Source organism: Spirosoma pomorum (assembly GCF_054776615.1).
Genome location: NZ_BAAHBP010000016.1, coordinates 1 through 54451 on the forward strand (window position 1 = coordinate 1; position 54451 = coordinate 54451).

The window sequence follows — 54451 nt, forward strand, 5'->3', positions numbered from 1 at the left end:
GGCCAACATTCAGATTATGTTACAACGAATACAGCCATCAAGCCAAATCTAATTCCAAAACACGCTCTAAGTGCTGGGCCAGGTTCTTTTGAGACAAGACTATCAAAACGATCCTTGGAAGAGATAAAGGCGGGTCTCGATGCCTTTGAAAACATTCTTTTTAAAATTGATTACAAGCATTACTTATCTATTTTTCAGGCGGTTCGACTGGTTCATCTTACGCTGTTGACCAAAAGAGAGGATTTCGCGTTAGGGTATTCATTATTGATAGCTGCTATTGAGTCAGTATCTCAAATTGCAATAAAGCGAGACAAAGTAAAAGTAATCAACAAGGAGAGAGAAGCTCAGAGGGAAAAGTTAGCTGAAGATAATGTTCTTATACAGGAATTACTTGAGTCGTATAAAAGTGCGCGAGGTAATAATCAGTACCTATCGGAGAGATTTGTGAAATTTATTTTAGATTATTGTCCAGTAGATTCATGGGAAGAAATGCCCCACCCTAGAGAAAATTTTATTCAGCGTATTGATGAGTTAGAAGGTGTAGAAGGGTCTTTTAATCATATTATAGAAAAAAATCATTGGGAAAAATATCCCGATGACTTGACAGAAGATCAAATAAAGATAATGCTTGCCGATTCTTATAAGCATCGGTCTGCTTTTATTCATACTGGTAGATCTACTCCTCACAAATATCCTCAGTCTCACGCCCGGTTTTTTGAAGTGATACGCGAAGTAATAAAGAAAGAAGAGGAGGGTGGATTTTATACTTATGAACATGTAGAGACTACTATACCTAATTTTGATTTGATGTCATTTATTGCCAAAAAATCAATAATAAGTTTTTTTGAAAAAAAACTTCAAAAGAGATGAAGATAGGATACGCTCGTGTATCCACTCAGGATCAAAACTTTTCTCTCCAGTTGGATGATCTTCAGGCCGCTGGCTGCACCAAGATTTATCAGGAAAAGGCGAGTGGTGCCAAGGCTGATCGGCCAGAGTTGGCTACGATGCTTGCGCACGTGCGCGAAGGTGATACGATCGTGATTTGGAAGCTCGACCGGCTCGGGCGCTCACTTCCTAACCTAATCGACATCGTTACGAACCTTGAGGCCCGTAGCGTCGGCCTGATCAGCCTGAATGATCCGGTCGATACTACCACTCCCCAGGGGCGGCTTGTGTTCCGGATCTTTGCTAGTCTAGCCGAGTACGAGCGTGAGCTGATCCGGGAGCGGACTAAGGCCGGACAGGCCAGCGCCAAACGCCGAGGCCAGTTGCTTGGACGCAAGCCTGGACTCACCAAAAAAGCCGAGGATACCTCCCGGATTGCCGAGAGCTTATATAAGGAAGGCAAATTCTCGGTGCAGAAAATCGCTACCCAATTGGGAATCTCCAAAAACACACTTTACAAATACCTGCGTTTGCGCGGAATTACAATTGGAGTTGAACTTGTCTCTGTATGATGTTTCCTTTTAATCCGCCAGTTTTAATACCTAGGCAGTATGCTTACGAGCCGGGAACGACTTTCGATTTAGTGATCACAACAGGTGAGCCTCCTCGAACATATACAGTACCGCCCAAAATTCTATACCACTATACTGGTATAGATACAGCAGCTAAAATATTATCAAATCGAAATTTGAGATTTTCTTCGCCAGAATCATTTAATGATCCTTTTGACCTATATGATGGACTTATTGATAAAAGACCAAAAGGAAAGCATAAAAAGCTGCTAGGGAAAGAATTTCTCAATAGCAAACCCAGAACTGAGAGAAAACGACTGCAAAAGCTTTTTGCCACCTCCTCTATACAGTTGTTGACCGAGGCTCGTAAGTTCAGTTTAGATGTGACTAAAAAGTCATTAGGTATATGCTGCTTCAGCAAACGACATGATATTGGGCTTTTGTGGAGCCACTACGCTTGTAAACATAAAGGAGTTTGCCTTGGATTTGATTTTGAACCAGTGAATTCTAATAAAGAGTACGTAGTAATATTCAATGAAGTCAATTACAAAAGCTCAATAGAGCCTTTGAATTACTATGAAAGTCGTGATGCAGCCTTAGAAAATTGGATATACTCTAAATCAACTATATGGTCTTATGAAGAAGAGGTCAGAGCTTTTATTTATGATAGAAATGGAGCTAGAGACTTTGACTTTGAACGAGCTTGCCTGAAAGAAGTATATTTTGGTTGCAATACTACAGAAGCAGAAAGGGAGCCAATATTAAAGCTTCTTGAGCATGTTGGGTACAAAAACGCTATAAAGAAAAAAATGATAATTGATCCTGCAATCTTTAACGTAAGGGCTGTCGATGTATAGATTCGTAAGAGGTATGGAAGCGAAGAAGAGAACTGATACTGATCTATGTTTACTATGTAAGTCCAAGCCCGCTACAAAGAAAAACTCTCATATTGTTCCTGCTTTTATGTCAAAAGTAATGCTTTCAGAGAGCGGAAAAAACAAAGCGATTGTCTTGGACACAAGTAAAGCCCATAAGCCCAAGACCAATCCCCTAACTGTGCAGAATGGTCCAAAGGAAGACTACATTTTATGTCCTGATTGTGAGCAATACTTCAACTGTTTAGAGACAATCTACTGTAACTCGGTTCATCGAAAGCTCAGAGATAAAGCCTTTCAAAGTAGCTTCAGCGATACTATTAGTAGGGAAGAATGGATCATACGCACCAGCTTAGAAGCAAGCTCACTGGCTATCTGTCTGTTGATTCAGTCAATTTTTTGGCGATGTCATGTCTCGAGTCATGTAGTTTTTCGGGACTTTAGATTGCCTCGTAAGGTGGCCGAACTGATGGAGCAGCAGCTGCATAGGGTCAAAGCAGAGAAACAACAGGATCTTATTGATAACATCGAAAAGGCAGGCAGTAACTTTATACTATTTCCCTACGTAATTTTCACTCCTCAGAATCTGAGTAATGCCAGCCATAGTTCCATAGGAACACTAGCTCCAAATAAGAATCCATATACAGTGTTGACAGGAGAATACGTATTACTCCTATATGATAAGATGCCCTCTCATGCGGGCTATTTGCCCTTGGTTAATTACGAGAGCAGGCATCCTAAGATTGTTTTGATGGATGAAGGAGGATGGCGACAACTGTATGGTCTCGTTATTAAGTTTGCAGTCGAATTTACAAAAAGTAACACCGTGTAGAGTCTGATGCCTTTTACAGAGAGTTAAGCTGTACACGGTAATACACTGTAAAATAGTACCCTTATGACTTCACGAATGTGAATTCGTCGCTGGATATGAATTTAAGCTTGTGAAACGGGCCTAGTCAATCTGATTAGGCCCGTTTACGTTGCTACTTATTCTTTTTCCGCTTTTTCATTTCCTTACTTTGCTTCAGTTCCGCAGCTACCCGGCGCTCGTCCGGCCGGCCGTAGACCTCCAAGCCTTTTGATGACTTGCGGCCTAGCAATACCATCACGGAATCCGTGCTCAGGTATAGCTTATTAAAACACCAGTCCGTAAAGGTTTTACGGCCTGCCTTACTCGAGAGATCAGGATGGAAGTGCAACTCGCCGGCAATGACTTTAAGCCAGTAGTTAAACTTTACTCCTGACACCAGCGGCAGATTCTCCCAGCCGTCGTATTTGTCGATGATCTGTTTGACCTCCGAGAACTGGGGAACGTGGATCTTGACCTTCGTTTTGATCCGCTCTTTAACTAGCCAGGGCTCGCCATCGACGCCGGTTTTAATCGCCGTTTTGTACTTTTTCACAAAGTCCTTCAGATCGCCGTAGTGAAACCCGGATCGGCAAAGGACAATGAACACATCGGCGGCATGCTGCACGCGTGGATTGTCGAAGCGGTGCTTTCTGAGCGTCTGAAACTGTTCTTCCGTCAGGAAGATTGGATCGTCGAACACGGCTCCTTTTACCCGGTAGCCGTCGAGCGGATTGTCGTGAATGAGTTTGGCCAGCTTGGCCCAGATCAGCATGTTCCGGATCGTCTGTGAGTGCTTAGCCACGTAGCTATCGGCGTGCCCGATCTTGCCGCCCTCCAGCTTTACTTTTTTCATCCAGCGCCGGTATTTTTTCAACCACTCCAGATCGAAATCGGTGGCCAGCAGGTCCAGCGCTTTCTCGTGGCTCAAAAAGTCGATGAGTTTTTTCCGGACGTTGTCGTAGACCGTAATGCTGGATCCTTTCAGGTTTCGCTCCTGGTCGATCTTGGAATCATTGAGATACTCATCAAAAGTGGTGATGATCGTGATCCGGCCCCCGGTTTGTTCTAGGAAGGCTCGTTTGATCTTGTGGGGGGTGATAGCCTCGTGGCGGGTAAACAGGGAGTTGTAAGCGAGCCAGAGCCGCGTTCGAATCGTATCGATCGTCTGGTTTTTGTGCTGAGCGTCGGGGTCGTCGTCCGTAACTCGCTCGCCATCCCAATGGTCGGTGTTAACTTCAATGCCTGTCGAACAGATGTCCAACTGCTTACCATTCACTGCGACCCGGCTGTAAATATTACTTAGTCCAGCTGTCTTACTCTTTCGTCTCCAGAACGAAATCTTCATTCGAGTGATAAACATGACTGCTCACGATTTAGTGAGCAGCCTTTTCTACGGCTCGAAATGAATTGTTATACACCTTTCGGGATTGGGTACACAAAATTTAGTAGGACATTAAAAACCTATTAAAGAAAGGGTGTAACTAAACCAAAGAGGGGTGTAACTGAATTTGCCTGAGCGCCGTAGATGGGGTGGATGGAAATGGAAAAAACTGCGTCAATTACTCAGAAACGGGCAAAAAAAAAGCCCGAAACCGGCTAGGTATCGGGCACTCTTGGTAAAAACTAGCTACTTAATAGCTCTTTGCAGAGAGAGAGGGATTTGCTCAAAATGGAATAAAACTCTTAAAGTGACCAACTTAGCAAAGTTTGCTAAGAGGGTGCCAACAACTTTGCCAACTTTAACGAATCGCTACGAAACGTAGCCCTGATCCCATATTGCTGACAAGTGGTCGTTTATTAGCACCCTTAGACTTTCCCAGCACCATCTCTAACATCTTCTGAAGACTCTTTTGAGATTCTTGTAAGCTAGCGATCTGCTGATCTTTAGTTTCAAGCTGAGCGGCTAACTTATCAAAGTTACCTTCTAAAGTTTTGAGATGATCCTGCAAGTAACTGTCGGACTTCTCTAATTTTTCAGTACTGTCTTGCTTTGGGTGGAACATTTCGCCATCGCCCATAACAAGCCAATCACGACTCAATTCAGGATACGTAATAAAAACAGACTCTAGTAGATCATAGCTTGGTCTGGTCTTGCCTTTACAAATACTCTCAATCGAAGTATAGGCCTTCCCAATATGCTTGGCGAAGCTGTTGGCGTTCAAGCCAAGGGCTTTGATCAATGCATTAAATCTTTCACTAATTGTTGTTTTCATTACTTAAGTTTTTTGTGAAACGTTGGACTTTAAAAATCTGCTTCAGTCGTCTGCAGAGCTTTCTTCATTCCAGCAACCATCTTCTTAATATTCTCGTCGGTTGCTTCTTTAATAGCCCTCCATTCGTATGGGCTAGGACTCCTCATTAATAGTTTATCATTCTTAGGTTTCTTCTGTTCGAGTGCCCCTGCACTACTCCAATTCTGTTTGTCTGGCTTTTCATGGGTAAGGTTATCCACGACGTACTTGTACTTTCCGTCTTTGCAAATTATTGTAAATGTGGCAGATACAAACCCGGCATCGGTCATTCCAGTAATAGGAATCTTTACTTGAGTAGGAATTAGGCCACGACCTACAACCTTACCAGACTCTTTATCTTCCATTTCAATTACCTGTTTCGTCGATCCTTTGAAGGCGCGAGTGAGCCAGGTATTAGCTCGATTAAAAAGTTCACCCTTCGACACACTTGGCACTTCTACTACTTCAGAGTACGTGATCAGTTGCGTTTCAGGATCAATAGGTAGGTCCTGAGCTATAGACTTATCCAGCACTAAAAAGGTCATTCCAAGCAAACAAAATGTTACTGTTTTGGTAAAGTTGAACATGGTTGGTTGAATTATTTTGGTTTTTTATTGTTCGTAATCGTTTGTTAATCAGCATAATAATATTTAGTTAAAAAATATTGTAACAAATATTTTGACGTTTTAACAAGTATTTGTGATACTTGCATCATAATATTTGTGATTATCACTGCAAACAAAACAACGATTAACACCAAAATAAGCAAATACTGTGTAAACGGCCAAATAATTATGTCAACGATACAAAGCCACTATGAACGGCTGAAAGAGCAAGATCGGGAGAGATGGAATGCTTTAAACAGCGATTTAGGCGGCATCACCTCTAACAAAGGGGCAAGCAGTCTAAACTATTTCACAAACACGGTGCTACGCCGTGAGCGTAACAGCGACCTGGATTTACGCACTCTTCAATTCCACGTAGCAGACTGTCTCGTGCGGTATTTGGGCTTCACTTATGACGATATCCGCAACAATCGTATTCCAGAATTGCCCACAGGAAAAAAAATAAAATGGTACAAGAACATTTCAGAATCCTAGTAATCGCAAATCGCTCAGCAGTCTGAAAATGAAACGCAAGAATTACGATCCGACCTGGATTAAAGCCAAACTGGCGAAGTTGGGCTTTGAAGTAGAAGTTAACGAAACCAGCCTGGTGGCCTTTCGGGAGATTCGATACGAAGGCACGCTACGCCTGAGCATTGATCTAGCTGATCTAACGCTCAGCCTACACTTCATGGAGCGATTTGCTAAGCAGACGTTGCTGTTTAACCAGGCGTTTGCGAACGATGAACAATTGATGGGGCTGCTGACAGGCAACTACCTGTTCGACGAGCTTGTCATTTCGCGCACACCAGACTGCGAACAATTCCTAGACGCGGTCTTGGCCATACAGGCAAAGTGGACAGAGCAGGACAAGGGCGATATCGCCATTCTGATCGACGCCATCAATGCCGCCACACGGCCACTATTTGCTGACAATGAGTCGGCACCCCAACCACTCAACTGAACAACCCTTTGATAAATGAATCGTCCGCCCATTTCCCCCACACTGGCCGAACTGGTCCTGGCTGGCATCAACCGCATCCGGCATTTTCGCAATCAGTACCGTCGATACTTACCGACCATGATTGCTTTTGATGTACTTGAATTGAGCCAAAACGACATCGATACCATGCCGAAGCACCTGCGCTGGCAGGTAATCGATAACATTGAGCAGCGTATTCATGCCGCTCAGGAGCTTGAGCAGCTACTTGGCAGCTGCAAATTCGAATACTCGCTCACCGACGAGATTCGTGATTTGAAAGCCTTGAAACTGCGAGTCTGGCACTCGCTCTTCCCTAAGTTCAAAAGCCTGATCTGGCTGGCATCCGAAACCCCGCAACACGCATGAACCGGACGTCTATCGAACTGATGCAGGATACCATGAACAGTAGCCTGGGGGGAACCCACCATCAACAACGCATGGCGCTGGCGTCGATATCAAGTCGGTCGGCTGTTGCGAACGTAGGAGCCCTCGAATTTCTACGTAATTATTTCTACGCATCTTTTCAGGCCGAAGCGGCCACGGCAGCACCAACGCCACCAGCGGTCAATCTGACGCCTGTGCTGGCCGAACCAGCTGCTTTAACCTGCCCAAAATGCAAGCGCGAGTTCAAATCGCAGACGGCGCTGAACGGGCATGGCGTGGCCAGGTGCCAGGGCGCGAAAAGCGGTCCTGTGCTGGCCAGCACCAGCTGAACACTTTTGCATTCGTATTGAACGATAATAATCCTCTGAATTAGCTCAACTGGTAGAGCCTCGGTATAGCCCACCGTAACACATATGCTATGTTAATCCGAGAGATGCAGGTTCGACTCCTGTGTTCAGAGCAACCAGGTGGGGACTTGGTTTTTACGGGTAAAGGGGAGATTGCCGACCGGCATTGGCTGGTCGGCAACTTAAACCAGCCCGCAATCACCCCACCAGGCTAAAGCTGATGTGCACGTCAGCTACCAATCAAGGCGTATATACATATACGTTAGCTGATTGGGGCCGGTTTTTCTGCCAGACTGGCAGGTAAATAGGTCGAATTGCCGAAACAGCCCGAAACGGCTGATCGGGAGAGAATTGCCCAAACTTTAATTTTTTTCCCCCGCTGCTTTCTATAGATATTTCTATAGAGTTGAGACTATAGATCGTTAGACCGGTAGATCGGTAGAATGGCGTATAACTACTCTAAATACTATAGAAAGCGCGAAAAATGAACGTTTTTTCATGTATCGCGCTACGACTCCAACCCCCGGCTCTGCCTGCCCGAGCAGCCCACAAGATTCCCTGTTCAAGTTTAGACTCTACTTTCACGAGCTAACTGACGAATACCGAAGTAAGAATGGTCAACCCTGGGTTTGGTACTCATTTGACAAGCCAGACGAGCGGGCCATGTTCCCTGACGGGCTACCCCGCGACCTACGCACCATTTACGGTCAGCTACTCTACAATTCCTACCGCTGGCCTGATCTGTACAACCTGCTGAGAGAATGCCACCCGGTGTGGAGAACCAGCCAGGACGGCGAATCTGAACTGAATCTGTACATGGCCAGCCACGTACTGAACCACGCGCAGGCTATCTCGGCTAAGTACGAGGACACGGTTGAGATGCTGATGCACCAGGCTGGCGTGAAGCATTGGCGCATGAACCACAAGCCTAATTCGCGCACCGTACCGGGCTTATCGCCCATGCGCAAACGAAGTGTCGATTACTACGGCCTGAAGCGATTCAGAAAGAACGCTACCGTAAGTGCCTGGTTTAGCACCCGTAAGCTTAAAATGGTTGAAGTGTTCGACAACCGGTGCTACCACGTCGAAAACCTTTTCTGCCGTATCGAACAGAATGAATACCCGATGCCGCTCACCACTGGTGGGGTGATCAAGACGACGACACCACCGCTGGTGGCATCAGTTCCAGTCACGCCACCCGCTCAGCCAACCTGGCAGCAACCCATGCCGGACGTCAACACCCCGCCAGTTAGCAACGTCGGGCGAATAAACAAAGGCACCTCCATCGGCTCCATCATAGCTCATTACCCCAAATAGTAACCCTTTGTGCCATGCAAACCGAACTATTTCCCACAACAGCTGCCAAGGCCGTACCTGCCAGAACCCGCAAGCGTCGGGCCATCCGTGAACCGGCAGAACGGACCATCCTTGGCCACTTCGTATTCGACAGCTGGGTGAGTTATCCGGCCAGAACGGTCAATGCCGACGATGGCCTGCGCGTCGAGTTTTCGGTACCGGTGCACAGCGATCTGCTGGAAGCGGTCAACAACCCCGACAAGCGTGAGCTCCTGTGCAAATACCGGGTGCGTAAGGGCTTCAAATGGGGCGAATTAGGGCGCATGGCTGAAGTACATATCGAAGCCGACCTAAGCAAGGGACCCAAAGGCGGGATGTACCTGCACTGCAAATCGGTCGAAATCCTGAAGCCAGCCGCCATCGGTGGCCCGAAATTATCGCGCAGCCTGATGAAGAAGCTGGAAAAGAAAGCCATGTCTAAACAGCCCGCCGTATGCTGAAGCTAAAGCTCACCCGCGACGAAGTCGGCACGATCTACAGCTACTGCAGTGACGGCCAGGTTCGGTTCGACGATACGTTCTTCCGGCAAAATATGGGCGTAAATAGCCTTATCCTGGCTGAGCACTACGAACGAATTAGGCGGCAGTGGTTCACCTGGTCGACTCGACCAACCACCAAAGAGTTCTGGTATTCTGTCTCGGTTTCGTTGGCCTTCGCGCTCCACACCGAACTGCAGATCGGACCAAAGTGGCCAGCTGCCCGAACCTTGCTCGACAAGCTCAATCAAGCCTTAGTCAATATCCATATAAACCCCCAAACCGTCGAGTCACATGACTAAACTCTTTCTATTCTTTCTCATTCCGCTTGCCGTTCCAATGGCTGTACTGGTCGGCATAGCACTGGCCATCGGTCTGATCCTGACGGCCATCCTGGCACCCGTTTTTGATGCAGTAATCACTAATAACCCCCCTAAATATTATGAGTACACCAAGTAAAAACACACCCGCCAACAATGTAGTCGAAGCCGAGAAGATGCTGGTAGCGACCATCCTAACCCACATTGGCCACCTGCTGATTGCCAAATCACCGGTTAAGTCGAAGGCCAAGGAAGAAGCGGAACGATATCGTGGCCAGCTGCTGTCGAAAATGACCAGCGAAGAGCGGACACCCTTCCTGCAGACGCGGGAAATCATTGTCGAACTGGTCACGCTGCTGGCCAAGAGCCAGACGCGGGAAATCCTGGGTAAGGTGATGACCTACCTACGCCAGCTGAACAAGGGCGAAATCTACCTGGTCGACGAACCCGACGAAGCAGGGATCAAGCGCAAGCTGGGTGAGTTCTTCGAGCGGCAGAACATCGAGTTTAATGATGCTGCCCTGAGCGAGATCATTCGCATCGTAGTGAACGTAATCCCGCAGGCTGAGTACGAAGCTGAAACCACCGAAGAGAGCCAGTAGCATGTCACAGGAGATCAGAGAAATGGTCGACAACATGAACTGGTTGCGACAGGGACTGATAGATGAATTTGGCGAGCATGGCTACCAATTGGAGATGCAACGCTGCAAAGCCATCATTCAGGTGATACCACCGCTACCAGGTATGAACTACCTCGAACTAACGGACGCCTTCTTACATCCTAAGATCGACCGTCAGGAAACCAGCGAAGATGCTAAAGCCGTTGCCAAGGCCATATTCGGATTAGCCGCTGTCGAGCTCATGGGTGAAGATAAATTTTTAGAGTGGGCACAATCAGCTAACCATGACCACTGACGAGATCGACCACCAGGAGGTTCAGGACAGCTTACTCATTCCGTATCGACCAGCTATGCAAATCCCACTCTTTCCTTCGGCTTCCAGCAAGCTAGATATCGGGGCTGATCTGTCCCCCTGCGAAAAGTATCGCTTCACCCTTTGGCGCATTTGGGACAGCACAAAGCCGCTGGCCATGATCATCGGACTGAACCCGTCGACGGCCAACGCTACCGACGACGACTCGACGATTCGGCGCTGTGTTGGGTTCACCCGTACCTGGGGTTTCGGCGGCTTCTACATGATGAATCTATTCTGCTACCGAGCCACCGAACCAACGGACATGAAGCAAGCGGCAGACCCGATAGGGGAGGGGGCAAACGCCTGGCTGGTCGACGTGGCCAGCAAGTGCCAGCGGGTTGTATTTGCGTGGGGGTGCCACGGTACCCATCTCAACCGAGACAAAGAAATCATCGAGCTTTTTCCTGATGCCTACTGCTTAGGCAAAACCAAAGAAGGCCATCCGAAGCACCCGCTTTACCTGGCCGCAAACACCCCCTTAGAACGATTCCAACCATGAAGGATCAAAAGTATCTAGCCGCTGTCCTTGTCGTATTTATGCTGTGCGCAACCCTCTGTATCAGTATATCTATTGCTGAGTACTCAAACTATAATAGAGAAAAATTATGGCTTGGAAGAGACCGTCTAGTTGACAGCCTCAAAGCGCAGATTTATAAAGAAGTGAAATACGAATTCTGGAAAGACCATTCCCATAATCCATCTGAAGACGATGAATAAACAAGAAGCTACCGATTTCTTTGCCGATTTCTACCAGGGCGAGCACCACATCCCGAGTGAGGTTAAAAAGTATGGTGACGGCTGGTGTATTCATACCCAACGGGGCGAGAACCTGTCTACTACCGACTATTCGAACCTGACTCGATTGATCGTATTAGGCCATGACCGGGCTGTTCGGGTGTGCCTCAAAGGGCACAACTTCGGGCGAATCCTGATCATCATCCACCAGCGGGAGCGCATCGATGACTACGCAAAAGGCCACCCAACGATTGAAGACAACATCATTCGAGTGCGGGAGTTCACACAGGATATCCTAAGACGTATCGGCAGAGTTCTCAAGCACCAGGAGCAGGAAGAAGCCAATGAAGTGGCTTGATCTGCTACTGCTCAGACTGGCAGTCTGGGTTTTGAAAGGTCGCAACGTTGCCCGCTGTCGCTTCATCTCACGGCGGGACAACAACGACCTATACTACATGAGTGAACGCATCGAAGCAATCATCAAACGTATCAAAAACACCCCATGAAACGTAGAGACTTTTTAAAGAACACCGGCTTAGTAGCGGCCATCACCTTGCTGCCTGCAGCTGCTACTATGGCCGCTCCCAAAACGTACACGTTTGAAGAGCTTTTCGACAACACGACACTGGCCACCAATACTAGATGGCACTTCCTGAAAGAGTCACCCCTGCGCGAAGGGATTCTTGGTGGATTGGAGCGTCAGGGCAGGCTGAGACAAGATTGTCGAGGGCATCATTACTATTTCCATGGCACCTATCCGGTTTCTAATTACGGGTCTTATCCCTATGACAAGCAGAGAAACTACTGCATTCCAATCAAGGCCACTTATTCAGAAGCTGAACTCAAGGCTATAGCAGCAGACGTACTGGAAGTGCTAGACAGCTACGAGTTCGTTCTCAAGTTCGGAACGCAAGACGCGGTGGCCTTCTTCGCCAAAGAGCCAGGCTATTTGCACCTGAACTTCACGATCACCTTCAAAAACACATCCTTTCCAGTATGCCAAAACTACGCATCACCTACCCGGAAGTAATCTTTAAAACAATTGAGATCGACCTGCCTGATGGTGAAATCCCTGGCTTTGTGGATAGGATTCAGGAGGGCAAGGTTTCGCTCATTGCAGTGGGCAACAACTCCAACGTAATACAGGAGGCCAAGGCCGGATTCACTGTAACGGTGGTAGACGGCGAGACTGAGAAAACCACCGCCCTGCTAAAAACGCTGGTCGAAGCAAAAACCGAATAATCTTTTGGCCGGTTTGGCGCTCGATAGTCAAACCGGCCAAAAGCGCCGGCTGATCGAGCCAAAATGCACCAGGTGCAGCAGCTGTCGCACCAAATAAAGTTCTGATTTGATCTTATCCTTAAAAACCGTGAAAGACCTTCTAATTCCTTTCAAAATCCTGTTCATGGCATCGCTCAACGTATTCCTGGCCTGCCTGATTACAGACGTCTTTTTCTTGGAAACCATCTATAACAAATTCGTTCAGCCCGAGGGCTGGTTTGAATGGACACTCCGAATCAGCGGGTGGGTGGTGGCTAGTGGCATCCTGCTGCTGTGTTCGTTCGGCCTGAACCGGATGCTGTTTCTGTTGCTGTTCAGAAGCAGCCAGCTATTCCAGAAGCGACGCACGAACCACCTGGACAAGGTAATGGCGTACATCAAACTGCGCAACCCTAACCACGTTAACGAGGCCAACTTCCCGAACAACCCGGCCACCTGTAACTGGATTGTGCAGAACGGCATTCCAGTCTTTGCCATGGAGGTGCTACTGATCAAGTATATCTCTTTGTATTTCGACCAAAAGGACACCCAATCGAAATAAGCAGCCGAGCATGGAAAATCAGAAAGTTCTAATTGGCCTGTCGGGTGGCATCAATTCAATGGCCGTTTTATGCTGGCTTGTCGAATCAGGGATAAAGCCTAGCGAGTTGCATTTGTTCTACGCCCATTTCGACGAACACAGTGACGATACTTTCAAGTTTGTAAAGGCTGGTGTTCGCTACGCCCGACAGCAGTTTCCTGACGTCAGGGTGCGCGTTACCCGAAATTCAGCACTGCGCTATTTTGAAGAGCGCAAGATGATTCCTCACCCAATGCGTAGCCCATGCAGCATCCACAAGAAAGTTGAGCCACTAGCGCGATATGCCTTCGAAAATGGTATCAAATACGACTTGGTTGGCTACGTCAAACACGAGCTAAAAAAGCGAATGGGAAGACAGCAGGACATGCTGTACACCGACCTGTTCACACCAGAAAAGGCGTACCCGATTGGCGAGTTCACCGATGACTGGTGCTTCGAGATTGTAAAAAAGCACCTTGGCTGGTACCCGGCCATTTATGACTTAAAAGACGAGAAAGGCAAGCGGCTATTTAATCACAACAACTGCCTGCCCTGCAAGAATGGGGACAATCGGGACATGAGGAATGTGAAAACCCACTTCCCGAAAAAGTACGAACGGGCAATGGAAACCAGCCGTAAGATTGGCGCTTATTGGGGCAGAGACAAAGCAGGTTTCTATGCTGAGTTCGGCAGGGATTTAGGCCAGGAGTCAACCTGTGAAAGTTGCAAATGGTAAAACCCACCACATAAAAAGCAATGGCAACGCACGTACTAAAGACCAGGCCTGAATACTTCGACGAAGTCTTTGTTGGCAATAAGAGCTTCGAGCTCCGCAAGAACGACCGCAACTACCAGAAGGGTGATATCCTGCACCTGAAGGAATACGACCCTGAAACGGACACCTACTCAGGGCGCGAAACCAAGGCTACCGTTCATTATATCATCTCCCAATTTGGCCTTGATCCCGAGTTCTGCTGCATGAGCATTCGCTGCTGGTGGTGGCAACGAGGTCTAGGGGATGCCTTTCTAAAAATCTAGCACCATGATCAAACTGACACCAGAACAGAAAAAGCAGCTGAGCGATTGGGTTGACAACCGGGCAAAGCGAAATTACACCAGGGCGCAATGGGACGAGTCTTACCAGCAATGGCATCGGGGCGGTCGGGGCTGGAAAACTTGTGGTGAAGGGGGCACCGGCATAATGATTATACTCTGCTGGTACCATCATCAATTCAAGCCTGGCTCAAAGGAATGGAGGCCGAAGATTATCCTGACCGCCCTGCTGAAAGAGATCCAAAAGGAGAACGCCGAACCGGTTGCCGCCGTCGAATATATTCCAACAGCCGAGCACCTTAACGACCTGCAGCGTGACCACGACGCCAGAAACGGCAGACCACAACGACCAGCAACGAAAGTTTTATCACCCGCTGAATTTGGGCAGGCCTTGCGGGATATAATGAACGCACCGACTGCTAACCGATTATCTTAAATCTAGCTCAATCATCCATCTGCTTAACAAGCGTAAACCCTAAAAACAATGGCAGCACTAACCTTGCAAATAAATTCCCTCGAAGCACTTGAACGTCTTATTGGTGGAGACACCGAAATGGAAATTGACATCCGACGCTCAGTGGTTGACGCCTTCTCGGACAAGTACATAAAACCGGTTGCTATTCAGCGAATGGATGGTATTGTTTCTAGTCTTATCGCACCAGCTAAGACAGAACTTCAAAAAGAGATTGGCAAATATTTTACAACCAAGAGTGTAGGTGGATGGGGTGGCCAAAGCACACTAGTGCTTGCTGATTCTCACAAGAATATATTTGTTGAGAAAGCCAAAGAGTTGATTGATGACGCTACAAAATCAGCAATCGACCAAGCCGTCAGCGAAGCGAAAACCGTCATCAATGAGCGAGTAAACAAAGCCATAAAAGATATTCAGACGCATATTGATTGGGCCACAGGTGAAGAGCGGTTCCAGCATTTGGTGAATGAAGTTGCTCAAAAGAAAGTAGCTGCATTGCTAAACAAAGTGAAATAATTAGAACAGCCATGCCAAAGGGGTATAATGCTGACGGAACGAAGAAGGCCAGGCCAGTGGGGTCTGGCCGAAAGGCGAAGGGTGGTAAGAAGATCACCCCGAAGCTGCAGCAGGATGTGATTGATATCCTGGCCAAGCAGAGAAACCAGGCCAGCTACATTGAGCAGGCCGTTCGGGAGAAGTTCGCCAGGGAGCAGCAAACCAAGCGCGAGCATGATCAACTAGCCAGGCAGACCGAACTGACCAAGCAAACCGGCCAGATGCACCTGCTTGACGTAATCGAAGAAGTAAAGCAGGAGAAGCAGTTAGGTGCTGTCGACGAGAAGGCCAAAGCGTTTTTTGCGAGCCTGAGAGTAGTGCCCGACCGGGATGACCGACTCTTACTACCACTTTCAATTTAAAACAAGCAGCATGGCAAACGAAACATTGAAACGAAAAGAAGAAATAATAAAGTCCTGCAAAATAATTCAGCGCGAAATCAACAGGCTAAAAAAACACAAATGCAGTATTGACCTTGCAGGACACACATTAATATGTGCTGATGGTACAGTTCCTCCCAAAAAAATACCAATGACTCCCGACTATATTACCCAAGACTTTTCGGAGCAAGTAGTTTTTGAGTTCACGCATTGACTGCTTTCTTGTAGAGAAAGCCCACCCCACCAGGTGGGCTTTTTTGTGTCCTTTCTGGCCGCTACCGACCAGCCGAAATTCGATCTGTCAATCAACCAAACAGATCATGGCATCCCGCTCTATCGATGACCTTCACCCCAAACTGGCCTATGCCTATGGGAAGGCCGAAGCCCAATACGTGGCTAAATACCCCGACGCACCAACGCCCTCGATAACCTGCACCCATCGCACCAACAAAGAGCAGCAGAAGCTCTACGACCAGGTGCGTGACGGGATCGACAACGACAAGGACGGCAAAATCGACGAAGCCGACGAAAAAGTCACTAACGCCAAGCCAGGCGATTCTCCGCACAACTACCTGCCTGCATGCGCCTTCGACGTGGCCTTCATCGACAAGGCCGGGAAAGCTGATTGGAGCACCCTGCACTTTCAGCGGTTTGCGGCCCTGGTGCTGGCCAACGCGGGCGTTACGTGGGGTGGCAACTTCACCAGCTTCAAGGACATGCCACACTTCGAGCTCACGGACTGGAAAAAGCGAGTCGGCAAGAAATGAGCACTCGGTCGACAAAGAAAATCTATTACGACCTGCTACCAGACGACGCTACGCCTAAACCTGGTAATTACCTGGTCAGTGTAGGCAAAAAAGGCATTGGGAGCGTCTGGCTGATCAAAGAAGTGCGCCTGGTCAAAAGCAAAGTCGAATCCTGCTTTTGCCGCCACTCCCTGACGGTCTACCCGATGCCCGAGCTCAAGCCACTAGCTGACCTGGAAGGGGATACCGAAGGGTGTAAGGTATGGGTGAAGGGAGAAGAAGCTCTGCCCATCGTCTGGTGGCCACGTACCAAAAAAGCTCAATCTTAATTTGTACCACCTTGATGCAGTACGTAAACATCATCATCCATTTCCTGCAGGGCACCTACGCCAAGTTTGGCACCACGTCCAACCTGGTGCGGGAAATCTCGGTCAGCGTCCTGACGGCAGTAGCCGTGGCCGTACTGGTGCAGCTGCTGACGCCACAACCGGCATCGGAGCTCAGCGAGGTCAGGGTGCTGATCCAAGCCGCACTCCATAACCAGCGTCAGGCTGATTCGCTACAGGCTGAGCAGCGAGTCTGGAAACTGCAGCGCACGATTGATTCACTTCTAACCGCCATTCACTACCGCGATGAACAAGACTCTTTACGGGCTAATGCTGGCCTGTCTCCTGTCGATGCCATGGACAAGGTCAACCGCGCAATCGGTAAAAGTCGGCATTGATAGCCTGGCCACCGTTCGGCAGTTTGTGAGCAACGCCAAGCCCATCCTGGACAGCCTGACTGCCCTGCACTTTGCCCGACTCCGAATCGGCTTTCTGGAAAAGCAGGTGCAGGTGCGGGAGCACCAGCGCGATAGCCTGGCCACTCAGCTGCAGCAGTGCTATACCAATACGGGCCAGCAGATCACCAGCCAGATCGATGACAAAGGCACCATTAGTCAGCAGCGGCAGGAAAACCGGAGCAACCAGCTTGAAATCTGGCTCCTGCGCATCGGGCTTGGTCTCTCAATCTACTTGCATTTTCGCTAACAAACCCCCGCTAAATGGTCCTTTCCGGCACCGGTAGCGGGGGCCAACTTTGGGCTATGGGAAAAGCAAAACACACCATCAGCAGGCGGGCCATGTTTGCCGAAATCCACCAGGACACGCGGGGGAGTGGCATACCCCACACCTTCAGCCTGACCTATTGCAAAACTGACGGTACGGTTGGCGAGAAAGACCAGGTGCAAAAAAGCAGTCGCAACGCACCGGGCGAGGCCAAGTTTCGCCAGAACGTCAACCTGAACCACATCCTGCTGCTGAAAAACGTGGAGAACGGCAAGCACTTCGAACTACACATTGACCTGCTGCTCACCTACAAGGGCATGCGCATTAATCACCTAGTCTAATGGAGTGGATTAACGAGAACGTGGCCGTGGTATCGAGCCGCAACCATAATGCAGCCATTCTGCAGCTGACGCAGGCCACCGGACGTGACCACGCCTACGGAGCGGCCAGCATCTTCGGCAGTAATGGCATGAGGCACGTCCCCTGGGGCAATGCCGACAACCAGCCCAACACCATGGGCGTACTGATTCAGAAGAACAACCAGGTGCGACCCTTACTGGAATCGAACCGGGACATGATCTACGGGACGGGCATCAGCTTCGTTAAGCGGATTTACGAAGAGGGCAAAGTACGGCTGGAACCCTACAGTGACAGCAAGCTCGACGAGTGGGCGCTGAAGACACGGCTACCGCTTTACATTATTGCGGCCATCAACGAGCGGCTGACCAACGCCAATCACTTCACCCGCATCGAGTTTAGTTTGGACGGCCTGCCCACGCTCGATATCATGGACTGTTACTCGTCCCGTATCGACCAGGCCAGTACCAAGTTCGACCGGAAGTATCTTTACAACCCGTACTTCGGGGACTTTAGCTACTACCGACCAAAGGATTCCGAGCCGATTGCTGGCTTCAACTTTGCCAACCCGACCGCCAACATCGTCAGTGTGCTGCACTCCCGCGAACACATGTCGGGCCAGGCGCACTACGCCTTTCCTAGCTGGTGGGGAGCCGCCGACTGGATTGAGTTGGCTAACCTGATCCCGCTGTTCCACAAGTCGGGCATTACCAACGGCTACAACATCAAGTACCTGGTGAAGGTACCCCGAGACTACTTCGACACGGAAGGGGGCAAGTCGGTCCCTGTCGACAAGATTCGCCAGCGTTGGTCAGAGTTCAGCGATAACCTCTCGCAGTGGATGTCGGGTACCAAGAACGTCAACAAGACGCTCATTCTGAAATTCCTGCGCAACGAAGAAGGCAAGGCACAGGACGCCATCGACGTCGTGCCGCTCAAAAACGAAATGTCGGACGATGCCTACGCCAAAGTGTGGGAGATGGCCAACGTCAGTATCGCCAATGCCGCTGGTATCCTGCCCACCCTGGCGGGGGTGAATCCCGGCAAGGGCAACGATTCGGGCTCGCAGATTCGGGTGATGGCTGAGTTTCAGCAACACTTCAGAACCCCGGTTCACCACCAGATTCTACTGGAACCCATTCGGTATGCCCTGCTGAGCATGGGCTACAAATCGGACATACAGCCTTCGTTCAGCGGGGTGCAGATCACTACGCTCGACGTTAACCCGACCGGCTCGCAGGCGGTCGTTAACCACAACTAGCATGCTCACGCAGGAGATAATGAAAGCGCAGCTGGGCTCCCTGCAGGCGCAGATGAAGTTTGACCAGATGGCCGGTTTCTGCGCTCACGCTGAGAGGTGGTTTCGGGATGAAATCGGGCGAGATCTTTTCGCCTACCTGAAAACTTTGACCAGCGCAACCGAGGACAGCAAAGAGCTCCTTCGCCTGACCCACAGCTGCCTGGCCTGGTATGCCTATACGCTGGCGTTCCCGCACCAGAAATTCAGAGTGGGTGATTTGGGCATGATGAAAAGTGGGGTAGAAAACGCGGTGGCCGTAACCAAATGGGAATACGTCGACACCCGTGACGCGAACCTGGACATGCTCGACATGTCGCTGGAATATTTCTACCGCGAACTGGAAGAAAAGAAACCAGCGGCCTGGACTGGCTCGGAGGCCTACAAACAGCGCAACCGGCACTTTCTGCGCTCAGCGGCTGAACTAGGCCAACTGCTACCGATTGCGGGGCGCAACTACCGCTTTTTCCAGAAGCTGATCACCCACGTCGAAGACACGGAAGACGAGGACATTCGGGGGGCCATGACGTCGGGGGTGTACATAGGTCTGCGTTCGAAGTGGCAAAACAACACAGCGTTCACGCCGGAAGAAGACGAGCTCCTGGCACTGACCCGCAAAGCGGTGGCGTACCTGAGCGTCTGGCGAGCCTGGCCGTATCTGCCGCTGACCATCGACGAAGATGGCATTGCCGAAAAGCGCAATAAGGACGGCACCAGCGAGGGCGTGGCACCGGATGGCAACCTGCGCAAGAACATGTTCCAGCAGCTGTACACCGATGGCCAGAAGAAGCTGAGCAAGATTCGCACCTATCTCGACGAAACAGCCAGCCCGACGCTGTTCCCGACCTACTACCAGAAATACCTGGCACCGGGCACTGCCTACGAGCCGGAGGATTTCTCCGACAAACCGCACGTAATACTTTAATCAATTCATAACCAATCAATTTTTCAATTCCCATGGGAGACAACCAAGCACCCGAACAAAACGAACAGCGCGACCTGATGACGCTTGAAGAAGCAGCCGCTGAAATCTTCAACACCCTGACGACGGACGGGTACACGCTGGCCAGCAAAGCCGATATCTGTAAGCAACTGCGCAAGCTGGTGCGCACTGAGGCCGAAGCGCAGCAGAAAGAAATCTCCAACCTGATTGACAGCCTGTAATGGACTTCAAGCGCAAAAATGGGGCTGGCCTGGCAACGGATGCCAGCCAGCCCACCCCAACGGAGGCCACCGTTGATCAGCAGGCCAACATGCTACACCAGCTGATCAAGGAAGACCTGGAAGAGAAGCGAGAGACCAACACTCCCGAGCCAGCACCCGAACCGGCACCGTCGACGGGTATTGGGGGCAAGGTGCTGGCCAAGTCACGCTACTTGTGGCAGCTATACGGCGGGCTGGCGGTGGCCTTTCTGGCCTTCTACGCCCTGGCTGACTACACGGCCTACACCACGGCTGAGCAGCGACCTGGTCAGCTGATCTTTTCCAATACGATGACCCAACTATGGACAGCCTGCTTTCGGCTGGTGTTCGTGCTGGGGGCCAGCCTAGGGCTGCTTCGTTTGTTCTGGCCTGAGTTGTTCCGGTTCTTCCGGCCCGATAGCGAAGGACCGGACATGATGACGACTATCAAGTATGAGTTAACGTCTTTTCAACGGCTATGCGTTTTCTTGTTGGCCTTCTTTGGGCTCTGCTACTTGTTCATTCAGCTGCTATCGGTCAACCTGCCGCAGACCATATCCGTCGGTCGGTAGTCGAGCAGCGAAAGGCCGTCACCGAGGTGGCGGTGCGCTTTGTGGGTACCCGCGAAGTAGGGCAGAACCGGGGGCCAGTCTACACCCTGTTTATCCAACCCTACGGCTACGGTCCAGGCACCCTGTATTGCGGTCTGTTCTGCCACCATGTCTTTAAGACGGCGGGCGTGGATCATGGGGTAAAAGGACCGGCCTTGGCCGCCAATTGGGCCAGGCCTGCTAAGGTCATCGTCTGGCGGGCGAACCACCCGGTGAATGGCCGGGTGCCATTGGCGGGAGACCAGGCACTCTTTCGATTCGGGGGCAAGCATTACAACCACGTTGAGATCATTATCAACTGGCCACCCGACAAGGAGTACTGCTGGGTGATTGGCGGCAACACCAGCAACCCTGACGGCAAAGGCGAGGGCGTTTTTCTGAAGAAACGGCTCAAGAGTGAGATGACCGTCGTCAGCCGCATCACGTTTTAACCGTACCACCATCGTAATGAAATCGTACCAAACCTACCTCTTTTTTAGCCTGCTGGCTGGCCTGCTCGCGTTGGTTGTGGCCAAACCATGGGGGCAGCTGAACAGCGTGGTGGGCATCGAATCGACCGCTGATTCCCTGCGCTTGGATTCAATGGCCACCGCGCAGATCGATAGCCTGTTCATCGACGAAGTGGCCGTGGCGTTGCCCGAGATCGTTGGCGACAGCCTGAGCTATACCGTCGAAGCCAGGAAGAAGAAAAAAGCCTACCTGGAAGAGCAGTCAGCCTTATTGCAAAAGGAAAATCAGGTGCTCGATGCTGCCCTCAAAAAAAAGCAGAAATCTATTCAGGAGAAGCAGCAAAGCCTGGTTTCGCTTGATGAGATTGAGCGGCTACTGATCAAGCAGCGCGGCCAGCAGAACGCCAGCAAGCTGCCCGTTTCCGACGCCGGGTCGGAGCTCAGCCAACGGGAGGACACCCGACGAGACCCCTGACGGCCCCAACGCAGAGCAGGCGAGCCGAGCGATTGGTTCGGCGTTGGGGCGATCCTGTTCGCTTGATTACCGAAACTGAGCTCTTGTTTCCCGAAACGGCGGTGGCCATTGCGGTGCTGGAAACCGGCCACTTTAGCTCCCGCAAGATGATGCGCACCCACAACTGGTTTGGCTTTAGAAAGAATAGGCGGGGGTTTCAGAAACGAGTTCGGGGTGGCTACGGCGAATACGCCAGCGCCCAACTGATGCTGGCTGACTACCAGGCCTGGGAGCGGGATATCTGTTTGAAGTATGGCCTGAGCAATGAGCAGGCGTTTCGGCGCTGGATTGTTCGCCACTACGCCGAAGACCCGGCCTATAGTACCAAACTAAACACGTCGCTGGCTGAAGTAAACCGCACCTGGCGCTAACACGTATCACCAATTTTATTTTATACACATGATCGTTATTCAAGAATACTTTGAAAACACAATGGCGTTAGATTCCAGAGGCATCCGAACACAATCGCTCCTGAAGGTTAAATCGTATTCATTTCTAGGCATACCACTTCTTAAGATCAAGAAACGCTATTAGTAGACTTACTGTCAACCAGCCGAAAACCGTCCTTTAGGGGGCGGTTTTTTGCTTTGTACTTGCTGACCATTTCACATATCAATCAATTCATTTTAATCAGTACGTACATGAAAAATCTGCAGGAAGAGCTCAGTTTGTTGGAGCGGTTCAAAGCGCCCACGCCTGGCCTGTTCAAGACGATCCGAAACGGGGGCATTGTGCTGGCGTCGCTGGCCGCTGCCGTTCTTGGTCTGGAAGCCAAAGGGGTGATCGTACCCGACAGCATCGAGATGGTGGCCAGTCTGATCGTGACCGTCACCGGTACCATTGCCGCCCTGGTGGCACAGCTGACGGTGAATCTGCCTGAGTACGAAATCAAAAAAGCACTCGGTCAGTAATGCGGTCAATCGAACTCGACGGCACTACGTACCAGCTGCCCGAATCCTGGAATGAGGTCACACCAAAGCAGCTGCCGAAGCTGATCAAGCTGGTGTACCTGATCCCGGAATCGGGCAGCATGCATTTGTCGCTGATCCAAACGGCACTGAACATCAAGCCGAAGGTTTGGAAACGGCTACACCGGAAGCACTTCTCCGCTGGCCTATCCGAAGGGGTGCGACGCCAGAATGCGGTCGTACTGATGCAACTGGTGGACTGGCTGTCGTGGATGTGGCGCAAGCCCGTCGACCAGCTGCCGTTTGCGGAGATCAAGGCGGGTGGCCACGCCCTGCTACTGCCCGAGGCTGAGTTTCTGACCGTATCCTACGGCGAGCTCACCGACCTGTACATGCACCTGCAGGCCTTCATTGAACAGACGGTAGTGGGTGACGAGCGGCTGAACTACCTGGTGGCCACGGCCTGCCGACCACGACGGCCACGCGGCTACACCACCGACACCAGCTGGAATGGTGACCACCGCGAAGACTACAACGAGTTTGTGGCCAGGGAGCGGGTAAAACCCGTTGCCAAAGTGGACTACCAGCAGCGCATGATGGTGCTGCTCTACGTGGCTTCGCAGGTCAAGGCTATCATGGCTCGGTACACGCTCTTTAAAACCGATTCGGGGGAAGGGGAGGCCGAAGCCTACGCGGGTCAGAACTTTATCAAAAACCAGCACCTGTTGGCCGAAAAAGGAATCTTCGGCAACCTGAAGCAAACGCAGCAGGCCAACGCCCACGAGGTACTACTTTTCCTGGAAGAGAACCACAACGACTTACTCAAACAGCAAGCCGATGGAGAACAAAACAGCCACTAAACTCTTTGAAGATTACTTCAAATCAACCGCCGAAGGGATTGACGGGGTGCAAAGCGTTCGGCAGTCGGACGGCAAAAGCATGGAGCGACTACTGGCCGCATCGGTCAACGAGGCCATCTACCCGGCTGTGTTTGTGATGCGCCCAAAATACAAGCCGTTTAACAACGGAGCCGAACAGTACGTGGCGTTTTTCGAGGTTGTCTTTTACGTATTCTGCCAGTGCGATCAGAGTGATGAAGCCAGTGAAGATGCGGCTTTCGACCAGGCCGAAACGGTAGCCCTGGCGATCCTGAAGCAAATGCGACTAGATCACCAGGAAACCGACCAGGTGGAGTTCGACTACAACACGGCGGTACTGGAACCCGTCAGCATGATGACGCTGGACTCGACGAAGGGCTACGAAGTCAAACTAAATATAGGGCTAGTGGCTAACGATATCTTTCGCACCAGTTAACTTTACGCAATAGCAAAACTAACTACGGTAGTTATGGCGACGTTCAAAATGGAAACGCTCCGACCCTGGAAAACAACCATTGAGGCCATGGCTGTGAATGCCGCCAGTTGGCATATTAATGGCGGTTTTCAACTACGAACAGACATTGATTCATTGGCTGAATTTGCCACGGTTTTACACCAGGCTGCTATCGATGAGTACTACGCCATGTACGGCGAAAAGCCAGAACCGAAAGACCTGGTCATTACGTACCAGTTCGAACGAGACAAGCCCAATCCTGGCGAGGTAACGGAGCAGGTTATCATTCAACCCGATGATCCGCTGGCCATAATCACCAGCTGGTAGTACGTCCTTTCCGGTGCTGGTAGCGGGGGCAATCTTTGGTAAAACTCGTTTACCATGATTGATCCGCTGGCCACCAAGCTGGTCTTTAATCCGCTCTCGCTGTCCCGCAACCGGCTCGATATCCTGCTCGATGCTGCCGACACGACCCTGCCTGATCGCAGCAGCCTGCGCTATGCCCTGACGCTGCTGGTACCATCGTTCCCCCAAAGCATCGACTTTGAGGGGCTCACCACCCTGACCGGGCGGGAAAGGCCACCACAGAACGTTGGTGGCCTGATGCGTTTTGACGGGGCACAGTTTCGCATCGACGAAGTGCTCGACGGGTTTCTGGTCAGCCAAAAGCCCGACTTCGGCCAGACCAAAATGAGCATCGTGCCGACGCTGACGATGCCCTTCCAACTGAAGGAAACCATCACCGGAGATGGGGTAAATCACGAGCTCACCAGGCCGAAACAATGGATTTTTAAGGGCGGGCTGACCAACGAAGACTTTGCCGGGTGGGGTGATCATTTCTTTGACCGCTACCTGCGCGACACCCGCCAGTTCCTGACCTGGCAACCCCCCACCAAAACCGTATCGCTGCAGCAGCCCGAATACCTGTACTTTTTGCTGAACTGCTCTCCGGTACCGGCCACCATCAACCGTCGACTGCAGATCACCTACCGCACTGGCCAGACGGAAACCAAAACGGTCGACTCGCTCAGCGGAGCGTCGCTGAACCAGGTGATCTGCGTACCAGCGGGCATGCAGGCCAACGCCCTGGCCAAGGATGTGGCCAGCTACCAGCTGTGGCTGTCGGATGGGGACGACAACCGACTGACTGAGGTGCGTCGGTTTATCGTCGACACCGACTACCAGCCACAGGAACGGTTTCTGCTCTTAGAGAACAGCCTGTCGGGTTACGATACGCTTCGGCTGCTTGGCCAGGGCAATCAGAGTACCACCGTTCGGCGCACCATCGTCGAAACCGACGACATGGACACCAGCCAGATCGACGTGGCCAGCCTGCGCGTGGTGACCATCGAAGGCGATTCGACGCTGACGGTGTCGACGGGCTACTTCACCCGCCAGGCCAGCGCCTGGCTTCGCTACCTGAACGAGATCCTGCTGACCAAGGCGATCTACCTGGTCAGCGACAAGGGGCAGGTACCCATGCTACTGACCACCACCGAACTGATCACCCACCAGGATGACAGCGACCTGGTAGCCCGCACCCTGACGCTGAAGAAAGCCAAGGTGGAGCAAAACTTCAGCAGCCTGCCCGCTACGCCCGCGCAGGCCGCAAGACCCACCGCCTGGCGGGGTATCGGGTTTCGGCAGGTGCTGGACAGCTACGGCAAACGTACCGGCCTGGGGGCACCCATTCGCCTGCGCAAGTACTACACCGACGACGGTACCGACGTCAAGCCGATAGCTGAAAAACCCAACGCGCAGGGAGCCGCTGATTACATCAACCCGACGCCCATACCAGGCGTGGTACCCGGCTCGACGCCGTACCCGAGTGCCGAAATTAGCCGCATGGGCAAATTCAGGCGAACCACCTGCCCTGGTGGCCAGGAGGGAGGACCGGCCAGCATCACCATTGCCGCTGGCCAGTACGGGGGCGAAAGCCAGGCGGATGCCAACACGCTGGCTGAAGCGGCCTTTGCCAGCGTCGACACGCAGGCCTACGCCAACGCGAACGGCAGCTGCTCGCTGTCGGAAACCTACACCTGGAACGTACCGCCAGGGCAGTGGCACATTCGGTTCAGCCACCCGACGGCCACGGCCATCTACCACAACGACGGCCTGAACGGACCCGCTGACATGGGCAACACGCAGAGCCTGCAGGACCAAAGCGGGACGTTCATCTACCCGGTTGGCGTGAATGATCTGAATTTTCCGGTGGGTGACACCAACTGGCAGCTGTACAGTTTGGGAGCACCCTATGCGGCCAAGCGGATGACCATCTACAAAAACGGGATTCCGCTGAGCAGCCATGAGTACGCCCACAACCGGGATGGCTACGAGCTCATTGCGCTGATTCAGGCAGGCGGGGGCGGGGTGGCTCCGGCGCAGGGTGATTTGTTTTACGTTAAACTACAGGATCGATGAGCCTGGACATTCGCATTGACGGCCTATCGGTCGAACTGCAGGCGGGCAGTGGCCTGGACATGAATCTGGTCAACCCGCACTTTGATTACGCCAAGATTCCGGGCTCTACGGCCAACCTGCCGACTTTCCCGCTCACCAGGAGAAACCAGCACATCTTCGGCTATTGGGAGCAACCACAGATCGGAGCCGTACTGCAGCGACGTCGGTTTGAGCAGTACTACAATGGCCATTTGATTCGGGAGGCCATGTTTGTGCTGACCGAAGCGGGAGCGGGCGGCTACGCAGGGCAGATGGTAGAGCCGCTGGGTGAGTTCTTTGGCGACTGGCAGAATCAGCCGCTGCCTGAGCTCGACTTCGGCAGCCTGCCGCTGGCGGGCATGACGGGCGCGGAGATCAAGGCCAACGGCATGACGGCAGCAGCTTTTCCGCTGATTCGAAACCCCGACTTTTACGGCACCAATGGGGCATCGATCAACTACAACGGACTGGTCAACGACATGGACACCAGCGGACCGGGGCACGTTAGCCCCAAAACCCCGATGATCATGCTGACCTGGCTGCTGAAGAAAATCGGGCTGGCTACCAACACGACCATCGACGGTGATTTCGTGACGCACCCGGTGTATTCGAAGCTGATCCTATACAATACCAGGGCGCTCGACGAGGCTACCGACGTAACCGTGAACCGGCACCTGCCGACGATGACGCTGGCCGAAATGCTGCTGGAAATTCGCAAGCTCTTCAACCTGCGCTTCGACTTTGACTACGTGAATCGTCGGCTCACCATTGGGTTCTGGCAGGACGCGCTGACCAAAGCCGCCGTGGTGGATTGGAGCTCAAAGGCGGTGGGCAGAGCGATCAAAACGCCGGAGGTGAATACCCGGCTGCAGCTGAGCTACGACCTGGACTCGGGCGATCAGCTGATGAAGGACAAACCAACGGTCATGGCGGATTACATGACACCGGGCAGTACCCCTAATTTTGCACCCTTAAAGAGCCGTTTTTCGACCTTATTGAGCGATGCTATCGACGGGCGCACGAAAGCCGCACAGATCGGCATTACGGCGCAATTCGGCCAGCTAAGCGGTACGTTTGCCCCCCGACTGTTGTTCTGGAACGGCGGCATTGTGGGCGAAGCCGACGCATCACCCACCAAAGGGTTTTATTCGCTGTACTGGAATGGGAATAATGGGCTATATGAAAACCACTGGCAGGAACTCGAAGCCATGCGCCAGCAGCAGTTCTACATCAAGCAGGCGTTCTCGCTCGACGAAAGCGACCTGGCCACGCTGAAGTGGCACCAGAAAGTGCACGTCGACGGGGTGGACTATTTCGTACTGAGCGTGAATGTTAGCCTGCCCATTACGAAACCGGCTGAGTGCCTGTTGGTGGCTGCATAGGCCTGACTAAAATAAGTAAATGAAAGCCCTGCACCGAACTGCAGGGCTTTTTTGTGCCGCGTGGAACGGTCCTTCCTGCTTGCCAATCCACTGCCTACGTTCGTACCATGGCAGATTCCAAAGGCAGTTATTCGGGAGGTATGCGGGGTGATGCGCGGGCTACCTGGCTTACCACCAACCGCGATGCCGCCGTCATTCTGAACGGCTACACCAAAAAGGCAGAAGAGCTTTTCAAACAACGCATTCGGGACGCAGGCCTGGTTCTGACGTCCGAGATGCTCAATTCCTTTTTGGCGTTTGCCGCCGAAGAGGCTGAAGGCTACGTGGAAGCCAGGCTGCAGATGTCAGCCCTGGTGCGCATTGCCGACATGAAGAATCTCAACTACGTCCGCACCCCACCGCTGGCGGCACTGGAACGGGCAGTGGAGCTCTACGGTCTCAATAATTTCCCCCGCGTATCGGGCTACGGACCTGGCAAGACCAACCTGCTCCGACCAGCCAGCGACACCAAAGCCATCGAGCGCATTGCGTGGGGCTGGAAGATGAACCGGGCCATGCACCCCAACGTCAAGCGGGGCTACCGGGGCATTTACTCTGATCCGCTCCTGCAGGACGTCTTACCCTATCTCTTTCGTGACCTATTCGAAGCCGCTCAGCTGACAACGATGCGGGGTTTCAAACTCCTTTTTGAAGACTAATCATGGCGATCAATCTAAACGAAACAGCCACCTTAACCCTGAAGAGTACAGGGGGCAAAGACCTGGACAACGAGCTCGCTCAGTTGAACAAGCGAGCCACCGAGCTCAAGACGGCCCTAAATGAGATTGAGAAGGGTGGGGGTAAAAAGTCGGAACGCTGGAAAGAGCTAAAGAATGAACTGGCGGCAGTCAATGCCGAAACCGCCAAGCTGCACAAAGAGGTTGATATCTCAACGCTGTCGTATGGCCAGCTGGAAAACTACGTCAAGCGGCTGGCTAAAGAGTTAAAAACCCTGAAGCCAGGCACTGACGAATTTAACGCAGCTGCCGCCAAACTGCAGAACGCCCGCCAGTACTTAGACCAGGTGACGGCATCGACTAAGGCGACCAGTACAGCCAGCAAACAAGCCGCCAAAGACCTGACGGGCATGGCTGATTCCGGCCTGCTGTTTGGGGAGTTGAAAACGAAGATCGACCAGCTGAAAGCCAAGCTGGAAACCCTGCCCCCCGAAACGCAGGAGTTTATCGATACGGCCAAGCAGCTGGGCAGCACCACGCTGTACTACAATCAGATCGACAAGTCGGTAAAAGAGCTCAGCACCAGCACCAAAAAAGCCACCGACGATCTGACGGATATGGCTGATGCCGGGTTGACCTTCGGCCAGCTGAAGACCAAGATCGAACAGTTGAAGGCGAAGTTAGATACGCTAAATCCGACGTCGAAAGAGTTCATCGAAACCAGCAAGAAGCTGGCGTCGGTGGAAGGCTATTACGACAACATTCGGAACGCCGTCGACGACGCGACCACGGCCATGCACAAGCAGCTGCTGGAAGCCAAGAACAGCGAGCTCACCTATGGCCAGTTAGAAACCAAGGTCAAGCTACTAGCCGACCGGCTGACGACGTTGACACCCGGTACCGAAGAGTTCATCAAAGCCACCAAAGAGCTCTATCAGACCAAGAAAGATTTCGACGAGGTCAACACCAAGATGGAGCACGTTTTGAAAACGGGCGAAGAAATGGCGGCTCCGACGCTCTGGGATCGAATCAAAGCCAGGGTGAGCGGCTTATCCCTGGTGGCCACGGCCAGCTTTGTGGGCATCGGGATGGCCATCAAGGATGCGCTGACGACGGCGGTCACCAAGTTTGCCGAGTTCGACGAAGCTGCCGCTGACATGTCAGCGGTGACGGGCATTACCGGTGAGGGGCTGGACTATCTCAAGCAGCGGGCCATGGAAACGGGACCAGCGTTTGGCAAGTCAGCCGCTGAGATGATGGAAGCATACAAACTGCTGGCTGCTGCCAAGCCCGAACTGGCCGAGAATGCCGAAGCCCTGGCATCGGTTACCGACCAGGCCATCAAACTATCGAAGGCGGGCAAAATCGACCTGGCCGAAGCGGCCAAGCTGGTCGCGGAGTCGCTTAACCAGTGGGGAAAAGGAGCCGATAATGCTGCCGAATACGTGAACGTACTGGCCGCTGGTTCGCAGGAAGGGTCAGCCGAAATGAACGATCTGAGCTCGTCGCTGAAGTACGCCGGTACGGTAGCAGCAGCGGCAGGCATCAGCTTTACGCAGACCAACGCCATCCTGCAGAGCCTGTCGATCATTTCGATCAAAGGCGAGCAGGCCGGTACGGGTTTACGCACCATGCTGGTCAAGCTCATGTCGGGAGCCAGGGACACCAACCCGGCCATCGTGGGACTGGACAAGGCGCTGGAAAATCTGGAAAAGAAGAATCTGTCGACCAGCCAAATGGTCAAGCTCTTCGGCCAGGAGAACCTGGTTACGGCCAGACACGTCATCACCCACCGCGAGCAGATTGCGCAGATGACCAAGAACATGACCGGTACCAATGAGGCAACCACGCAGGCCAAGACAAACATGGCCACGCTGTCGGAAACCATCAAACAAGGGACGGCCACGGTCACTAATTACGCCGTCAGTTGGGGCGAGAAGCTGGCACCATCGGTATCGTTGGCCATTCAATACGGGCTGGCTTTTCTCAAAGTGCTTGCCGCTTTCCCGCAAGTGCTGGTGGAGAACCGGGGGCTGGTACTTGGTTTGGTGACCGGCCTGGTGGCGTTTAACGCGCAGCTGATCATCGCGTCGGTGCAATCGTTGAAGGTGGCTACCGTCGAGAAGATCAGAGCCGCTGCCAGCAGCCTGGCGGCAGCAGCCGATAAGATTCGAACCGCTGAAGCTGCTCGCAAAGCCGCTGCCGAAGCCCTGTCGACGGCGGCTACGGAAGCGGGAACGGTAGCCGAGAACGCAGCGACTGCCGCCACGGGCAGACGGACGCTATCGGAGCGATTACAGGCTGCACAAGCCACGATAATGACCGCGCTGGACAAAGGGCGGGTGATCGTTACCAACGCGCTGACGATAGCGCAAAACGCCCTGAATGCCGCCTGGCGAGCCAACCCCGTTGGTATCGTGATTGGCGTACTGACGATTTTAGGCGGGACACTCTATACGCTCTACGAGTCGAACGTCAAAGTGCGGGCAGCTTTCTCGGGCTTGTGGGCAGCGATGAAGGAAGGGGTCAACGTTATCGTGCGACTGTACCAGGCCGTGAAGAGTCTCAATTTCGGGGCGCTGGCGGCTGAAATGACGATGGCCAGCCATAAAATCGCCAATGCGTTTACCAAGGGCTACGACGAGCGGATTGCCGCCGAACTGCCCAAATCAGCCAAGAAGGCAGGAACAGCGGCAGGCAAAGCCCTGACCGAGACCCATCAGGCGGCACTCAACACGATGACCGCTGATGAAGAAAAGGCGCAGAAGAAACGGGAACAGGAAGCGGAGAAAGCCCGCAAAAAAGCCCTGAAGGAACAGGATAAACACCTGGAAGACGTTCGGCAGGCCAACGAGAAAGCCCTGGAAGACCTGGCCAAGCTGGAAGCCGATGCTCACATTGCGGGCATCAAAGACGAGATGCAGCGGGAGTTTGCCAAACTGATGGCCAAGCATGATCTGGAAGCGCAGGAGATTCAGCGTGGCCTGCAGGATGTGAAGCTCAAAAACCAGCAAATCGCCAACCTGAACCTGCGCTTAGAAGGCGACATTGCCCGCGTGGCCGCTGAGTTTGCCGAGAAGAAACGCAAGAAGGCCGAAGAGGAAGAGCAGAAGCGACTGGAAACGATGAAAAACATCGCCGAACAGGAGCGCCAGGCGAAGCAGGCTTTGCTGGATTGGGAGGAAATTAAGGCCAAAAACAATGCGGATAAACTGGCCGACATTCACTTGCGCCGGGTGAAAGCGGACGTGGCAGCAACCATCAATAAGCTAAACGCCGAAGAGAATGCTGAAGTAGCCAAGGCCAAACGGGAGATCACCGACAAAAACCTGCAGGAGCAGACGATTACGGCCATCGAAGCCCGCTACATCAACGAGCGGATTCTGGCCGAAGCCAAAGGAGCCGCCGAAAAGGAGAAGATCGAAAAGGAGCTCAAAGCCAAAAAGAACGCCATCTGGACTGAAACCAGCAGTGCGTTCTCAGCCCTGTTGAAGGGCGATCTGATGGGCTTCGTCGAGCATGCTGATAAGATCGTCACCAAGGAAAAGGAAGCCTGGCAGAAGCGGCTGCAGGAGAACATGGCCAAGTACGAAGCCGTGGCGCAGCTGGCCACGGCAGCGGTCCAATTCCTGAACAAATTAGAGCAGGACAAAGCCAACCGGGCCATCGAAGAAGCCAAGCGGGAACGCGACGAAAAGGTCAGACTGCTCAACGATCTGCTGGCAGCGGAGAAGGCGGCTCAGGACGTGGCCGAAGCAGAGAAGCAGCGGGTGACGCAGGAGTCGAACGACAAGATTGCGGCCATCAAATCAGCCACCGAGAGCACGATATCGAGCCTGGAACAGCAGTACCGCCAGCTGTCGAGCTCAGCCGAAAAGAAGAAGCTCGACGAGCAGATTCAGGGCTACAAGGAAAACGCCGAAGGCAAGAGTGAAGCGGCTCGGGATGCCGCTTCGGAAGCCATCGAAGCCGCTCAGGACGAAGCCAAGCAAAGCATCGAAGCGGCTCAAAAAGCGGAGAAAGCGACTATTCAAGCGGCTACCAACGAGAAGAACCAAAAGATCGACGCGGCTGAAGCGGCTCGGGATGCGGAAATAGCAGCGATCAACAAACGCAAGGACGTTGACCAGGAGACCCGCACCAAGCTGCTGGCCGAAGCCAAGCAGGCCTTCGAAACCGCTAAGCAGCAGGCCACCGACGAAGCCACCGCCAAGATCGATGCCGCCAAGGACACCGCGAAGGCGCAGACGGACCTGGCTAAGGATACCGCTAAAACGAAGATCGACCTGGCCAAAGATCAGCAGGATGCGGAGCTCAAAGCCATCGAAGCGATTCAGAAAGGGGACGAGAAAGCGGCCAAGGAGATCCTGACCAACGCCAAGGAAGATCAGAAGGAAAAAATCAGATTAGCCAAGGAGGAAGCCGACAAAAAGCTCGACGAAGCGGAGCGCGAAAAGCGGGAGAAACTCAAGAAGGTCGAAGCCGAAAAGCAAACCCGCATTCAGAACCAGAAGGAACTGAATCGGCAGATCGAAGCCGAGAACAAGCGGGCAGCGGATGCCGAGCGAGCGGCCAAGCAAAAGGCCTGGAAAGCGCAGCAGGATGCTGACGTCAAGAGTGCACTGATTGCGGGAGCCCTGGCGGCAGTAAAAGCCCTGGCGTCGGGTTTCTTCCCCTTGAACCTGGCTTTTGCGGCAGCGACGGCTATTGCCACGGCGCTGCAGGTGCGTACCATTCGGGGGCAGTCGATGCCATCCTTCGAGCATGGCGGTTTCATTGCGCAGGGTGGCCGTCATGGGTCAACCTACGGGACGGGGGGCATTGCCCTGATCGACCGGAGAAGTCGGCAGGAGGTGGGCGAAATGGAAGGCAACGAGGCCATCATCAGCCAGGAGCAGACCAAGGCCAATCTGCCCATTATTCAGCGCATGTTTGCCAACGCCCGCACCCCTGGTCGACGTAGTCAGCCCGTCATCGACCGGAACGCGCTTGGCTTCAAAGACGGGGGCATGCTGCAGCCCGAGAGCTACCAGCGACCCATGTTTTTGTACGGCGGCATTCCGACCAAACCCCAACCGCGCAGACGTTACGACGACGGGGGCGTGGTCGATTACGACAGCAGCAGCAGCGACGGCGGGGCAGGCATCAGCGAAGCCGAAGCCAGGGAAGCGGGTGAAGCGGCCAGAAAGCAGGGCGAAGAGCAGCTGAAGCTACTGAACAAGATCGTCGAGGGCATCGATAAGATGGGCACCGACCAGCGGCAAGGGTTCACGACGTTGAGTGCTGACTTGCGGTTGGTCCTGATCAACCTGGTGACTGACCTGGCCACCCAATTGAGCGACATCCGAACGGGGCAGCAAACCGGCTTTGACCAGTTGAACACGACCCTGCGCTCGACGCTGCTGAGCATGGTGCTCACGCAGCGAGCGGATAACGCAGACCTGGTGAACGCCATCTTAAAGGGCAGCGATAAAACCAGTCAGGATATCGTCAGGGCCATCGATACGAACGGTAACGCCAACCGCCTATCGATGCTCGGACTAAGCCTGAAAGTAGGCACCGGCTTTACCGAGTCGACCGGGGCCATGGTGAAGGCCATGGACACCCACGGAGCAGCGGAGCGGCTGGCGCTGTTATCGCTGACGCTGGCGCTGAAAGACAGCCTGGCTAAGCTGCAGGAGCAGGGCAAACAGGATGCCGCGAAGTTGACCAAAACCACGCAGGACGGCTTTGAGCAGCTGATCAAACGGGGGGACAGCAATTTGGACGATCTGACGACCAACATCGAGTTCTTCCTGGACACGCTGGGCAACCGTACCGAGCGGGTGATCAACACCACCAGCCGAGCCGAACAGCAGGTACTGGACAAATTGAGTACAACTACTCGGACGAGTCTGGACACGCTGAACAAGGATCAGAAACAGGCGATTGGCCGGTTGAGTGACGACGTTATTCGGGCGGTAGAATTGCTCAGCCAAAACACCACGCAGGCGCTCGATACGTTGGGTGACCGCACCGACGCGGCCCTGACCGATTCAGCCAACCGAACCACGCGCTCGGTCGACGGGCTGTCGATTGAAGTGCGCAGCCTGAAGGGAAGCATCAACGCGGTGGAAGGAGCCGTTTACCAGGTGCGGGGGGCGGTTAATGGGGTCGAAGGGGCGGTCTACAACACCAACCAGGCCGGGCGATTGGATGCGCTGATTGCGGGCATCTCCACCTTCGGGGGGAAGTGATAAACATTAATTAGCCGGTATGTTCACATGTGAAAAGGAACGTATATATTTACGTACCCCTCCACCGGTTAATTCTAACGTAACTTTTACTTATGTTCAACCTATTCGTAGTTGTCAACCTACAATGCTTAAACGTATTACGCTCACCGTACCAAAATACCTAAAGAAGTTTTTAGAAGGGGAATTTGAAGCCAACGACAAAGGGGTCTTACACGTGGAGAAATGGAGTGAGATCGGCTCGCTGATGAACCTGGTCTCGCGTTCGTACCCCTTCCCACTGAAGGTAGAAAAAGCCAAGGGCACCACCATCACCATTCGCTACTACTGCCGGGAGAAAAGCTACGAGATTCCACCCGACAAGATTCCGGCCCTGACCAAGCAACTCGACGAGATCTTTCGGCGGTCGCTGATCTGCGAAGTGCGCAAAGTACACGAACTGGCGGGCGGCAACTACGGCCCCTACATCCGCACCTTCCTGGAACGTTACGGCATCGAAAGTGACGTCGACGTCGAGTTCGAGACCATGCGCAAGGTGTACCGGGATTATTTGAACCGGAATGGCCGAAAAAATGAAAAAAATATTTGCGCAAAAAGTCCGGCTTACGCCTAAAAAGTCCGGCTTTTACGCGAAATGTCCGGTTTGTGACTAAAAAGTCCGGGCAAAATGAGCCAAAAAACCGCCATTGCTGTACGCAGTGGCGGTTTTTTGTGTTTTCTAACCCCCAAAAAAGCCCGCTTTTTGGTCCTTTTGAGGGGGTAGGGACAGGGTAATTTTGACCCATGATCGTCACCGAACAAACCGTTGGCCACTGGCGAGGCCAGGCCAACACGGGCTACGTCCGAACGGCCTGGCTCCTGCGAGCCATCGACGTGCTGGCGGTGCTCTCACCGGCCATGCTGCCCGTGGCTGGCCAGCCGCACACCGTACACCGCACCGGGCTACTCGTCGAGCCGCATGCCATCGTCACTCGCCTGCAGTTTCCGGTTCGCACCGGACTATTCGAAGAAAGCTCCGACCAGTCAGCCGATGGCACCAGCTACCAGCCAGCCCTGACCGTCACCCTGCCTGGTCCAACGGCTGAGCTCGACGCCTGGCTGCATGACCACCGCCAGCAGCGGTGGGTGGTGTTCTGGCTCGATGGCAACGGCCAGGGCTGGCTGGCGGGCGAACCCGACAACGGGCTCCGACTGACCCTAAGCCGCTACCAGACCGACAGCAATAAACTCACGCTGGCCTTTCGGGGGCGCAGCACCCACTCGGTGTACCGACTGGAAACGACCAGCCTGGCGGAGCTCTTCCCCGATGCCGATTTCGATTTTTCCTTCGATTCTTCTTTTTCATCCTAATACAACTATGGCAATAGGTAATACACCGATTGAGGGGCCAATTGACAGCACCTTGATCGAAGGGCAGATTGACGCAAACCTGCCCGACAATAAAGAGCGGTTAAATACGGCGGGCACGACGCGGGCGCTGCTGAAGATTCTGGTGCGCTGGCTGGCCTCGGTCGCTAACAGCGTATTGCAGGCCAATACGTTCTTTCCCGCCTTCGAGTGGAACGGCACCAAGTTGCGGCTGAAGAACCCCGACAATAGCTGGGCTCCCGAGGTCGACCTGAAAGCGACGCTGGCTCCTGAATCGGTGCTGCCCGGTATGCTCAGCAAACTGACGTATGAGCGGACGGCACCCTTTACCCTGCTAAATGGCGACAACAAGGGGCAGGTGTTTAATGGCGCTGTATTCCTGATGCGGGGCATTACGATTCCGGTTGGGCGGACGGGCGAAACCACCTTCTTCCTGAAAGCGTACCCCCTGGCGGGCGTTCCCGTTGGTCGCAAGATGACGCTTTACATCGACCTGACCAGTTCGGACGCGGCAGGTATCGACCTGGTGCGCTGGCAAGCCAACGGACGTACCGCACCGTTTAGCCAGGAAGCTAACGTAGCGACCAACCTGACCACCGAAGCCATGGGGGAGGGGCGCTGGCGCATACGAATGGAGTACACGGTGCAGGCTGGCCACAGCAGCATCGAGCCGTTCTTTCAGGTAACCAACCAGGTTGCCCGAACGGTCGACACCACGATTGAGGCCACGTTTTACATCATCCAAACCGATTCGTTTACCAACCCGGCCACGCTGGAATTTGAGCGGGTACGCAACACGCTGACCGAACAACAAGCCGATATCGACGATAAAACCCTGTGCTTCTCGGTGGCCACCGCACCCGAATACATCCCGTTGGCCGGGGCGGTGCTTGACGGCAGCACGATTCGGATTCCAGTAGGAAAGACGGGCAATCTGTCGTACATCGTATATAACCTGCAGGCCGCTCAGCTGGATAACTGGCAGGTAAACAACACCATCCACATGATGGCCATCGTGGCGCTGAGCCCTGACCTGGCTGACGAAATCCGTATGAACTGTGGGATCACCCGCAATGGCCAGGACGTCGATTACCAGGCGCAAACGACCGGCATGGAGCTCATTGCACCGGGCATCCTGGCGCTGTCGTTTAGCTATACGATCCAAACGGGTGACACGGCCATCAAACCGTTCGTTCAACTCTACGACAACCGGCAGGCGACTGAAGTCGAGTTGACGTTTCGCATTGTCGATCTGTGCTACGCTCCGATTACGCCTGCTGGCATGGGATCGAGCCAGTACGTATTTCGGCGGGAGATCAGGCGGTTGGATGAGCGGGCCAACACCCTCCAAGGGCAGATCAACGCGCTCCCCTTTCAGGGGCAGATTAATAACCTACAAAGTCAGCTTATTGGCCAGCAGAGTCAAATCAACAGCCAGACGTTATCGTTTACCCTGAAGCCAATCCTGACGAATTACATTACATTCAATGGGGCGGTTCAGAGTGGCAAGGCGTTGCAAATTCCCATTGGCCAGACGGGTAGGGACAGTTACATCCAACCGCTGTTTAACAAATTCCAGTTCGTTAACTGGTCGGTGCTGGTGGGCAAAGCGGTGCAGTTCACGATGGTCGCGCAGGTGGACGCGGGGATTCGCCCGCACCTGAACTGTGGGCTAAACGTCCAACGTGGCAGCCAGGAACTGCAGGGGCAGGCCGCCAACGTACAAAAAGCCGAAACGAATGGACTGATGGTCTTTTCGTTTACCTATACCATTCAAGCAGGGGATAGTGATCTGATGCCGTTCCTGCAGATCGGTGGGGGAATACCAGCGGCTACCGTATTACAATCGTTTTCGATTCTTAAAACGATCTATACGCCCATCGTGCCGACTGGCTACCAGCAGAATGAATACGTATTGGAGCAGGAACTCCAGCACCGGGACGCGCAGATCAGCGCCCTGAAGGGACAGGTGGGCTACTTTCCAAGCCCGCTGTCGATCACCACGCTGACGGTCAAAGCGGACGGTACGGGCGACTTTACCAGCGTGAAGCTGGCCAATGATTCGATAGTTGACAGCTCACCGAACCACTGGTATGAGATCCTGTTTCATCCGGCCATCAATACCGAAGTCGAGTACCATATCAAGCCTTACACGATTGTACGCGGTACGCTCCGGGATGCCTGTATTCTAGCCGGTGAAATGCCAGATTGGGCCACCGATGACCAAATTTCACTGAGCTCAACGATCTGGGTGGACGCCACCAGTGAGCTCTACAACCTGACCATCACCTGCCGCAATATGCGTTACCCGGTGCACAGCGAAGCGGGCGGGAACAATGTCGATGCTCGCCACCATGTTCAGAATTGCACCATTCATCACTTTGGCAACCAGGGGGCCAGAGCCTGGCGGCAGGCGCACCCTGAATCGGGCATGAGTCCACTGACCGTCTGGACATCCGAGAACCCCTGGGGGTACGGCTCGGGCAGTGGCGTCGACGAAACGTTCGAGGATGTGACGTTCATAGGTCCCGGCACTGGCTGGTACATCCACGACAATAAGGACTTCACCAGGGGAACCGTCAACAAGCTCCGCAACTGCCGCCTGGTAAAAACGGGCGGGTGGGGTTCGGTGATCGTGGTGCAGCCACTCGGTTCGGGCGTGACCAGCACCATCGATCTGCGCGGCTGCAGCATCACGCCGGGCTATATCGTGCTCGACGATAATCCCTGGCTGACCAAACGGCCAGAAAACCAGGTGGCTGACCATTGTCAGTACAACATTACGCTGTCAGACTGCAGCAACATCGGCTTTCTGGACAACACACGCGGGCGGGCGTTACGAATTAACAGTACCGGCACGTCGGTTCGGGTATCCGGTTCGGCGGTTCCGTTGATCTTTGGCACTGTAACCACCCACGACGGTGGGGGTGGACTTGGCGGCTACCTGTACGGCAGCTGGGACATCAGCGGCATTCCGGTGGGCTTTGATAACGAAGCGATTGTTAACACCCTGGGACGTCGACTAGGCAATTGCACGAGTGCCACCAAGACGTTAAACTGCCTCTTTCAGGATGGGACGTCTAAAGTCATAACGTTCAACCAGGACTATACGGCGCAGTCCAATGCGACCATCCTGGCCCTGATCAATGGGGTACTAGGGGCAGCGGGAGCCGCCTTTGAACACAACGTCACCGAAGGCGAGCACTACCCCGAGATTCAGGACAAACAGGTAACCCTGCTGAACAGTACAGGGACGGGCATTCCCCGCTGGTCGGCTGTCTGCTACGATACGTCGATCAACACGGTACGGCTGATGACGGCAGCAGACGATGCGGCTCTATTTCTGGGCATTGCTATCGAACGAATCGTGCCTGGCAACTTTGGGCGGGTGCTGACGGAAGGCTACATGCACCGAACGCAGCTGGCCGGGTTCGGCAGCAACATTGTCATCGGGCAGTCGATTTCGCAGACGGGCAACGGTCAGTTCGAGATCAGCGGCACCAAAGTGGTGGCCAGGGGTATTGCTCTGGATTGGGCACACTTTAAGGGAAATCGGTAAGTTCGGGTGACTTGTCGACAGCCACGCTGTAGCTACAGCGTGGCTTTTTGTGCCGCGCGGAGTGGTCCTTTCCGGTTGACAAGTGCCCCCCCACTTTCGTAGCGTAATAGACCGCTATCGGCAATGTTAGCCAATCCCTTCGGCCTTTGGGCCATCTCTGACCAACAACTATCCATCGTTCAGGCAGCGTTAGCCGAGAATAAGTTTCGGCCTTACCTGTCGGGCCATCCTGATGTATCGCCCGCTCAGATTGCCGCCTGCTCCGACACGCCGTTCTCCTATGAGGGCTGGTACGCTGACCGGTTGAGCATTGGTCAACCCGATGCGCAGGTGCCGGTGATCCCTATCAAGGGCATGATGATGCAGGGCAGCATGTACGATAACGTCTTCTCGAATGATTTTATCATCGCCATGTTCAACAACATTGCCGCCAACGATAAGAAGAAGGGCGTCATTCTGGACTTCAATACGGGCGGTGGTCAGGTACAGGGGGTAACCGAGTTTGTGCAGGCGGTGCGGGCATTGGTTCAGAAAAAACCGGTGGTGGCCTCGGTTACGTTTGCCGCATCAGCGGGCTTTTGGGTAGCCAGCCAGACCAGCGAAATCCACATGCGGCCAGGACCGGTGTCGAGCATTGGCTCCATCGGTACGATGTACATTCACATGAACCGGGCGAAAGCCCTGGCGCAGGCGGGTCTTGATCCCGAGATCTTCCGCTCGACGGGTAGCGTCGATAAAAACACCCAGAATGATATCGAGGAGCTCAGCGAACAGGCCAGAGCCGACATTCAGACCGCACTCGATATGAGCAACAAAGCCTTCAAAGCCGACGTCCGCATCGGGCGCGGTCCCAAAATCAAATCCCAATCGGTCTATACCGGCAAGCTCTACGCCACAGCCGACGCCATCCGCGAAGGCCTGGCCGACCGCCAGGCAGACCTTTTAAGCTCTTACCAACGAGTTATTCAATTATCCAAAAACTATGCGTAGAACCACCGTAACCGGGAGTTTGCTGGCCATGATCCTGCCAGCAACCGTAGCGAAACATTTCCTAGAAAATGCCTCGCAGGAAGAAGTCAACAAGGCTGAGCAGGAAGCGGCTGTGCTGCATGGCCAGCTGCAGAGCGGCATCGATACGCCACCCGCTGGCCAGCCCGTCGCTCAGGTGCCGCCCACCGTACCGCCAGCCGCACCAGCGGTACCACCCGTAACAACGCCAGCGGCACCGGTTGCGCAGCTGCCGTTGGAAACTACCGCACCAACGGGTGATCTGCAGAGCCAACTGACGGCTATGACCAGCCGGGCTACGAATGCCGAATCGACCCTAACGTCAGTCAACCAGCAACTGGCCTCGGTCACGGCAGAGCGCGATAACTACAAATCCTGGTACCAGAAGATTCAGGGAGTAGGAACAACCTTACCAATTGCCGACGCCAGCAATCGTGGCCAGAACCTGAATACGGAACAGCCCGAGCTATCAGCAGCGACGTCAGCCGCCCTACAGGCCTTCCAGAACCGTAAAAAAACGGCCTAACCAGCCTGACCAGCACGATCAGTCTTTTCTCAATCGGACAGCTTTTTCAATAATAAACAATGAATGAAGTAATTGATTTTTCAAACTTTGGCACCGACCTGATGCGGACGGTGCAGGACATGGGCGGTAACATCGTCATCGTCAACTCGACGATGGACGGGGTGGCCAGCCTGCAGAATGACTTCACTACGGAGATCATTCGGGACAAGGGTTTACTGGTGAGCGCCGAGTTCCTGGATGCCTTCAAAGCGGCCAGCAACTCGTTTGAAGGCCGCAAAGCCATGGAGGTACGTTCGCGCAAAGCTGAATTTACTGAGGGCGATATCGACCTGGAAATTACGCTGGACGATATCAAGAAGGCGTACCGCTCGTATTTGGGCTGGGTGATGGCACCGAACACCACCGAAAACGACATTCGGGACAATCCGTTCGAGTTGTTCTACATCCGCCAGATCATCAAGCAGCACTTCCAGTTCATCCGGCTCAAAACCGTTTGGAAGGGTATCTACAACCCGACACCCGTGGGTGCGCAGAACATTGCTGATGGTCTGCTGAAGAAATTTACGACGGCGCGGGCATCGACTAATGCCGCTGAGAAGATCAAGGCTAGCCATATTTTCGACGCTGAAGCCCTGACCGACGACAATGCCTACGAACAGGTAAACGGCCTGGCTGGTCTGGTGGCCAGCGAGCGGGAAGACATGCTGGCCGTTCCGCTCAACCTGTACCTGTCGCAGACCAGCTACGACAAGTACCGCCGTAACCGTCGTGCGCTGTTTCCCGAACACGTTGGACCGGCTGACAAGCCAACCACGCTCGATGACTACAGCCAGATCAGCTTCAAGATCGATCCCGGCCTGTCGGGCAAGGAAACGATGGCCATCACGCCGAAAGAGAACCTGAAGTTTATCGCCAACGAAGCACCGGGCGTCTATCACATCAACATTGTGAAGCAGGTGAAATCGTGGCAGATCAGCATTCGCGTGTCGGTCGGTATGGACTTCGCTTCGCCTGACCTGCTGTTCATCAACGACGCGGTCTAGTAGCCAAACGGCCTGGCTGCTGTGACGGGTAGCCATCGGACCGCCGAAGCGGGCTAATTCAATCCGTCAATTTCTTTTTGTTCTACAGGTTTTTATCAGTCAGCTAAATCAAATGAAGTTTTCAAAAGTGCTCATGGGCCTGGCCCTTTTCCTGATTGCTGCCCTAGTGGCGGTCGTATCAGACAACCTACTGGCAGGCGTGGTCACCATTCCCGCCGTAACCTACGGCCTGCAGACGGCAGGTATTTCGCTTTTCGATGGTCCCCTGGCGTTTTATGGGGCACTGGCACCGGTTAAAAAACCCGAGCAGGGCGTGGCCAACCCTGGCGGTGGTCGTCGCTTATTCCTGGCTCCGGTGGATGGTGTTACGGGGGAATGGCCAAAGTTGGCTGATATCGTTTTGGGTAAGCTAAGCGTTGCGCCTACCATGACCGCTGCCGTGGTCGGACCACCCGCCATTCCAGCGGGCGCGTTCGTCGAAGTATCGGTCAGTGACAACTCACTCAAGATTGATGCTGCCCTAAAGGGACCAAGCGGCTACCAAAGCTGGGAGCAAATGCTGGAAGTGAAAATCGCGGGCTTTACGGAGGAACAATGCGACGCCATTGAGAAACTGCTCAACCAGGAAGTAGTGGCCGTGGTGGTACTAACGGACGGCAAGCGGGTTGTTCTGGGCTCGAACTTCCTAGGCCTGCAGTTCGAGATCACCCACACGACCGGCGCGAAAGGTGGCGACCGTCGTGAGTGGACGCTGAAGGCGAAACAGGACGGTTACATGTTCTCCTACCCAATCCTGGACGCAGCAGTGGTCATCCCAGGCATTGCTTAGTATTTATCACCGGGCTCCTGTTGTCTCCTGATTCTAGGAGGGCAACAGGAGCCTTTTTCCTAAACAGTAATGGCTAAACAAACCCGCCCTACGATTCAAGTGCTCTGCGATGAAAACACGCAGTTTGGCATTGGCTCGGACGTCATTCGGGCTAAAGACCTGACGCTGGAACAGGCCACGCTAGTCGATACGCAGCACCCTGGTCAGTACGTAAAAATTGTCAACGAAAAAGTGGCCGAAACGGACGCTAAAACCGAGTAATCATGGGAGATTTAAAAGCACTCAAAGCCACCTATCAGCTGGCACAACTGGAAAACGATTCGTACCAGACCGATGAGAGCGCAGCCGCTTACGAAACGGCTAAAGCGGCTTATGAAGCGGCTAAGGCGAATCCTGAAGCCGCTACTAGCGAGCCAGTGGCTCCGACGCCACCCGCTAAACCAGCGCCAGCACCGGCCAAGCCGACGATGACCAAGACGCCACCGAAAGCACCGACCAAGCCAGCGCCAGCACCAAAAGCGGCTCCCAAAGCGGCTCCGGTGGTCGATCTGAAAACTGCATTAGCACCCAAAGTGGATGCAGATCAGACGGGTGATCAGGGCACCGAAGGCGGTCAGGATGACACGCAGACGGATGACCAGGAGTCAGGTGATGCAGAAAAAAAAAGCGCATCGACGCCTGGCGTAACAACAACACCGGAGGAAACGCCCGAGTAAGCAGTCACCCGACAGGATCAGCCAAAGAGCAGCTGATGATTCAGGCCGAAGACCTGCATCGTCGAGCTGCTCTTTTGTCTAATACCCTGGCTGATTTCGATGACGACGACGTCGACGGGCGTAAGCCAGTGGTGAACGAGATCCTAAGCCTGCGCGAGCAGTGGAAGGACGTTCGCTACGAGATCGAAACCGGCCAGAAGCGTCGGGAGGAAAAGCCCGCTAAACCGACCACCATCGAGCTTGGTATGAGTGAAGCCGAAATCAAGGTTGAACTGGCCAAAACGCGGGTAAACGTCACTAAGAATAAACAAAAGCTGGAAGAGAACCCCGACCACAAAAACGCGGCCACCTGGCAGGCTGAATACGACCGGCTGGTGATCCTGCGCGATGCCTACGAAATGGAGCTCGCTAATTTGAAATACATGAGCCAGCCCAAAAACGAAGGGGCTTAAAAATCGTGGCTTTTCCAGAAAACTCACTTTCTCAATCGTCAAGCTAGATGAGACAGCATAACAAGTACTTAGAAAAGGTACAAGACGAGCTCAGCGTCTACCAACGCTACCTGCTCGACGACACCACACCACTCACCAAGACCCAATTCGAGACCTACGAAAAGATCGACACGGTACGGGCCAGGCTACGCGATGGTAATTCCGACCAGGACGTGCTGGCGATGCTAAAGAACTCGCATAAGATTCAGGACCGTAGGGCGCGAGAAATCCTGAACATGGCCTATGAAGTATTTGCGGAACTACGCCAGGCGCGGAATAAGGACGGGGTAAAATATCTCTATGCCGATATCTTCCGAAAAGCCGCTTTTGATGCTGGTCAGGATGGAGATCGGCTGGCATTCGGTATTCTGATGAAGGAAGCGGCCAAGATCGACGGCGCTTATGATAACCAGAAGACCGTCGACGCCGAATCGAAGAAGAAGCCGACTAAGGTGATTATCAAAGTGAAATCTGTCAACATTGGGCCAGCGGCTGCTGAACCCCGTAAAATCGAAGACACGAGCCATGAAGAAGTCTGAGGAACAAACCAATCCTGACGAGCTCGAACTCGAAGTCAACGAGAAGCAGGGGCGGTTCCTTGCCGATGTTATGGCTCGTCACTACAAGATGGTGGGCATGGTGGGCGGTCGGGGCAGTGGCAAATCCATTACCCTGGCTGACCTGCTGAAGATAGCCTCTGAAGAGCTACCAAAGGGAAAATGCGGGTGGGGCGTTAAAACAGTGACGAAGGCCAAGTCCAAGCTGACGTCGGGCCTTAAATCGCGCTGGTCGAAAGGGTGGCTGTGCGAGGAGTATGACTGGACAACTGGTCAGGGTGACTACGTGCTCTGGCGGGAGCCACCACCAGGCTGGGACCGGGCGTATGAAGCACCCGACAACTGGGAGAACTGCATCAGCTGGCCGAACGGTTTCTGCATCGAGTTCGAAGGATTCAAACTTTCCTCGGAAGAGAACCGGGGGGCTAACTTCGACATGTACGTTGTCGACGAAGGTTTGAATTTTAAGAAGGCCTGGCTAACGGTGGTATTGCCCACATTGCGGGCAAACATCGGAAAATTCGACTCTCCCCTGCACCGTAGCTTTTTTGTGTTTTCCTCACCGCCCTGGACACCTGACGCGCAGTGGATGTACGAAATTGAGGAGCTTGCCAAAAAGGAGCCCGACAGTTACTACTTCATGGAAGTCAAGACTGTCGATAACCAGGCGTTTCTACCTGCTGACTATATCGATGGCCTGAAGCGTATCCTGCTTAAAATGGTGTTCGAGGTGGAAGTGCTGGGCAAGCGGATCAGTAAGCTGCCTAAAACGTTCTACCCATCGTTCAACCGGGAGAAGCATGTGCTGGAAGACCACGATGAAGATGAGCCACTCAAGATGAATGGGGAGTTGTTCTACAACCCACACCAATACCTGGTGGCCAGCCTAGACTTTAACGCCCACTTCACATCAGCAACCATTTGGCAGGAGGACGACGACTATGGCAGGCTGGTGGGAACAGTCTATGTGAAAGAGGCACAGGAGGGGGGCACCATGTCGGAAGCCGAAGCCTATGCTATCAAGGAGCAGTTCGCCGGGCACAAGAAAAAGAAGATCATTCTGACGGGTGACCGCAATGGGAAGAACAAATCAGCGGGCTCTAACAAGAGCATGTTCCAACAGGTAGAAGAGATACTTGATGCAGCCGGGTGGGATGTGGTGCAGGCACCGCTCAACTTCAACCCGGCACACAAGGACAAGCATCAAGACATCAACCGAGTACTGCAGGAGAAGGAGCCGGACCTGTTCAAGGTACGTATCGATGGGGTGAAGGCTAAGCCAGCGGTGATCAGCATCGAGAACAGCCCGATACAAACCGATTACTCAAAGGACAAGTCGAGTGAAGAAGGGGACGGCGAACAGGAACTGGCCACCCACTTGAGTGACACGGTCGACTACTATATCATTCGGCGCATGCGGCTCGGACTGGCCAGGGCCAACGAAGACTTCGAGATCCAATTCATCTGACCGGCCAGGCCTGGCAGGCAGCACACATCACGCACCAGACCAAAAAGGGTCGGTGGCCGGGGAAACGTCAAGTACCCCCGAGCCGCCGACCCTTTCAGCTATTCGAAAAAAGCGATTTTGGAAATTTCCAAAATGCCAAAGGGCGGGGTCGATAGACAAAAAGGGGGCAAAAAAATGGGGTTCTGTTTTTGCAAATGGCTGATTTTGTGATTTTTAAGCCGATTTTTTTCTCAAAAACAGTGCAACTTTTTTAACGTGCTGATAAACAGAGTAATTAGGCTGTTTTTGCCACTTTACGCCACTCGACGCCACGGTGATCAAGGTACGTATATACCGTCTGCCTGGCGATTGATAATTTCTGCGCGATCAGCTTGATCGAGTAGCCTTCTCTGAAAAGCGATTCGGCCACGCGGGCGGTGGTCTTGGCTTCTTCGGTTAGGCCTTTCGGTTTGCCCCCGACTTTGCCTTTCAGTTTAGCGGCAGCTAAACCGGCCATGGTGCGCTCCCTGGTCTGCGCTCGTTCGAACTCAGCCAGGCTGCAGAAGATGTGAAAGATCAGCTTGCCAGCTGGTGTGCTGGTGTCGATGGAATCGTTGATACTGCAAAACGTAACCTCCTTATCTGCGAACGTATTAACTAGCTCGATTAAATGCGTTAGGTTACGACCAAGGCGGTCCAACTTCCAAACCATTACTTCATCGCCTGGCCGCAACTGCTGCAGTAGCTTTTCCAGTTCGGGACGATCCCGAGCACCACCGCTGATTTTTTCCTGAAAGATCAGGCCGCACCCGGCTGACTGCAGGGCGTTGATTTGCAAATCGAGGTTCTGATCAACCGTCGACACGCGGGCATAACCGATTCTCATAATGGTGTAAGATAAAACGCTCGATTTGGAAGACACTCGCCAGGGCAGGGCAACTGCCTGGTAAAGTGTCCAATATACTTGTCTAAGATTGTGTGTCTAATATACCCCGTTTTGTTGGACAAAAAAAGCCCATCGGTTAGGATGGGCTTCATAAAAGCAGTCTCTTTTGTTTACGAGGCCTTGCGGTTCTGTTCCTGGTAGGCCTGGCTTTGGTTGAGCTCCGATATCACTCGACGCTCGTCGGGTCGACCGTACACTTCCAAGCCTTTAGACGACTTCCGGCCAAGCATGACCATGACCGCTTCAGTACTTAGATTGAGTGTGTTGTAGCACCAATCGGTGAACGTCTTACGACCGGCCTTGGTCGACAGGTCAGGGTGAAAGCCTAGCTCAGCAGCTATCAGTTTAAGCCAGTCGTTCATGGTCTTATTGCTCTTGACTGGTAGCTTCTCCCAACCGCCGTACTTATCGACAATAGCCGCCACTTCTTTAAACTGTGGCACTCTGGCCTTCACTTCCGTTTTTATCCTGGCTTTGATCAACCAGGGCTTCCCGTCGATCCCCCGCTGAAGTGCCGACTGATACCGGTTAGCAAAATCTTTCAAGTCAGCATAATGGAAGCCAGTGCGGCAGTAGATAATGAACAGATCGGCAACCTCCTGTTTGTACTTGTTGGTAAACTGATAGTTGAGCAGGCGGGTAAACTCTTCCTCCGTCAAATAGATCGGGTCGGGGTAAGCTACGTCGGGTACCCGGAAATCTTCCAGGTCATTGCGGTCTGCCAGATGGTTGGCCTTGGCCCATCGAATGGCCTGTTTGATCGTTTGGCTGTGCTTACGGACGTAGCTGTCAGCGTGACCTGTCTTCCCATTGACTGGAATCGACTTCATCCACTTGCGATATTTTTTCAACCAGTTCACGTCGAAATCTTCGGCAGGCAAATCCAGTGCTTGCTGGCTGATCAGGAAGTCGATGACTTTCTTCCGGCAATCGTCGTAGGTTTCCCATGTGCCTTTGCTACGCTCGGGGTCATCCTTAACTTCCTTCAGAAACATATCAAACGCTGTGGCTAACGATGCGCCGTCGCTTCCCCGCTTATAGAGCCGTTTTATTTTGCCCGCTGTTATGGTGACTTTGCTTCGAAACAAGTCATTGTAAAGGGCCATCAGTTGTAGCTCCTGAGTGACTAATTGTTCGTTCTTGAATTGTGATTTGGGGTCTGCTTTAGTGATGCGTTGCGTGTCGGCATTCCAGTGGTCTCGGTAGATAGTGAGACCAGTCGAACCAATTTCAACGCGTTCGGCCTTGACGGTAATGTTGCAATAAATTTGCGCTTTACCGGGGATTTTGGAATCGTGTAACCAGTAGTTAACTTCCATTCGGTTGATGTTCATGGTGCTTGGTTTTGTTGGTTAGTCCAACAAAAACGATAACACCATCATATGCTGTTTAAGGGTAGACGGGGGGTGCCAACAGTCAATTTAGTTGCCAGCACATTTGCCAATAAGGCGTAAAAAGTGGGGAGATTGGCCGTAAAACGGGGGTTAATGCCTTAGAATAGGGCACAAAAAAACCCGATAAGTATAAATTATCGGGCACTTTGTCACTCTAATAGTCTATTCGCAGAGAGAGAGGGATTCGAACCCCCGGACCTGTTACAGTCAGTGGTTTTCAAGACCACCGCAATCGACCACTCTGCCATCTCTCTTTGTGGGTGCAAATATACGACGTAATGAGGCTTTGTCAAGCCCTGTCGGCCATTTTTGAACAAAAACTGTGATTTCATCGATATTCAAAGAGTGTAATGCTATCGCGTGAGTTATTCACTTAGTCTATCAGTTACTCATTTACAAATAGATAACATGGCTGCTCCTGAATCACTTCCAACACCTGAATTCGCCCAGAAACTTGGTTTACCGCCAGAAGAATTCGATCAAATCAAGCAAATTCTCGGCCGTCAGCCGAACACTACCGAATTGACCATCCTATCGGTGATAGTATCAAAGCATAATGCTAATAAGAATGCTGGCTCGTGGCTGAAGACGCTCCCTCGTGATTCAGATCGAATGGTTGAAGGAGATGGAAATTTGGTCAATGTTGGAGACGGATTGGCTTGTTCATTCACAGTTGAATCGCATTCGGGTTCTTCGGCAATGGCAACGGATAGGGGCATAGGCCGAAACAGCAATACAAAGGGGATTCGGCCTATTGCCCGGTTTAGCGCGTTCCATCTCGGCGGTCTGAAACAGGACTTAACGCGGCAGGCGTTGCGGGATTCTGAAAAAAATAATAGCAATCACAACACCACCTACGGTGTACCGACCGTGGGGAGATCGTTCTATTTTGATGAGTGTTACAAGGCCAATCCCTTGGCTAGTATTTTCTCGGTAGGAATCGTTGAGGTGGATAAAGTGGGCAAAGCTACAGCGTATGGTGTAGGCGATCTGCTGTTTGTCGTCGGTTCGACAAGGGGCAAAAATCAGGATGATACGTTCGCATCGGAAGCTACTTCAATCTTTTCAACGGATACGTTGACAGCCGTGCGGGCTGATGAGTCGTCTACCGAGAGCCAGGTGGATGACTATACAATCGACATCAGAAATTACGTTGTTCGCACTCACCAGATAGGTGCTTCCGGCATCATCGGCTCAATCGTTGACGTGAATGCGGAGGGTATATATGGGATGAGCATTAATCTCGATCATATACCTACCCGGCAGCCCGGCTTAAAGCCATCGGAAATTCTACTGTCGGAGTTGCCAGGATATGAACTGGTGATTGTTGAGAAAGAAAAAGTAGAGGCTGTTCGACACCTTTGCGACCAACGGGGCCTGACCTGTGTGCAGATCGGCGAAGTGACAGCTTCCGCCGGTAATGGAGCTGGACGTTTACAGGTCTATTACCAGGGCGAACAGGTGGCTGACGTACCCGCCTACGACGTAACACAGAGTAAAGACGATCTACAGAATCAGCAACAGGATTACCAGGAGCCAGCGTACATCGCGAATTATGCCGAGTTTGACATTGACGATGTAGACGACCTGAAGCTGGATGAGGTCAAGGAGGTCACCAGGGCGTTGATTGGACACCCCAATATTTGCTCTCGAAAATGGATGCGTGAGCAGGCCAGTTCGACGATAAATACCAGCCATACTCCTGATACGTTATCGGATGCTGCTATGGTCCGAATCAAGGATGCCCTAACTGACGGTGCACAATCACCCGAGACCGAAACGTCTCTTGTTGTTACGGTTGCCGGGAACGGCCGCTACGTAAACGCCGATCCACGGAAGGGGGCCATGATCGCCGTAGTTGAAGCCGCGCGGAACATTGTCTGCTCGGGTGGCGATCCACTGGCTGTGACGGTTAACATGGACTTCGGCGATCCGCACGCATCAGATGTTAACTGGCAGTTCGTGGAAGCCGTGCAGGGCGTAAGTGAAGCCTGCCGTCGATTCAGCCTGCCGGTAATGGGCAGTAACGTGAACTTTCATAAGCCCGACACGGATGAAGGCTCCATATTCCCAACCCCGACGATCGGCATGCTGGGGCTCATGGAAAATCCAGACTATCGGATGTCGCTCAATGTCAAAAACGAAGGCGATCGGATTTACCTGATTGGTCCTACGACAGACGATATTGCCGCTTCGGAATACCTGTATTCCTACCGGGGTATTAAGGCCGCTCCTGCTCCCTTTTTCGATGTGCAGACTGAGTGGCGGGTGCAGGAAGGCATCCGTACCATGATTCGCAACGGCTGGATTCGGTCGGCGCACAGTGTATCGGAAGGTGGCCTGTTTATTACGTTGGTCGAGTCGACAATGGCGGGTGGAAAAGGATTTGCCATTGAATCGAACGAGCGTTACCGGATGGATGCATTCTTATTCGGCGAAGGACAGAGCCGGGTTGTCGTTACGGTGCCACCCGAGCATTTTCATCATGTCGAAGCCTACCTGGACGAGGGGTATAATGTATTCACGCGCCTGGGTAGTGTAACGGTAGCTGACTTTGTCGTTGATGAAACCGTAATCATGACCTCTGCCGAAGCCCAGGAACTGTACGACAGTGCCCTTGGTAAAATCATGAACGAGTAGGTTAAATCGCCCAAGGAGAATATGTTTGCTATCGTTACCGGGGCGCATAATCGCCCGGCGGGTCGACGATCTGTCACTCATTTAATAGAACTATGACGCATGACCTAGCCGCGTTGACCGGCGAAATAAACACGATTGCCCGGCGGGCGGGTGCCTTTCTGTTGCAGGAACGCAGCCGATTTCAGCGGGAATCGATTGAATACAAGGGCTTGAACAACCTGGTTTCGTACGTCGACAAAGAGACGGAAAAACAACTGGTTGAGGACTTAGGGAAGTTGCTGCCCGAGGCCGGTTTCATCACCGAAGAAGGGACAACCGGTCAGGAAGCCGATCCTGCTGCGCTGAACTGGATTATCGATCCGCTCGATGGGACCGCTAACTTTATTCATAATCTTCCCATTTTCTCGGTCAGTATTGGTCTGGCGCAGGGCAAAACACCCATCGCCGGTGTGATCTATGATCCCAACCGCGATGAATGTTTTTCGGCCTGGCAGGGTGGGGGGCATATTGCAATGACAGTCGTATTTCGGTATCCCCGGCCTTGACATTAGGCGAGAGCTTGGTTGCAACGGGATTCCCGTACTATAAATTTGAGCAGATGCATTCTTACCTCGCCATTCTGGAGTCGCTCATGCAGCAAACGCATGGCCTGCGTCGGATGGGTTCGGCGGCTATTGATCTGGCGTACGTAGCCAGTGGCCGCTTCGAAGCCTTCTACGAATACAACCTTAACTCCTGGGACATGGCAGCCGGCGTGCTGCTGGTGCAGGAAGCAGGCGGTACCGTTACTGATTTCAGTGGGGGGGATGCGTTCCTGTTTGGGGGAGACGTCGTGGCGGGCTGCGGGGTTCATCCGGAGCTGATGAACGTCATTCAAACGTACTGGCACCACTAAAATCGGTTTACCATGCAGGATCTGGAAACGTTACGTTATCCCATTGGGCAATTTGCCTACGGGAGATCATTTTCGCCGGACGAAACCCGGCGGGCGCTCGAAGCCATTGCCGAGCTACCATATAAGCTCACGGCGCTGGTCAGTAAATGGGGCGGTGAGCGGCTTGATACCCCTTATCGACCCGAAGGCTGGACGGTGCGACAGGTCGTTCACCACGTAGCCGACAGCCATATAAATGCCTACGTGCGCACCAAGCTTACCCTGACCGAAGACAATCCAATCATTAAGCCGTACGAAGAAGGGGAGTGGGCTAAACTACCTGACTCATCGCTCGATGTTGCTCCTTCGCTGGTGATGCTGAGCAACCTGCACGCGCGTTGGGTGACCGTACTGGAAGCACTTACTGACGAACAGCTCCGTCGGACGTATTATCATCCCGGCATGCAGCAGCGGTTTCCGCTGAGCGAAGTAATGAACCTGTACGCCTGGCATGGCGAACATCACTACCAGCATGTGTACCGACTGGCCGAACGGAACGGCTGGCTGTGAAAAACACAAAGAAACTGATTCGCAAATTGAGATGTTAATCGGGCAGACAACGCTGGATCGATTATGCAGGAAGTACTAATTGCGCTGATTTTTCTGATCGCGGCAACCTATTTGGGAGCTCGTGCTTACCGTAGCTTCTTTTCCAAAGATCAGAGTGGTTGCGGCAAAGGCTGTGGCTGTGTTACTGATTCCAAAAGAACGACAATATCAGCGAGTAGAAGGCTGTAAAATCAGAGCCATAACATTTTAAAAATCCGGTAGTTGTTGAGAAAATGAAACCTCGACTCGCTACCGGATTTTTGCTTTTACTTTTGTTGGTACTGGCCAGCAATGGTTGTCAGCGCGTTCGTCCCAAAGCGCCTTACATACAGGATTTTGATCCGGCGATCGAAGACCCCGTTTCTTACGTTGCCGGGCAGATTACGTTCAGTATTCCGGCCCTGGAACGTAAAGTAAATGAAGCGCTGAAACCCATGCTGGTGACGGAAGAAGCGTTTGAGGGGAAAAAAGGCGAAGCCTGGCACATTCGGGTCGAACGTACCGGCCCCGTTCGCATTCGCTACGCCAACCAGAAGGTGTCTTTCTCCGCCCCGCTACGGGTCTGGTACACCAATCCCATTGGCCTGCGCAAAAAGCGCAAGAGTCGGGAGCTGTGTGCCCTGGCGGTCAATTTTGTGAGCCCACTGGCTGTTGGCTCCGGATGGCGACTAACGACCAAATCCCGCTTCGAGGATTATCGGTGGATTCACGAGCCTAAAGTTCGGCTGCTTGGTATTAAAATCGGGGTAACGAAACTGGCGGATTCGATTCTCGACAAACGGAAGGCCGATATTGAAGAAGCGATTGATGACGCCGTCCACAGTGAACTAAGGCTGGACAAAGAAGTAGGTAAAATCTGGCGGGATATTCAGAAACCACTGCGCATCTGCAAAGCACCGGAGGAAATATGGGTGGTGCCAAAACCCTTTAGCGTAGCCGTAGCTCCCATTCATGGCAATAAAAGAGCGATTACAGTACCGATTCAAATTGCGCTCAGGGCTGCCACTAAACTGGGAGACGAACCCGAGTTTGAACCGGAGCCACTGCCACGTCTGCTACGTCATAAAACCCTACCCGAAGCGTCGCGTCTGCGCGTGCTGGCATTTGTGCCGTACGAAGGAATGACAAAAGTGCTGAGTCAGGAAGTGAAGCAGCGCAAACTGAACCTGATGAATGGGGCTGTTACCATCAAAGACGCGTCGGTCTATGGGAGTGGCCGGTCGCTGATCGTCAAAACGGACGTAGGCGGAACAGTGAAGGGAACGCTTTACTTCCGTGGTCAGCCGGTGTTTGATACGTTGACCAATACCCTGCGGGTCAGATACGTGGACTT

At 52.9% G+C, this 54451-nt stretch carries 66 protein-coding genes, 2 tRNA genes and 1 pseudogene (1 of these 69 cut by a window edge); 63 read left to right on the plus strand and 6 right to left on the minus strand.

The window, feature by feature from the left end; all coding sequences use genetic code 11:
- From ACYVAD_RS09925 to ACYVAD_RS09940, 4 genes are all read left to right on the plus strand, one after another.
- On the plus strand, positions 1-870 hold an 870-nt coding region (locus ACYVAD_RS09925), incomplete at its 5' end, for a hypothetical protein (RefSeq protein WP_461139330.1).
- Positions 867-1460, plus strand: a complete 594-nt coding sequence (locus tag ACYVAD_RS09930) for a recombinase family protein (protein ID WP_461139331.1) — start codon at positions 867-869, stop codon at positions 1458-1460. The genes ACYVAD_RS09925 and ACYVAD_RS09930, both read left to right, overlap by 4 nt.
- Complete coding sequence (locus ACYVAD_RS09935) at positions 1457-2317, plus strand: DUF2971 domain-containing protein (RefSeq protein ID WP_461139332.1); 861 nt, start codon at positions 1457-1459, stop codon at positions 2315-2317. The genes ACYVAD_RS09930 and ACYVAD_RS09935 overlap by 4 nt, the downstream gene beginning before the upstream one ends.
- A 13-nt stretch (positions 2318-2330) precedes the next feature.
- Positions 2331-3167 carry a hypothetical protein gene (locus tag ACYVAD_RS09940; RefSeq protein ID WP_461139333.1) on the plus strand — a complete coding sequence of 279 codons (837 nt, stop codon included), beginning with the start codon at positions 2331-2333 and terminating at the stop codon, positions 3165-3167.
- 151 nt (positions 3168-3318) lie between these two features.
- On the opposite strand, the gene ACYVAD_RS09945 is transcribed toward ACYVAD_RS09940, so the two are convergent.
- From ACYVAD_RS09945 to ACYVAD_RS09955, 3 genes are all read right to left on the minus strand, one after another.
- Positions 3319-4545 carry a phage integrase SAM-like domain-containing protein gene (locus tag ACYVAD_RS09945; protein ID WP_461139334.1) on the minus strand — a complete coding sequence of 409 codons (1227 nt, stop codon included), beginning with the start codon at positions 4543-4545 and terminating at the stop codon, positions 3319-3321.
- A 379-nt stretch (positions 4546-4924) separates the two neighbouring features.
- Positions 4925-5398: a hypothetical protein gene (locus tag ACYVAD_RS09950; RefSeq protein WP_461139335.1), complete on the minus strand. Its 474-nt coding sequence runs from the start codon at positions 5396-5398 to the stop codon at positions 4925-4927.
- A 29-nt stretch (positions 5399-5427) separates the two neighbouring features.
- The gene (locus ACYVAD_RS09955; protein WP_461139336.1) at positions 5428-6003 is read right to left on the minus strand and encodes a DUF4468 domain-containing protein; all 576 of its coding nucleotides are present in this window, start codon (positions 6001-6003) and stop codon (positions 5428-5430) included.
- A 207-nt stretch (positions 6004-6210) separates the two neighbouring features.
- Between ACYVAD_RS09955 and ACYVAD_RS09960 the strand changes: the two genes are divergently transcribed.
- The 55 genes from ACYVAD_RS09960 to ACYVAD_RS10230 all read left to right on the plus strand — a co-directional run bounded on the left by ACYVAD_RS09960 (position 6211) and on the right by ACYVAD_RS10230 (position 46676).
- Complete coding sequence (locus tag ACYVAD_RS09960; protein ID WP_461139337.1) at positions 6211-6516, plus strand: hypothetical protein; 306 nt, start codon at positions 6211-6213, stop codon at positions 6514-6516.
- A 28-nt stretch (positions 6517-6544) separates the two neighbouring features.
- On the plus strand, positions 6545-6985 hold the full coding sequence (locus ACYVAD_RS09965) for a hypothetical protein (protein WP_461139338.1): 441 nt from the start codon (positions 6545-6547) through the stop codon (positions 6983-6985).
- Positions 6986-7000: 15 nt separating this feature from the next.
- The gene (locus tag ACYVAD_RS09970) at positions 7001-7369 is read left to right on the plus strand and encodes a hypothetical protein (RefSeq protein WP_461139339.1); all 369 of its coding nucleotides are present in this window, start codon (positions 7001-7003) and stop codon (positions 7367-7369) included.
- The gene (locus ACYVAD_RS09975; RefSeq protein WP_461139340.1) at positions 7366-7716 is read left to right on the plus strand and encodes a hypothetical protein; all 351 of its coding nucleotides are present in this window, start codon (positions 7366-7368) and stop codon (positions 7714-7716) included. Before ACYVAD_RS09970 ends, ACYVAD_RS09975 begins: the two co-directional genes overlap by 4 nt.
- Positions 7717-7750: 34 nt before the next feature.
- Positions 7751-7847, plus strand: a tRNA-OTHER gene (locus ACYVAD_RS09980).
- Positions 7806-7949 (plus strand): hypothetical protein, encoded by a 144-nt coding sequence (locus ACYVAD_RS09985; RefSeq protein ID WP_461139341.1) that lies wholly within the window; start codon positions 7806-7808, stop codon positions 7947-7949. The genes ACYVAD_RS09980 and ACYVAD_RS09985 overlap by 42 nt, the downstream gene beginning before the upstream one ends.
- Positions 7950-8232: 283 nt before the next feature.
- On the plus strand, positions 8233-9051 hold the full coding sequence (locus tag ACYVAD_RS09990; RefSeq protein ID WP_461139342.1) for a hypothetical protein: 819 nt from the start codon (positions 8233-8235) through the stop codon (positions 9049-9051).
- 14 nt (positions 9052-9065) lie between these two features.
- Positions 9066-9530: a hypothetical protein gene (locus tag ACYVAD_RS09995; protein ID WP_461139343.1), complete on the plus strand. Its 465-nt coding sequence runs from the start codon at positions 9066-9068 to the stop codon at positions 9528-9530.
- Complete coding sequence (locus tag ACYVAD_RS10000; protein ID WP_461139344.1) at positions 9524-9868, plus strand: hypothetical protein; 345 nt, start codon at positions 9524-9526, stop codon at positions 9866-9868. The genes ACYVAD_RS09995 and ACYVAD_RS10000 overlap by 7 nt, the downstream gene beginning before the upstream one ends.
- Positions 9861-10025: a hypothetical protein gene (locus ACYVAD_RS10005; RefSeq protein ID WP_461139345.1), complete on the plus strand. Its 165-nt coding sequence runs from the start codon at positions 9861-9863 to the stop codon at positions 10023-10025. The genes ACYVAD_RS10000 and ACYVAD_RS10005 overlap by 8 nt, the downstream gene beginning before the upstream one ends.
- The gene (locus ACYVAD_RS10010; RefSeq protein WP_461139346.1) at positions 10009-10488 is read left to right on the plus strand and encodes a hypothetical protein; all 480 of its coding nucleotides are present in this window, start codon (positions 10009-10011) and stop codon (positions 10486-10488) included. Before ACYVAD_RS10005 ends, ACYVAD_RS10010 begins: the two co-directional genes overlap by 17 nt.
- 34 nt (positions 10489-10522) lie before the next feature.
- The gene (locus ACYVAD_RS10015; RefSeq protein ID WP_461139347.1) at positions 10523-10801 is read left to right on the plus strand and encodes a hypothetical protein; all 279 of its coding nucleotides are present in this window, start codon (positions 10523-10525) and stop codon (positions 10799-10801) included.
- Positions 10791-11360: a DUF1643 domain-containing protein gene (locus tag ACYVAD_RS10020; RefSeq protein WP_461139348.1), complete on the plus strand. Its 570-nt coding sequence runs from the start codon at positions 10791-10793 to the stop codon at positions 11358-11360. The genes ACYVAD_RS10015 and ACYVAD_RS10020 overlap by 11 nt, the downstream gene beginning before the upstream one ends.
- Complete coding sequence (locus tag ACYVAD_RS10025) at positions 11357-11578, plus strand: hypothetical protein (RefSeq protein ID WP_461139349.1); 222 nt, start codon at positions 11357-11359, stop codon at positions 11576-11578. The genes ACYVAD_RS10020 and ACYVAD_RS10025 overlap by 4 nt, the downstream gene beginning before the upstream one ends.
- Positions 11571-11954 carry a hypothetical protein gene (locus ACYVAD_RS10030; protein WP_461139350.1) on the plus strand — a complete coding sequence of 128 codons (384 nt, stop codon included), beginning with the start codon at positions 11571-11573 and terminating at the stop codon, positions 11952-11954. Before ACYVAD_RS10025 ends, ACYVAD_RS10030 begins: the two co-directional genes overlap by 8 nt.
- Before the next feature lie 144 nt (positions 11955-12098).
- On the plus strand, positions 12099-12626 hold the full coding sequence (locus tag ACYVAD_RS10035; protein WP_461139351.1) for a hypothetical protein: 528 nt from the start codon (positions 12099-12101) through the stop codon (positions 12624-12626).
- Positions 12593-12838, plus strand: a complete 246-nt coding sequence (locus ACYVAD_RS10040; protein WP_461139352.1) for a hypothetical protein — start codon at positions 12593-12595, stop codon at positions 12836-12838. Before ACYVAD_RS10035 ends, ACYVAD_RS10040 begins: the two co-directional genes overlap by 34 nt.
- Before the next feature lie 127 nt (positions 12839-12965).
- The gene (locus ACYVAD_RS10045) at positions 12966-13418 is read left to right on the plus strand and encodes a hypothetical protein (RefSeq protein ID WP_461139353.1); all 453 of its coding nucleotides are present in this window, start codon (positions 12966-12968) and stop codon (positions 13416-13418) included.
- A gap of 10 nt (positions 13419-13428) precedes the next feature.
- On the plus strand, positions 13429-14172 hold the full coding sequence (locus ACYVAD_RS10050) for a hypothetical protein (RefSeq protein ID WP_461139354.1): 744 nt from the start codon (positions 13429-13431) through the stop codon (positions 14170-14172).
- 20 nt (positions 14173-14192) lie between these two features.
- A complete protein-coding gene (locus ACYVAD_RS10055) occupies positions 14193-14474 on the plus strand; it encodes a DUF3850 domain-containing protein (protein ID WP_461139355.1) in 282 nt (93 codons plus the stop codon).
- Between the two features lie 4 nt (positions 14475-14478).
- Complete coding sequence (locus ACYVAD_RS10060; protein WP_461139356.1) at positions 14479-14925, plus strand: hypothetical protein; 447 nt, start codon at positions 14479-14481, stop codon at positions 14923-14925.
- Between the two features lie 48 nt (positions 14926-14973).
- Positions 14974-15477 carry a hypothetical protein gene (locus ACYVAD_RS10065; protein ID WP_461139357.1) on the plus strand — a complete coding sequence of 168 codons (504 nt, stop codon included), beginning with the start codon at positions 14974-14976 and terminating at the stop codon, positions 15475-15477.
- A gap of 11 nt (positions 15478-15488) precedes the next feature.
- Positions 15489-15878, plus strand: a complete 390-nt coding sequence (locus tag ACYVAD_RS10070; RefSeq protein WP_461139358.1) for a hypothetical protein — start codon at positions 15489-15491, stop codon at positions 15876-15878.
- A 338-nt stretch (positions 15879-16216) separates the two neighbouring features.
- On the plus strand, positions 16217-16663 hold the full coding sequence (locus ACYVAD_RS10075; protein ID WP_461139359.1) for a M15 family metallopeptidase: 447 nt from the start codon (positions 16217-16219) through the stop codon (positions 16661-16663).
- Complete coding sequence (locus ACYVAD_RS10080) at positions 16660-16971, plus strand: hypothetical protein (RefSeq protein ID WP_461139360.1); 312 nt, start codon at positions 16660-16662, stop codon at positions 16969-16971. Before ACYVAD_RS10075 ends, ACYVAD_RS10080 begins: the two co-directional genes overlap by 4 nt.
- A gap of 11 nt (positions 16972-16982) precedes the next feature.
- A complete protein-coding gene (locus ACYVAD_RS10085; RefSeq protein WP_461139361.1) occupies positions 16983-17366 on the plus strand; it encodes a hypothetical protein in 384 nt (127 codons plus the stop codon).
- On the plus strand, positions 17275-17673 hold the full coding sequence (locus tag ACYVAD_RS10090) for a hypothetical protein (RefSeq protein ID WP_461139362.1): 399 nt from the start codon (positions 17275-17277) through the stop codon (positions 17671-17673). Before ACYVAD_RS10085 ends, ACYVAD_RS10090 begins: the two co-directional genes overlap by 92 nt.
- 14 nt (positions 17674-17687) lie before the next feature.
- A complete protein-coding gene (locus ACYVAD_RS10095; protein ID WP_461139363.1) occupies positions 17688-18032 on the plus strand; it encodes a hypothetical protein in 345 nt (114 codons plus the stop codon).
- A complete protein-coding gene (locus tag ACYVAD_RS10100; protein ID WP_461139364.1) occupies positions 18032-19309 on the plus strand; it encodes a hypothetical protein in 1278 nt (425 codons plus the stop codon). The genes ACYVAD_RS10095 and ACYVAD_RS10100 overlap by 1 nt, the downstream gene beginning before the upstream one ends.
- Before the next feature lies 1 nt (position 19310).
- Positions 19311-20270 (plus strand): DUF6712 family protein, encoded by a 960-nt coding sequence (locus ACYVAD_RS10105; protein WP_461139365.1) that lies wholly within the window; start codon positions 19311-19313, stop codon positions 20268-20270.
- Between the two features lie 32 nt (positions 20271-20302).
- Positions 20303-20509 (plus strand): hypothetical protein, encoded by a 207-nt coding sequence (locus ACYVAD_RS10110; RefSeq protein ID WP_461139366.1) that lies wholly within the window; start codon positions 20303-20305, stop codon positions 20507-20509.
- Entirely contained in the window at positions 20509-21099 is a 591-nt protein-coding gene (locus ACYVAD_RS10115; protein WP_461139367.1) for a hypothetical protein, read from the plus strand. Before ACYVAD_RS10110 ends, ACYVAD_RS10115 begins: the two co-directional genes overlap by 1 nt.
- Positions 21006-21569, plus strand: coding sequence for a hypothetical protein (locus ACYVAD_RS10120; protein ID WP_461139368.1), 564 nt, complete (start codon positions 21006-21008; stop codon positions 21567-21569). The genes ACYVAD_RS10115 and ACYVAD_RS10120 overlap by 94 nt, the downstream gene beginning before the upstream one ends.
- 16 nt (positions 21570-21585) lie before the next feature.
- A complete protein-coding gene (locus tag ACYVAD_RS10125) occupies positions 21586-22062 on the plus strand; it encodes a hypothetical protein (protein WP_461139369.1) in 477 nt (158 codons plus the stop codon).
- Between the two features lie 62 nt (positions 22063-22124).
- Positions 22125-22472, plus strand: coding sequence for a glucosaminidase domain-containing protein (locus ACYVAD_RS10130; protein WP_461139370.1), 348 nt, complete (start codon positions 22125-22127; stop codon positions 22470-22472).
- A 270-nt stretch (positions 22473-22742) separates the two neighbouring features.
- Positions 22743-23012 (plus strand): hypothetical protein, encoded by a 270-nt coding sequence (locus tag ACYVAD_RS10135; RefSeq protein ID WP_461139371.1) that lies wholly within the window; start codon positions 22743-22745, stop codon positions 23010-23012.
- Complete coding sequence (locus tag ACYVAD_RS10140; protein WP_461139372.1) at positions 23012-23869, plus strand: hypothetical protein; 858 nt, start codon at positions 23012-23014, stop codon at positions 23867-23869. The genes ACYVAD_RS10135 and ACYVAD_RS10140 overlap by 1 nt, the downstream gene beginning before the upstream one ends.
- Positions 23847-24323: a hypothetical protein gene (locus tag ACYVAD_RS10145; protein WP_461139373.1), complete on the plus strand. Its 477-nt coding sequence runs from the start codon at positions 23847-23849 to the stop codon at positions 24321-24323. The genes ACYVAD_RS10140 and ACYVAD_RS10145 overlap by 23 nt, the downstream gene beginning before the upstream one ends.
- Before the next feature lie 33 nt (positions 24324-24356).
- Positions 24357-24668 (plus strand): hypothetical protein, encoded by a 312-nt coding sequence (locus ACYVAD_RS10150; RefSeq protein ID WP_461139374.1) that lies wholly within the window; start codon positions 24357-24359, stop codon positions 24666-24668.
- A 54-nt stretch (positions 24669-24722) separates the two neighbouring features.
- Positions 24723-26762 carry a DUF5977 domain-containing protein gene (locus ACYVAD_RS10155; RefSeq protein WP_461139375.1) on the plus strand — a complete coding sequence of 680 codons (2040 nt, stop codon included), beginning with the start codon at positions 24723-24725 and terminating at the stop codon, positions 26760-26762.
- A complete protein-coding gene (locus ACYVAD_RS10160; RefSeq protein WP_461139376.1) occupies positions 26759-28162 on the plus strand; it encodes a hypothetical protein in 1404 nt (467 codons plus the stop codon). Before ACYVAD_RS10155 ends, ACYVAD_RS10160 begins: the two co-directional genes overlap by 4 nt.
- 107 nt (positions 28163-28269) lie before the next feature.
- Positions 28270-28860 carry a hypothetical protein gene (locus ACYVAD_RS10165; RefSeq protein WP_461139377.1) on the plus strand — a complete coding sequence of 197 codons (591 nt, stop codon included), beginning with the start codon at positions 28270-28272 and terminating at the stop codon, positions 28858-28860.
- 2 nt (positions 28861-28862) lie between these two features.
- Positions 28863-35114, plus strand: a complete 6252-nt coding sequence (locus ACYVAD_RS10170; protein WP_461139378.1) for a phage tail tape measure protein — start codon at positions 28863-28865, stop codon at positions 35112-35114.
- A 124-nt stretch (positions 35115-35238) separates the two neighbouring features.
- Positions 35239-35724, plus strand: a complete 486-nt coding sequence (locus tag ACYVAD_RS10175; protein WP_461139379.1) for a hypothetical protein — start codon at positions 35239-35241, stop codon at positions 35722-35724.
- Positions 35725-36017: 293 nt separating this feature from the next.
- Positions 36018-36461 carry a hypothetical protein gene (locus tag ACYVAD_RS10180; RefSeq protein ID WP_461139380.1) on the plus strand — a complete coding sequence of 148 codons (444 nt, stop codon included), beginning with the start codon at positions 36018-36020 and terminating at the stop codon, positions 36459-36461.
- 7 nt (positions 36462-36468) lie between these two features.
- Positions 36469-40038, plus strand: a complete 3570-nt coding sequence (locus ACYVAD_RS10185; protein ID WP_461139381.1) for a hypothetical protein — start codon at positions 36469-36471, stop codon at positions 40036-40038.
- 123 nt (positions 40039-40161) lie between these two features.
- Positions 40162-41028, plus strand: a complete 867-nt coding sequence (locus tag ACYVAD_RS10190; protein WP_461139382.1) for a S49 family peptidase — start codon at positions 40162-40164, stop codon at positions 41026-41028.
- Positions 41021-41572, plus strand: coding sequence for a hypothetical protein (locus tag ACYVAD_RS10195; protein ID WP_461139383.1), 552 nt, complete (start codon positions 41021-41023; stop codon positions 41570-41572). The genes ACYVAD_RS10190 and ACYVAD_RS10195 overlap by 8 nt, the downstream gene beginning before the upstream one ends.
- A gap of 59 nt (positions 41573-41631) precedes the next feature.
- Positions 41632-42615: a hypothetical protein gene (locus ACYVAD_RS10200; protein ID WP_461139384.1), complete on the plus strand. Its 984-nt coding sequence runs from the start codon at positions 41632-41634 to the stop codon at positions 42613-42615.
- A gap of 112 nt (positions 42616-42727) precedes the next feature.
- A complete protein-coding gene (locus ACYVAD_RS10205) occupies positions 42728-43444 on the plus strand; it encodes a hypothetical protein (RefSeq protein WP_461139385.1) in 717 nt (238 codons plus the stop codon).
- Between the two features lie 69 nt (positions 43445-43513).
- A complete protein-coding gene (locus tag ACYVAD_RS10210) occupies positions 43514-43705 on the plus strand; it encodes a hypothetical protein (RefSeq protein ID WP_461139386.1) in 192 nt (63 codons plus the stop codon).
- Positions 43706-43707: 2 nt separating this feature from the next.
- Positions 43708-44160 (plus strand): hypothetical protein, encoded by a 453-nt coding sequence (locus ACYVAD_RS10215; RefSeq protein WP_461139387.1) that lies wholly within the window; start codon positions 43708-43710, stop codon positions 44158-44160.
- 35 nt (positions 44161-44195) lie between these two features.
- Positions 44196-44612: a hypothetical protein gene (locus ACYVAD_RS10220; RefSeq protein WP_461139388.1), complete on the plus strand. Its 417-nt coding sequence runs from the start codon at positions 44196-44198 to the stop codon at positions 44610-44612.
- A gap of 47 nt (positions 44613-44659) precedes the next feature.
- A complete protein-coding gene (locus ACYVAD_RS10225; protein WP_461139389.1) occupies positions 44660-45190 on the plus strand; it encodes a hypothetical protein in 531 nt (176 codons plus the stop codon).
- Complete coding sequence (locus ACYVAD_RS10230; protein WP_461139390.1) at positions 45177-46676, plus strand: hypothetical protein; 1500 nt, start codon at positions 45177-45179, stop codon at positions 46674-46676. The genes ACYVAD_RS10225 and ACYVAD_RS10230 overlap by 14 nt, the downstream gene beginning before the upstream one ends.
- A 274-nt stretch (positions 46677-46950) precedes the next feature.
- Here the strand turns inward: ACYVAD_RS10230 and ACYVAD_RS10235 are convergent, their stop codons facing one another.
- From ACYVAD_RS10235 to ACYVAD_RS10245, 3 genes are all read right to left on the minus strand, one after another.
- Positions 46951-47541, minus strand: a complete 591-nt coding sequence (locus ACYVAD_RS10235; protein WP_461139391.1) for a recombinase family protein — start codon at positions 47539-47541, stop codon at positions 46951-46953.
- Positions 47542-47711: 170 nt separating this feature from the next.
- Positions 47712-48935 carry a phage integrase SAM-like domain-containing protein gene (locus ACYVAD_RS10240; RefSeq protein WP_461139392.1) on the minus strand — a complete coding sequence of 408 codons (1224 nt, stop codon included), beginning with the start codon at positions 48933-48935 and terminating at the stop codon, positions 47712-47714.
- A gap of 229 nt (positions 48936-49164) precedes the next feature.
- Positions 49165-49249, minus strand: a tRNA-Ser gene (locus ACYVAD_RS10245).
- 154 nt (positions 49250-49403) lie between these two features.
- On the opposite strand from ACYVAD_RS10245, the gene ACYVAD_RS10250 reads away from it, so the two are divergent.
- From ACYVAD_RS10250 to ACYVAD_RS10265, 4 genes and pseudogenes are all read left to right on the plus strand, one after another.
- The gene (locus ACYVAD_RS10250; RefSeq protein ID WP_461139393.1) at positions 49404-51635 is read left to right on the plus strand and encodes an AIR synthase-related protein; all 2232 of its coding nucleotides are present in this window, start codon (positions 49404-49406) and stop codon (positions 51633-51635) included.
- 92 nt (positions 51636-51727) lie between these two features.
- Positions 51728-52530 (plus strand): annotated as a pseudogene (locus ACYVAD_RS10255) (inositol monophosphatase family protein).
- 12 nt (positions 52531-52542) lie between these two features.
- Complete coding sequence (locus ACYVAD_RS10260) at positions 52543-53079, plus strand: YfiT family bacillithiol transferase (protein WP_461139394.1); 537 nt, start codon at positions 52543-52545, stop codon at positions 53077-53079.
- A 272-nt stretch (positions 53080-53351) separates the two neighbouring features.
- Positions 53352-54451: the 5' portion of a DUF4403 family protein gene (locus tag ACYVAD_RS10265; protein ID WP_461139395.1), read on the plus strand. 286 nt of this gene lie beyond the right edge of the window; the window shows 1100 of its 1386 coding nt (coding positions 1-1100); its start codon is at positions 53352-53354; its stop codon lies off the right edge, out of view.

What these genes read in the sequence shown, in the direction of transcription:
- ACYVAD_RS09930 (WP_461139331.1), top strand. Translation starts at nt 867, where the DNA reads ATGAAGATAGGATACGCTCGTGTATCCACTCAGGATCAAAACTTTTCT.
- ACYVAD_RS09935 (WP_461139332.1), top strand. Translation starts at nt 1,457, where the DNA reads ATGATGTTTCCTTTTAATCCGCCAGTTTTAATACCTAGGCAGTATGCT.
- ACYVAD_RS09940 (WP_461139333.1), top strand. Translation starts at nt 2,331, where the DNA reads ATGGAAGCGAAGAAGAGAACTGATACTGATCTATGTTTACTATGTAAG.
- ACYVAD_RS09945 (WP_461139334.1), bottom strand. Translation starts at nt 4,545, where the DNA reads ATGTTTATCACTCGAATGAAGATTTCGTTCTGGAGACGAAAGAGTAAG.
- ACYVAD_RS09950 (WP_461139335.1), bottom strand. Translation starts at nt 5,398, where the DNA reads ATGAAAACAACAATTAGTGAAAGATTTAATGCATTGATCAAAGCCCTT.
- ACYVAD_RS09955 (WP_461139336.1), bottom strand. Translation starts at nt 6,003, where the DNA reads ATGTTCAACTTTACCAAAACAGTAACATTTTGTTTGCTTGGAATGACC.
- ACYVAD_RS09960 (WP_461139337.1), top strand. Translation starts at nt 6,211, where the DNA reads ATGTCAACGATACAAAGCCACTATGAACGGCTGAAAGAGCAAGATCGG.
- ACYVAD_RS09965 (WP_461139338.1), top strand. Translation starts at nt 6,545, where the DNA reads ATGAAACGCAAGAATTACGATCCGACCTGGATTAAAGCCAAACTGGCG.
- ACYVAD_RS09970 (WP_461139339.1), top strand. Translation starts at nt 7,001, where the DNA reads ATGAATCGTCCGCCCATTTCCCCCACACTGGCCGAACTGGTCCTGGCT.
- ACYVAD_RS09975 (WP_461139340.1), top strand. Translation starts at nt 7,366, where the DNA reads ATGAACCGGACGTCTATCGAACTGATGCAGGATACCATGAACAGTAGC.
- ACYVAD_RS09985 (WP_461139341.1), top strand. Translation starts at nt 7,806, where the DNA reads ATGTTAATCCGAGAGATGCAGGTTCGACTCCTGTGTTCAGAGCAACCA.
- ACYVAD_RS09990 (WP_461139342.1), top strand. Translation starts at nt 8,233, where the DNA reads ATGTATCGCGCTACGACTCCAACCCCCGGCTCTGCCTGCCCGAGCAGC.
- ACYVAD_RS09995 (WP_461139343.1), top strand. Translation starts at nt 9,066, where the DNA reads ATGCAAACCGAACTATTTCCCACAACAGCTGCCAAGGCCGTACCTGCC.
- ACYVAD_RS10000 (WP_461139344.1), top strand. Translation starts at nt 9,524, where the DNA reads ATGCTGAAGCTAAAGCTCACCCGCGACGAAGTCGGCACGATCTACAGC.
- ACYVAD_RS10005 (WP_461139345.1), top strand. Translation starts at nt 9,861, where the DNA reads ATGACTAAACTCTTTCTATTCTTTCTCATTCCGCTTGCCGTTCCAATG.
- ACYVAD_RS10010 (WP_461139346.1), top strand. Translation starts at nt 10,009, where the DNA reads ATGAGTACACCAAGTAAAAACACACCCGCCAACAATGTAGTCGAAGCC.
- ACYVAD_RS10015 (WP_461139347.1), top strand. Translation starts at nt 10,523, where the DNA reads ATGAACTGGTTGCGACAGGGACTGATAGATGAATTTGGCGAGCATGGC.
- ACYVAD_RS10020 (WP_461139348.1), top strand. Translation starts at nt 10,791, where the DNA reads ATGACCACTGACGAGATCGACCACCAGGAGGTTCAGGACAGCTTACTC.
- ACYVAD_RS10025 (WP_461139349.1), top strand. Translation starts at nt 11,357, where the DNA reads ATGAAGGATCAAAAGTATCTAGCCGCTGTCCTTGTCGTATTTATGCTG.
- ACYVAD_RS10030 (WP_461139350.1), top strand. Translation starts at nt 11,571, where the DNA reads ATGAATAAACAAGAAGCTACCGATTTCTTTGCCGATTTCTACCAGGGC.
- ACYVAD_RS10035 (WP_461139351.1), top strand. Translation starts at nt 12,099, where the DNA reads ATGAAACGTAGAGACTTTTTAAAGAACACCGGCTTAGTAGCGGCCATC.
- ACYVAD_RS10040 (WP_461139352.1), top strand. Translation starts at nt 12,593, where the DNA reads ATGCCAAAACTACGCATCACCTACCCGGAAGTAATCTTTAAAACAATT.
- ACYVAD_RS10050 (WP_461139354.1), top strand. Translation starts at nt 13,429, where the DNA reads ATGGAAAATCAGAAAGTTCTAATTGGCCTGTCGGGTGGCATCAATTCA.
- ACYVAD_RS10055 (WP_461139355.1), top strand. Translation starts at nt 14,193, where the DNA reads ATGGCAACGCACGTACTAAAGACCAGGCCTGAATACTTCGACGAAGTC.
- ACYVAD_RS10060 (WP_461139356.1), top strand. Translation starts at nt 14,479, where the DNA reads ATGATCAAACTGACACCAGAACAGAAAAAGCAGCTGAGCGATTGGGTT.
- ACYVAD_RS10065 (WP_461139357.1), top strand. Translation starts at nt 14,974, where the DNA reads ATGGCAGCACTAACCTTGCAAATAAATTCCCTCGAAGCACTTGAACGT.
- ACYVAD_RS10070 (WP_461139358.1), top strand. Translation starts at nt 15,489, where the DNA reads ATGCCAAAGGGGTATAATGCTGACGGAACGAAGAAGGCCAGGCCAGTG.
- ACYVAD_RS10075 (WP_461139359.1), top strand. Translation starts at nt 16,217, where the DNA reads ATGGCATCCCGCTCTATCGATGACCTTCACCCCAAACTGGCCTATGCC.
- ACYVAD_RS10080 (WP_461139360.1), top strand. Translation starts at nt 16,660, where the DNA reads ATGAGCACTCGGTCGACAAAGAAAATCTATTACGACCTGCTACCAGAC.
- ACYVAD_RS10090 (WP_461139362.1), top strand. Translation starts at nt 17,275, where the DNA reads ATGAACAAGACTCTTTACGGGCTAATGCTGGCCTGTCTCCTGTCGATG.
- ACYVAD_RS10095 (WP_461139363.1), top strand. Translation starts at nt 17,688, where the DNA reads ATGGTCCTTTCCGGCACCGGTAGCGGGGGCCAACTTTGGGCTATGGGA.
- ACYVAD_RS10100 (WP_461139364.1), top strand. Translation starts at nt 18,032, where the DNA reads ATGGAGTGGATTAACGAGAACGTGGCCGTGGTATCGAGCCGCAACCAT.
- ACYVAD_RS10105 (WP_461139365.1), top strand. Translation starts at nt 19,311, where the DNA reads ATGCTCACGCAGGAGATAATGAAAGCGCAGCTGGGCTCCCTGCAGGCG.
- ACYVAD_RS10110 (WP_461139366.1), top strand. Translation starts at nt 20,303, where the DNA reads ATGGGAGACAACCAAGCACCCGAACAAAACGAACAGCGCGACCTGATG.
- ACYVAD_RS10115 (WP_461139367.1), top strand. Translation starts at nt 20,509, where the DNA reads ATGGACTTCAAGCGCAAAAATGGGGCTGGCCTGGCAACGGATGCCAGC.
- ACYVAD_RS10120 (WP_461139368.1), top strand. Translation starts at nt 21,006, where the DNA reads ATGCGTTTTCTTGTTGGCCTTCTTTGGGCTCTGCTACTTGTTCATTCA.
- ACYVAD_RS10125 (WP_461139369.1), top strand. Translation starts at nt 21,586, where the DNA reads ATGAAATCGTACCAAACCTACCTCTTTTTTAGCCTGCTGGCTGGCCTG.
- ACYVAD_RS10135 (WP_461139371.1), top strand. Translation starts at nt 22,743, where the DNA reads ATGAAAAATCTGCAGGAAGAGCTCAGTTTGTTGGAGCGGTTCAAAGCG.
- ACYVAD_RS10140 (WP_461139372.1), top strand. Translation starts at nt 23,012, where the DNA reads ATGCGGTCAATCGAACTCGACGGCACTACGTACCAGCTGCCCGAATCC.
- ACYVAD_RS10145 (WP_461139373.1), top strand. Translation starts at nt 23,847, where the DNA reads ATGGAGAACAAAACAGCCACTAAACTCTTTGAAGATTACTTCAAATCA.
- ACYVAD_RS10150 (WP_461139374.1), top strand. Translation starts at nt 24,357, where the DNA reads ATGGCGACGTTCAAAATGGAAACGCTCCGACCCTGGAAAACAACCATT.
- ACYVAD_RS10155 (WP_461139375.1), top strand. Translation starts at nt 24,723, where the DNA reads ATGATTGATCCGCTGGCCACCAAGCTGGTCTTTAATCCGCTCTCGCTG.
- ACYVAD_RS10160 (WP_461139376.1), top strand. Translation starts at nt 26,759, where the DNA reads ATGAGCCTGGACATTCGCATTGACGGCCTATCGGTCGAACTGCAGGCG.
- ACYVAD_RS10165 (WP_461139377.1), top strand. Translation starts at nt 28,270, where the DNA reads ATGGCAGATTCCAAAGGCAGTTATTCGGGAGGTATGCGGGGTGATGCG.
- ACYVAD_RS10170 (WP_461139378.1), top strand. Translation starts at nt 28,863, where the DNA reads ATGGCGATCAATCTAAACGAAACAGCCACCTTAACCCTGAAGAGTACA.
- ACYVAD_RS10175 (WP_461139379.1), top strand. Translation starts at nt 35,239, where the DNA reads ATGCTTAAACGTATTACGCTCACCGTACCAAAATACCTAAAGAAGTTT.
- ACYVAD_RS10185 (WP_461139381.1), top strand. Translation starts at nt 36,469, where the DNA reads ATGGCAATAGGTAATACACCGATTGAGGGGCCAATTGACAGCACCTTG.
- ACYVAD_RS10190 (WP_461139382.1), top strand. Translation starts at nt 40,162, where the DNA reads ATGTTAGCCAATCCCTTCGGCCTTTGGGCCATCTCTGACCAACAACTA.
- ACYVAD_RS10195 (WP_461139383.1), top strand. Translation starts at nt 41,021, where the DNA reads ATGCGTAGAACCACCGTAACCGGGAGTTTGCTGGCCATGATCCTGCCA.
- ACYVAD_RS10200 (WP_461139384.1), top strand. Translation starts at nt 41,632, where the DNA reads ATGAATGAAGTAATTGATTTTTCAAACTTTGGCACCGACCTGATGCGG.
- ACYVAD_RS10205 (WP_461139385.1), top strand. Translation starts at nt 42,728, where the DNA reads ATGAAGTTTTCAAAAGTGCTCATGGGCCTGGCCCTTTTCCTGATTGCT.
- ACYVAD_RS10210 (WP_461139386.1), top strand. Translation starts at nt 43,514, where the DNA reads ATGGCTAAACAAACCCGCCCTACGATTCAAGTGCTCTGCGATGAAAAC.
- ACYVAD_RS10215 (WP_461139387.1), top strand. Translation starts at nt 43,708, where the DNA reads ATGGGAGATTTAAAAGCACTCAAAGCCACCTATCAGCTGGCACAACTG.
- ACYVAD_RS10220 (WP_461139388.1), top strand. Translation starts at nt 44,196, where the DNA reads ATGATTCAGGCCGAAGACCTGCATCGTCGAGCTGCTCTTTTGTCTAAT.
- ACYVAD_RS10225 (WP_461139389.1), top strand. Translation starts at nt 44,660, where the DNA reads ATGAGACAGCATAACAAGTACTTAGAAAAGGTACAAGACGAGCTCAGC.
- ACYVAD_RS10230 (WP_461139390.1), top strand. Translation starts at nt 45,177, where the DNA reads ATGAAGAAGTCTGAGGAACAAACCAATCCTGACGAGCTCGAACTCGAA.
- ACYVAD_RS10235 (WP_461139391.1), bottom strand. Translation starts at nt 47,541, where the DNA reads ATGAGAATCGGTTATGCCCGCGTGTCGACGGTTGATCAGAACCTCGAT.
- ACYVAD_RS10240 (WP_461139392.1), bottom strand. Translation starts at nt 48,935, where the DNA reads ATGAACATCAACCGAATGGAAGTTAACTACTGGTTACACGATTCCAAA.
- ACYVAD_RS10250 (WP_461139393.1), top strand. Translation starts at nt 49,404, where the DNA reads ATGGCTGCTCCTGAATCACTTCCAACACCTGAATTCGCCCAGAAACTT.
- ACYVAD_RS10260 (WP_461139394.1), top strand. Translation starts at nt 52,543, where the DNA reads ATGCAGGATCTGGAAACGTTACGTTATCCCATTGGGCAATTTGCCTAC.